The organism is Pseudomonas sp. 50_B (genome assembly GCF_017491625.1).
GTDB classification, from domain to species: domain Bacteria; phylum Pseudomonadota; class Gammaproteobacteria; order Pseudomonadales; family Pseudomonadaceae; genus Aquipseudomonas; species Aquipseudomonas danubii.
Genome location: NZ_JAFGYX010000006.1, coordinates 226,418 through 281,354 on the forward strand (window position 1 = coordinate 226,418; position 54,937 = coordinate 281,354).

Genomic DNA, 54,937 nt, shown 5'->3' on the forward strand with positions numbered 1-54,937 from the left:
CGACGGGTCGGCCTGCTGGCCGCGATCCTGGCCTGGGTCATGGGTGTCGTCGAGGTCGGTGGCAATGCCGGAATGTGGATCTACAACAAGGACCAGGTGCTCGGTGCCCTGCTCAGCGTCTTCGCCGACCACTCGCCCCGCCTGCTGGAAGCCGATTTCAAGCTGTCGTCGGCAAGCTTCACCCTGCTGGTGATTCTCGACTTCCTGCCCCTGCTGCTGTCGAGCTTCGCCCTGTACCTGACCGGGGTGTTCTTCCTGCGCCTGTCGCGCGGCGAAACCTGGAGCGATCGCAACATCCGCATCCTCTGGCGCGTGGGCATGCTGTGGATCGTCGCCCCGGCGACTTTCCCGATGATGGAAACCCTGCAAGGCCTGGCCCTGTCCCTCGACCTGCCGCCCGGCCAGCGCATCCTGCAGATCTCCGCGGGCTTCTCGTCCTACGCGGCCTACGAGGTGGTCAAAGGAATCTTGCTCTGCTCGTTTTCCATTATCATGCGCGACGCCAAAGTCCTCAGTGATGAGCACAGTCACTACATATAGAACAATGAGATGACCATTATCGTTCGGCTTGACGTTGTCATGGCTAAAAACAAGATTCGCTCCAAAGAGTTGGCCGCCATCCTAGGCATTACCGAGGCGAATCTGTCGTTGCTGAAAAATGGCAAGGTCAAGGGGATGAAAATCGAGACCCTGGACAAACTCTGCGCTGCACTCGACTGCCAACCCGGCGACCTGCTGGAGTATCAGGCCAGCGAGCCTGCGTAACCCCCCGCGTTTGTTCGAACCGAGTCTCGATCGTTAAAGCCTTATCCATTCCTCACGTTGCACATTGGCTTATTCATGACTCGCTACCTGCTCTGCCCGCTGTTTCTGTTCGTCCTGCTTTTGACCGGCTGCGCCAACAAACTCGAAGTGGCCATCGACGCCACCCCGGCCCAAGACTATTACTTCGACCCCAAGGCTCCAGTGCTGGTGACCGTCAACAGCGCCAAGGACGCCCAGGGCCTCAAGGCCAGCTACTACCTGCGCGACATGGTCGCTGCCCTGCACGGCATGGGTTTCACCCAGGTGTATACCGAGTCGTCGTTGCCGAAAAACCACCCGCCGTTTCGCATGAACATTGCCCTGGACGTGGGCAGTAAAAAGACCAGCTACCGCTACACCGCCACCGACTACGGCCAGGTGCCCAGCAGCACTAAAACCACGTGCATGCCCGGCAAGAACCAACAGACCGTGTGCACCAGCACCCCAACGATGTCCTACCGTGCCATCGGCTCCTCGGAGCGCACCGGCTACACCACCCTGTCGACCTTCAATATCAAGGCCAAGGACGAGCAGAGCCGACGCACCGTGTTCCTGCTGCGGGCCTCGTCCTACAACGAGGATTGCCAGGACGCCAAGGTCGAGGATTTCCTGGTGCAGGAAAGCCTGGACAACCTGGATTTCAAAAACCGGGTGCAGCGCAAATACACCGTCACCCTGCCCGAAGGCCACAGCTGCAACTAAGCGCCTACCGCGCACCAAGCGACACGCTTACAATCGCCCCTCGCCGCCCGCCCGATCCCCCTCGCGCGGGCGCAGCTCCCTCAACGACAAGGCGCAGGTCGAACATGCCCCTGGACTGGACTGCCTGGGAAATCGAACCCGGATCGGCGGTGGACGAACAACTGATCGCCCAGGTGCAGCAACGCCTCGGCCTTGAGTTTCCGGCGCTGTACCTGGAGCTGGTGCAATACGCCGAGGCCGCCACCCCGGGGATCGGCACCTTCCCCTATGGCAACGACTACACCTGCATCAGCGAGTTCTTCGAGTTCGGCCTGAGCAACCAGCCCTGGACCCTGCTCTGGTACGCCAGTCCGGGCCGCGTGCCAGGACTGCCCGCAGGCTGCCTGCCGATTGCCCGGGATGCCGGAGGCTTGCTGATCTGCCTGGACTTCAACAGCCCGGGCGTGGCGGTGGAAATCTTCGATCCCGAGAGCGCCAACCGCTACCCGGTGGCCGCCGACTTCAAGGCCTTTGTCGAGCTGTGGCAGCCATGAGCGCACCGCAGAAATGGATAGTGGTGCCCACTAGCAAGGCCGCCATGCAGCGCCTGGATCTGGACCAGTGCCTGCCGGGCGACCTGGAGGAACTGGCGCTGTCCCCGGAACAGTGGGCGCTGCTGTCCCGCAGCGACCTGCTACCGAGCCTGAACCGCGCCCTGGGCACTCTGATCGACGACTACGAAGACGCCTCGATCCAGGGCCAGGCCGCCCTGGCCACGGCGCTGTCGATCCTCACCCGGACCGCGACGGCGGAGGATGAACTTATCCACAGGCTCATCGCCCTGAACCGACTGGCCCTGGAACGGGACACCGGCCTGTTCTTCTACTTCTGAGGCCCAGCCCAGAGCAACTCCCGCACCTCATTGGTGGCGAGGGCGCTTGCTCCCGCTAGGGCGCCAGCCCGACCCAAGCCGGGCCACGGCACGGCCTCCAGCTCAGATCCCCGCGCTGGCGCTGGCCGGCTTCAGCCCCGACTCCGGCACGCTCACCGCGGTTTCCGAACGCGGTGTGCCCTGGGGCACCCAGTCGTAGCTCACCGGCAAGGCGCGGTACACCCAGTTGCTGACGGCCTCGCTGCCAGGGGCCTTGCCCAGGTAGGGGCTGACGTATTCCCAGACGATTTCGCCGCCGGCGGTGACCTGGAAGAAGCGTCCGTTCATGCCCTCGTCGATCAGCGTGTTGCCGTTGGGCAAACGCCGCGCGCTGCTGATGAACGAGCTGTAGAAGGCCCAACCCGGCTGCCGGGAACTGGCGGCGCTGTACTGCCAGACGATCTCGTTCCTGATCGGGTCGATCTCCAGCACCCGGGAGCCGGCGATCAGCCCCAAAGGCACCGAGGGGTAGCCGGCCGTGCCCTGGTTGTCGAACACCAGCAGGTGCCCGGCGCCCGGTAAACCAGCGGGAATGATGTGGGCGTCATGCTGGCCGACGAACTGGTCCACCGGGCGCGGCACCTTGGCCGCGGTCTTCGGGTTGATCGGCAACAGGTTCGGCCCCAGGCGCCAGACCACCTTGCCGCTGTGCTTGTCGAGGATGGCGATGAAGTTGGCGTTGCGTGAATCGATCAGCAGGTTGTCCGGGGCGAAGCGTTTATCGCCGCCGTCGAACCACTGGTTGGGGCCCACCACGCTGAGGTTGTTGATGTGCAGGTAGTCCGGGTTGTCGCTGCCGTACACCAGCTTCAATTGCGCCGGAGTAAAGCCGAATTCCTTGAGGTGCTCGGAGGCCAGCCACTGCCATTTGACCTGGCCGTCGGGGCTGACCTCATAGATCGCATCGTCGATCACCTGGGGCACCTTGAACCCCGCCACCTTGTGCACCTTGTTGGCCAGCACCAGGGTGTTGCCGTTGCCCAGGCGGCGCTGGTCGTGGTGCTGCTGGGCGGCGCCGCCCGGGGCCTGGTCGCCCCATTGCCAGAGCACCTTGCCGTTCCAGTCCAGCTCGCCGACGCTCTGGTTGCCCAGGCCGTTGCCCGCTGAACCCAGGGGCCCGGGCTCCTTGTCCTTGAGCTGCAACAGCACCCGGCCGCGCTCGCCGTTCACCAGTTGCGGGTCGATGATGGCCGAGGGGAAACCGGCTTGCGGCCAGTGCTTCACCTCGTTGCCGTTCATGTCGATCAAGTGCGTCTGTTTGTCGGCGCCGCTGAAGATCACGTACTGGTTATAGGCCCTGGCCGGATCGTAGCGGGTCACTCCGGTGGGGTAGACGCTGGGGGCGGCCTGCACCGCCGAAGCCAGCAGGGTGGCGGCAATCAGCCAGGGCAAAACGCTTTTGACACGCAGCATGACGAGCACTCCTGTTCAGGTCGAAGGGCGCCGGCGGACCCGGCGCGAGATACGTGAAGCCGGGTTTCAGAAGTCGTAGCGTCCGGTCACGCCCAGGGTTCGCGGGGTGCCCAGCAGGCCCTCGTAACCGCCGTTGCCGGCAGTCCAGAGGGTGGTGTAGTAGGTCTTGTCGAAGGCGTTCTTCAGCCACAGCGAGACGTCCCACTGGCCCTGTTCGTAGTTGCCGCGCAGGCCGGTGGAGAGGTTGACCACGGCGTAGCTGGGGATCTGCCCGTATTCGGAATCTTCCACGGTGCCCACGGCCTTGGAGCGGAAGGCGTAGCTGGCGGTGACGTACTCTTCCAGGCCGTTGTCCAGGTTCCACTTGTATTCGCCGTTGGCGTTGCCGATCCATTTCGAGGCGCCCACCACCTGGTGGCCGCTGAGGTCGCAGGAGGCCGGTGCTCCCGGGCGCAGGCTGACTTCCGGCGGGCACGGCGCATCCTTGTAGGACAGGTAGCGCACGTCGTTGTAGGAACCGTTGAGGTTCAGGGTCAGGCCGCGAATCGGCACCAGGGTGCTTTCCACCTCCACTCCGCGCGAGCGCACCGACCCGGCGTTGGTCAGGTACTGCACGCGGTTGGCATTGTCGTAGGCGTTGGTCTGGTAGCCGTTGACCTGGGTCCAGAACAGGTTGGCGTTGAGTTGCAGGCGGCGGTCCCACAGGGTGCTCTTGAACCCCAGCTCGGCGTTGTTGGCGCGCTCGGTGCCGATCAGCAGCGAGTCGGCCCCGGCGGTCGGCGCCGAGCCCACCGCCAGGTTGACCCCGCCGGACTTCTCGCCGTGGGACAGGGTGGCGTAGCCCAGCAGGTCATCGGTGAAGCGGTAGCTGAGGTTGAGCAGGCCCGAAGGGCTGGTGCTGTACTGGTTGAGGTCGCCCGAATCATAGGCTCCGGCGCGGCCGCGACGGGCGTTGGCGGCGGCACCGGCCACCGCGGCGCCGCCCAGCGGCGCGTTGCGGCTGACCCAGGCGCTTTTTTCCTCGTAGGTGCCGCGCAGCCCGGCGGTGAGATCCAGGCGCTCGGTCAGGTGCCAGGTGCCCTGGGCGAACAGGGCGAAACTGTTGGTCTGGATGTGCCCGTTACCGATGCTGGTGACGTTGCTCAGGGCCCCGGACGGGGTGCCGTTCCAGATGTCCGCCTTGGGCCCGTAATAGGCGAAGGATTTGTTGTCCAGGTCGGAGCCGAAGTAGTAGGCGCCCAGCACGTAGTCGAAGAAGCCGCCAGTGGGCGAGGCCAGACGGAATTCCTGGGACCACTGTTTGTCTTCCACCGACACCCCGGCGTTGTAGGTCGCCGCCACGTTGAGGCCATCGTCGTTACGCGGGGTGAAGTTCCACCAGCGGTAGGCACTGACCGAGGTCAGGGTGAAATCGCTGGGCAGGGTCCAGTTGGCCTCAAGCGAAGTGCCGCCCTGGAACACCGTGACATGCTGGTCGTTGTCCAGGTTGACCTTGCGGTGCGAACCGTTGACCAGGGTCGCACCGGCCGCCGCCGCGCGGGACTGGTAGACGTTGGTGCCGTTGATGGTCGGCCCGGTGCTGTACAACACTCGGGTGCCGGCACTGGAATCCTCTTCGTTGTAGTCGCCGATCCAGCGCAGGTTGAAGCTGTCGTTGGGCTTGTACAGCAGTTGCCCGCGAAAGCCCTGGCGCGATCCGCCATTGAGGTCATGGCCGTCGAATTCGTTCTTGATGTCGCCGTCGCTGCGGGTACGGTAGGCGGAAAAACGCCCGGCCAGCTCATCGCTCAGCGGCCCGGAAATCGTGCCCTTGGTCTGGAAGTAACCGTCCTCGCCGAGGGAGGTTTCGATGCTGCGTTCCGGGGTGAAGCTCGGCGCCCGGGTGCTGATGTTGATCACCCCGGCGGTGGTGTTCTTGCCGAACAGGGTGCCCTGGGGACCGCGCAGCACTTCCAGCTGCTCGATGTCCATCAGGTCGAACACCGCCATCCCCGGCCTTCCCAGGTAGACGTTGTCGATGTACAGCCCGACGCTGCCTTCCAGGCCATCGCTGGCCGGGTTGTTGCCCAGGCCGCGGATCGACACGCTGGACTGACGCGCATGCATGTAGGCGACGTTGACGCTGGGCACCAGCTGCTGCAGATCCTGGATGCGATAGACCCGCTGGCTCTCCAGGGCCTGGCCGCTGACCACGCTCATGGGGGTGGGCACGTTCTGCGAGCTTTCCTCGCGGCGCCGGGCGGTCACGGTCACCGTTTGCAACTGGCCATCGTCGGCCTGGGTCTTGTTGGCGCTGCTCTTGGCCGACGCGGCGGCCGGCACCGGGGCCTCTTCGGCCCAGGTCGGCGTCCAGCTCGCGCTGCCGGCCAGCAACAGCGCCAGGGGCAGGCGCTTGAGCCGCCGGGGCGAGAGGGGCGAGAGGGGTGAAGCGAGGGACAACGGGCTCATGGGCGGCTCCTGGTCAGAAAATATACAGCCTCGTATATTCCTTAAAGTTATTTATTTATGTTTTTACAAAGATTTACTGCATAAGAGATTGCCTTTATAAGGAGTCGACCTAATGCATAGCCAATGCATTTCCCCGATATTTTTTATGTGAAAAATGCATATCGACCTGCGCCAGCTCCGTCACTTCATCGCCCTCGCCGAACAGCGCAGCTTTGTCGCGGCCGCAGCGGCGGTGAACCTCTCGCAATCGGCCTTCAGCCGCAGCATCCAGGCCCTGGAACACAGCGTTGGCTGCCAGTTGGTGGATCGCGGGCGCAAGGACCTGGCGCCGACCAAGCAGGGCCAGTTACTGCTGGAGCATGCCCGTCGGCTGGTCAGCGGGGCCCAGCAGATGGCCAACGAGATCAGCCAGTTCAATGGCCTGGAGGCGGGAGAGTTGCGTTTCGGCTGCGGCCCGGCGCCGGCCTCGGGCTTGATCCCCCGGGCCATCGGCAGCTTTATCGGGCGCTACCCCAAGGCCCGGGTGCAGTTCCAGGTGGATGACTGGCAAAGCCTGAGCAAGCGCCTGCTCAGCGAAGAGTTCGAATTTTTCGTGGCCGACACCCGCCACTTCGAGGCCGACCCGGATTACCTGACCCAGCGCCTGCGCCCGCGCAAATGGCATTTCTGCTGCCGCGCCGGGCATCCGTTGGCTCAGCGCGACAGCGTCAGCGCCAGTGAGCTGATGAGCTACCCGCTGGCGGTGACCATCCGCCCGCCGAACCTGCGCAAGGTGATTGTCGACCTCTGCGGCAAGCCGGACTTCACGCCCAACGTGGAATGCGAAAACAGCTACAGCCTGCTGGGCGTGGTCATGCGCTCGGACGCCATCGGCATCGTCGGCTCCTACAGCGACGCCTTGCACAACGCCAAGGGCGAACTGGTGTGCCTGAAGATCGACGGCCTGGCCGACGACCTGGAAGAGCTCTACACCCGCTACGGCATCGTCAGCCGCGCCGGCTACCGCCTCTCGCCCCTGGCGGCGGCGATGATCGAAGAGATCAAGGCCATCGACGAACAGGACGAAGCGCTGCCGTCCCTCGACAACCTCGCCGTCTGAGCCCCTGACTGGCGTCCTGCCCCGACACTCGCCCCCTGCGCTTGCACCTGTAGCCGCTGCCGAGCCTGCGAGGCTGCGAACGAGGACGCAGTCCTCGCCCCGGCCATCCACGGCAAATCCCCGGCGGCCGCTGCGCGGCCGATCGCCGCCTGCGGCAGCGGCTACAAGGACCTGAGCGATGCACGCCCTGCATCGAAACTATTCGGCAAATGCGCTTGCCGGGAGGCCCCGCCGGAGGCGAAAAAACGCGCCTGTCTTCCCCTCGGTGAACCCCATGTCCAATACCCCTTCCCCCGTGCGCAACGTGCTCTACATCATGTGCGACCAACTGCGCCGGGATTACCTCTCGTGCTACGGCCACCCGCACCTGCACACCCCGAACATCGATCGCCTGGCCGCCGCCGGGGTGCGCTTCAGCCGCGCCTACACCCAGGGCACCATCTGCGGCCCGTCGCGCATGTCGGCCTACACCGGGCGCTATGTCAGCAGCCATCAGGTGGCCTGGAACGCCGTGCCCCTGCCCCTGGAAGAGTTGACCCTGGGCGACTACCTGCGGCCCCACGGCATCCGCACCGCGCTGGTGGGCAAGACCCACGCCACGCCCAACCTCGACGCCTTGCAGCGCCTGGCCATCGACCCCGACAGCCCCCAGGCCGAGGCGCTCAACGAGGTCGGCTTCGAGCCCTACTTGCGCCACGACGGCATCTACCCCGACGACCCGATCTTCGACGACAAGCGCGATGCCGCGCCCTACACCCATTACCTGCGCAACCTCGGCTACGACGGGCTCAACCCCTGGCACGACTGGGCCAACGCCGGGGCCGGCGAACAGGGGCAGATCCTCAGCGGCTGGAAAATGCGCAACGCCCACCTGCCGGCCCGGGTCGCCGAGGAACATTCGGAAACCGTCTACACCACCGACCGCGCCATCGACTTCATCGGCGAACAGGGCGAGCAACCCTGGTGCCTGCACCTGTCCTACATCAAGCCGCACTGGCCCTACATCGCCCCCGCGCCCTACCACGCCCTGTATGGCCCCGAGCAGGTCATCCCGGCGGTGCGCGCCGCGCCCGGGCAGCTCAGCGATCACCCGGTCTATGCTGCCTTCCGCCAGCATGAAGAGAGCCTGAATTTTTCCCGGGATGAAGTGCGCCTGAACGTGGTGCCGACCTACATGGGCCTGATCAAGCAGGTGGACGACCAGCTCGGCCGGCTGTTGGATGTCCTGCAGAGCAATGGCCGCTGGGACGACACCCTGATCGTCTTCACCAGCGACCACGGCGACTTCCTCGGCGACCACTACCTGGGGGAAAAGGAGTTCCTGCTGGAGCCGGCGGTGGGCGTGCCGCTGATTGTCCGCGACCCGCGGGCGGCGGCGGACAGCCGCCGTGGCAGCGTGGATGAGCGCCTGGTGGAAACCATCGACGCCCTGCCAACCTTCCTCGACGCCCTGGGCCTGCCGGGGGCCGAACATCGCCTGGAAGGCCGCTCGCTGATCCCGCTGCTGCACGGCGCGACACCGGACTGGCGCCGCTACGCCATCAGCGAATACGACTACGCCTTCCAGGCCCCGGCCCGGGAGCGCCTGGGCCAGCCCATCGACCGTTGCCGCATGACTATGGTGCGCAGCGAACGCTGGAAGTACCTGGCCTACGACGGCTTTCGCCCACAGCTGTTCGACCTGCGCAACGACCCCCAGGAGCTGCATGACCTGGGGGCCGACCCGGCCTACGCCGCGGTGCGTGAAGAACACCTGGGGTATCTGCTGGAATGGCTGCGCGGCCTGAAACGCCGCACCACCATCAGCCATGAAGAGATCGACCTGCGGGGCCAGCGTTTTCGCTACGGCGAGCCGGAAAGCGAAAAGCTGGTGCAGATCGGCGTGTGGTAACCCACAGCCGACTTGCCGGCGAAGAGGCCCTCAAGTATTGCAGCGCTCTCAGGGACGCCTTCGCCGGCAAACCAGCCCCTACAGCGGGCAGGTTCATCGCGTGAATTCTCGTAGCAGCCGGCTTGCCGGCGAAGAAGCCCTTGAGCCTTGCAGCGCTCTCTGGACCGCCTTCGCTGGCAAGCCAGCTCCTACAATGGGCAGGTGCATCGGGTAAATGCCTGTAGGGGCTTGAGGGGGCGGGTCAGAGGCCTTTGATGGTCTGGCTGCGCTGGCCATGCACGCCCACCGGGACGTCGCCCTTGAGGGTCACGCGGCGCACGATGCGGTCCTGGGTGCCGTAGTCGTCCACGGCGTAATGCTGGGTCGAACGGTTGTCCCAGATCGCCACGTCACCGGCGCTCCAGCGCCAGCGCACGGTGTTTTCCAGGCGGGTCACATGGCTTTGCAGCAGGTTGAACAGGTGCGCCGAATCAGCTTGGGAATAGCCCTTGATGCGCTTCACGAAATGCCCCAGCACCAGGCTCTTTTCGCCGCTCTCGGGATGCACGCGGACGATCGGGTGTTCCGTCTCGAATACGGTGGAGGTGAACACTTTACGGTAGCGCTCCAGCTTCTCCGCCGAGACGTCGGGCTTGGCCCCGGCGTAGTCGTATTCGTTGCTGTGCACCGCCCAGAGTTTGTCCGCCAGCTCCCGCAGTTCCGCCGGGAGTTCGTTGTAGGCGGTGGCGGTGTTGGCCCACACCGTGTCGCCGCCTGCGGCCGGGGCCACCACCGAACGCAGGATCGAGGCTTTCGGGTAGGCGTCGACGAAGGTCACGTCGGTGTGCCAGGAGTTGGCCCGCTGACCCTCGGCGCCGTCCAGTTCCAACAGGTAGCGGGTGCCGTCGCGCACCGGCACGGTGGGGTGGGCCACCGGCTCGCCCAACAGGTGGGAGAAGGCTTCCTGGCTCTGGTCGTCGAGGTGGGTCTGGCCACGGAAGAAGATCACCTTGTACTGCACCAGCGCCTGCTGGATGGCGTCCACGGTGGCGGCGTCGAGGTCGCCGGACAGTTGCACGCCACGGATCTCGGCGCCGATGCGACCGGCCACCGGGTGGATCTCAAGGGCATCAACAGCGGGTTTAACGGCTAAGGCGGCATTGCTCATCAGGTACACCCTCATCGACTGCTTACGGTTGGAACCGCCGCGAAACAACGCTCTATCTATATTCAATTTGGATCTAATAGATAAGTACATGCTTCGTTGACGGAATAAGAGCTTGCATTTAAAACCTCATTCCTCACTCGTCGCAAATGCCTTCGAGCTATTTTTCGGATGCCGGGAAAGCATATGGATCTTCGCCAATTGCGTTACTTCATCGCCCTCAATGAACACCGCAGTTTTGTCCGTGCCGCCGACGCGATGGGCATCACCCAGCCGGCCTTCAGCCGCAGTATCCAGGGCCTGGAGCAGGAGTTCGGCTGCGTACTGGTGGACCGTGGCAACAAGGACCTGCGCCCCACCCCGGAAGGCCAGGTGGTGCTGCAGCACGCCTTGAGCCTGGTGCAGGGCGCGGCCTTGCTCAGCAGCGAAGTGACCCAGATGACCAAGCTCGATGCCGGCGAGGTGCGCTTCGGCTGCGGTCCGGCGCCGGCGGTGAAGCTGGTGCCCGACGCGGTGGCGCAGTTCAGCAGCGCCCACCCCAAGGTGCGCACCTGCTTTGCCGTGGATAACTGGGAGAAACTCAGCCGCAGCCTGAACCGCGAAGAGATCGAGTTCTTCATCGCCGACATCCGCCATTTCGAAGCCGATCCGAACTACCAGACCCAGCCGCTGACGCCCAAGCGCGGGGTGTTCTTCTGCCGCCCCGGGCACCCGCTGTTGGCCAAGGAAAGCCTGTCCACCAACGACATGTTCGACTACCCCCTGGCCACCACCCTGATCCCTCCGGGGATTCGCAAGCTTTTGGCCAACCTCAGCGGACGCATCGACTTTTCACCGACCATCGAGACTGAACACTTTCCAGCGCTGGTGAAGATCGTCCGCCAGTCCAATGCCATTGGCGTGGGCACCGCCGAGGCCTTCGCCGAAGACATCGAGCAGGGGTCGCTGGTGCTGCTGCACTGGCGCAACCTGCCGCAGAACATCGAAAGCCTGAATGCCCGCTGCGGCATCGTCAGCCGCAGCGGTTTTCGCCTGTCGCCAGCGGCGCGCAAGTTGATCGAAGTGCTGGTGGCGGTCGACCAGCAAAGCCACGGCATCGCCGTCTAACCCTGTAGCCGCTGCCGCAGGCTGCGAACGACGACGCAGTCGGCGCAAGACGGCACCCGGCTCCTCCAGATAAACCGCGTCGCCGGCCACAGCGGCCCCCACGATGCCGAACGCAGCCTTGTAGCCGCTGCCGCAGGCTGCGAACGACGACGCAGTCGGCGCAAGAGGCACCCGGTTCCACCAGATAAACCGCGTCGCCGGCCCCAGCGGCCCCTTCGGTGCCGGGCGCAGCCTGCGGCAGCGGCTACAGGGGTTCAGGGAGGAGGTTACAGGCCGGCGGCGGCGAGTTGCGGGGCAACCCAGGCCTCCACCTTGAACGGCTTGCGGATCAAGCGTTCCTTGGCCGCCAGGTCCACCGAGTCCTGCAATTTGCCGAGGAACACCGGGTCTAGGGTCGAGGGGAAGATTTCACTCAGGCGCTGGTCCTTGAGGTCTTCCTGCAAGATCACCGGCGGGTAGCTGGCCAGGCCCGACACCAGCTGGATATAGGCGTCCTTGTTGCTGTCCTGGGTCAGCCACTCCACGGCCTGCTGCTGGGCCTTGAGCAGTTTTTCCACGGCCTCGGGGTGCTCGTCGACAAACTTGCCGGCGCCCACCAGCACGCTCTGCACGCTGCCGGCGCCGCCCAGGTCCTTGGTGCTCAGGGGCAGCTCGGCCAGCCCCTTGCTGCGCAGGGCGGAAAGCCCGGTGCTGCCCCAGGAGGCGTCGATCTGCTTGGCCGCCAGGGCCGCCACCGCCGCGTTGAAGTCGAGGTTGACCACTTTCAGGTCCTTCTCGCTCAGGCCCCGGCTGGCCAGGGCCGCGTCGAACGACAGCTGGGTGGCGGTGCCCCGGAACACCGCCACGCGCTTGCCCTTGAGGTCTTCCAGGGTCTTGATCCCCGAGCCCGGCACCACCCCCAGGTAATGCTTGACCCCACGGGCCGAGGCGCTGAGCAGGCGCGTATCCAGGCCGTTGGACTTGCCGATGATGGCCGCCAGGTCGCCGAGATAGGCCAGGTCCACCTGGCCGTTGGCGAAGGCTTCGTTGATCACCGGCCCGGCGCCCTTGAAGAAATTCCACTGGATCTGGATGCCCTGGTCGGCAAAAGCCTTTTCGAAGATCTGTTGCTGACGCAGCACGTCCACCACCCCGCCGCCACTGTGCTGGGTGCCGGCGCTGAGGTCGGGCACGGCGATGCGGATTTCCTTGAGCTCGGCGGCCTGGGCCAGCAGCGGCAGGCAACCCAGCAGTCCCGCCAGGGCCGGCGCGGCGAACAGGCTGATGACGCGTTTGAAGGGAAGGTTCATGGGTGCGGCTCCTGATGGCAAAGGCTGTGAGGAGCAGAAGGTAGGCACGGAATCGATCAACCTTTAAATACTATAAATTCACATTTTAATAACTCATTCGAATAAATCAGGACCCACGGGCATTCCCGGGAACATGCATGAAATGCATGAAAAATATTCTTCAAATGCATTGGATGCGTGTCGGCCAGAAGCCTTAAATGGCCTTTCTTATCTCTTAATAGAATCGATAAGAACATTAATAGATCACAAATGCATAACAGGTAGGAGCCGGCTTGCCGGTGAAGAGGCCCGCCAGCCCTTATTCGCTGACAAGCCAGCGCCTACGGCATCGACCCACGCCATGCAGCACCCGACGACGGAGGTCATCCATGGCCCGTGTTTCCCTGCTCAGCCTGCCCCTGGCGGCACCGTCCACCGGACGCCCGGGCTGGCCCGCAATCCATCAGCGCCTGCTGCCCTGGCTGCTGCCCCTGAGCCTGTTCGTCCTGTGGTGGCTGGCCAGCCGCAACCTGTGGATGAGCGAACAGATCCTGCCGGCCCCGGCCCTGGTCTGGAGCAGCGCCCTGGAGCTGGGCCGCGGCGAGCTGTGGAGCCACCTGGCGATCAGCCTGCAACGGCTGTTCTGGGGCTTGCTGGCCGGCATCGCCGCCGGTGCCCTGTTGGGGGGCGCCCTGGGCTTTAGCCGGCGCCTGGAGCGTCTGGTGTACCCCACCTTCGGCGCCCTGGCGCAGATTCCGACCCTGGCCTGGATTCCCCTGTTCATGGTGTTTTTCGGCATCGGCGAAGTGCTCAAGCTGGTGGTGCTGGTCAAGGCCGTGGTGGTGCCGGTGACCTTGCATACGCTGGTGGGCGTGCGCGACGCCCAGCCCAGACTGCAGGAGGCCGCCACGGTGCTGCGCCTGCCCCCAGCCTTGCTGATCCGCCGCCTGGTGCTGCCCGCCGCGCTGCCGGCCTTCATGGCCGGGGTACGCCTGGCCCTGGCCACCGGCTGGACTTCGTTGCTGGCGGTGGAGCTGCTGGCCTCCAGCGAAGGCATCGGTTACCTGATGGTCTGGGCGCGGCAACTGTTCATGCTGGATATCGTCTTCGTCTGCATCCTGGTGATCGGCGTGCTGGGGGTGTGCATGGACCGCGGCATCGGCTGGCTGGATCGCACCCTGGTGCACTGGCCGCACCCGGCCACCGCCGCTCTGCGCCGCGGTCCGCGCTATCAGGGCTGGCAGCGCCTGCAACCCTGGCTGCTGCCCCTGGCCTTGCTGGGCCTGTGGCAGCTGGCGAGCGCAGGGCAATGGGTGGACGCCAATATTCTGGTGAGCCCGCTGGTGGTGCTGGGCACCACCGTCGACGGCCTGCGGGACGGCAGCTTGCTGGGAGGCATGGGCCTGAGCCTGGGTCGCGCCCTCGGCGGCCTGGCCCTGGGCGGCGGACTGGGCCTGGTCCTGGGCTTGCTGCTGGGGCTGTCGCGCCTCGCTGAACGGCTGCTGGGGCCGACCCTGGCCGCCATCCGCCAGATCGCCATTTTCGCCTGGGTGCCGCTGCTCACCGCCTGGTTCGGCCTGGGGGAACTGGCCAAGTGGGTGTTCGTCGCCCTGGCCGCCTTCTTCCCATTGTTCATCGCCACCCAGCGCAGCGTTGCCCAGCTGTCACCACAACTGGCGGAGGCCGCCCAGGTACTGCGCCTGAACCTCTGGCAACGCCTGCGCCGGCTGGTGCTACCCGGCGCGGCGCCGGGGATTTTCGCCGGCCTGCGCATCAGCCTGATCTACGCCTGGATGGGCACCATCGGCGCGGAATATTTCATGCCGTCCAATGGCGGCATCGGCAGCCAGATGATCAGCGCCCAGCAACTGCTGCGCATGGACCTGATCATGGCCGGCATGCTCCTGGTGGGCCTGACCGGGGCCCTGCTCAACCTGCTGGGCCAACAACTCGAAACCCGCGCCACCCGCTGGAGACACGCATGAACGCACCCCTGGTCAGTTTCAATCACGTGGGCAAGAGCTTCCCCGTCGCCGGTGGCGAGGTGGAGGCGATCCGCGAATTCAACCTGGACATCGCCGAGGGCGAGTTCGTCGCCATCGTCGGTTCCAGCGGCTGCGGCAAGTCCACCCTGCTGCGCCTGCTGATCGGCCTGGACACCGAGTTTCGCGGCGAGATCCGGGTCGACGGCCAAACCGTCAGCGGTATCGGCAGTGAACGCGGCATTGTGTTCCAGGAGCACCGTCTGTTTCCCTGGCTGACCGTGGCCGAGAACATCGGCCTGGGCCTGGTCAACGAACCCTTGAGCGCCGCCGAGCGCCAGCGGCGGATCGACGATTTCATCGAGCTGGTAGGGCTCAAGGACTTTACCCGGGCCTATCCCCATCAGCTCTCTGGCGGCATGGCGCAGCGGGTGGCCATTGCCCGTGGGCTGGTGGCCAGCCCGCGCATCCTGCTGCTGGACGAGCCCTTCGGCGCCCTCGATGCCCTGACCCGCCAGCAGATGCAGGACGAGCTGCTGGCGATCCGCGAGCGGGCAAAAATCACCACGGTACTGGTGACCCACGATGTCGAGGAAGCGATCTTCCTCGCCGACCGGGTGGTGGTAATGGAGCCGCGTCCGGGCCGCATCAAGCGCGTGGTCGAGGTGGCCCTGGCGCACCCGCGCCAGCGCAGCGCTTTCGACTTCCACCAACTGCGCGAAGAACTGCTCCACGAACTCACCCGCGATGATCACTACCAGGCACCGCAGCCGGTGCAGATCCGCGACCTGCCCTTGACCTTCATTGCTTGCTGAACAGGAGTGCCGCGATGCCGCAACGCCCCAACTTTCTAGTGATCCTGGCCGACGACCTGGGCTTCTCCGACCTCGGCGCCTTCGGTGGCGAGATCGCCACGCCGAACCTCGACGCCCTGGCCTTCAACGGCCTGCGCCTGACCGATTTCCACACCGCCCCGACCTGCTCGCCGACCCGCTCCATGCTGCTCACCGGCACCGACCATCACATCGCCGGGATCGGCACCATGGCCGAAGCCCTGACCCCCGAACTGATCGGCAAGCCGGGCTACGAGGGTTACCTCAACGACCGCGTGGTGGCCCTGCCGGAGCTGCTGCGCGAAGCCGGCTACCAGACCCTGATGAGCGGCAAGTGGCACCTGGGGCTGACCGCCGAACGCGCGCCCCATGCCCGGGGCTTTGAGCGTTCGTTCTCGCTGCTGCCGGGGGCGGCCAATCACTACGGCTTCGAGCCCACCTACGATGAGCACACCCCCGGGCTGCTGAAATCCACTCCGGCGCTGTACATCGAGGACGACCGTTTCATCGATGAACTGCCGGCGGATTTCTATTCCTCCGACGCCTTCGGCGACAAGCTTTTGCAATACCTGAAGGAGCGCGACCAGAGCCGGCCGTTCTTCGCCTACCTGCCGTTCTCGGCGCCCCACTGGCCGCTGCAGGCCCCCGAGGAGATTGTCGCTAAGTACCGCGGCCGCTATGACGCCGGCCCCGAGGTGCTGCGCCGCGAGCGCCTGGAAAAACTCAAGGCCCTGGGCCTGATCGATGCCGAGGTCGAGCCCCATCCGCTGATCAACCTGAACGCCGAGTGGGACGCCCTCAGCGAAGAGCAGCGGCAGGTTTCGGCGCGGGCCATGGAGGTATATGCGGCGATGGTCGAGCGTATGGACTGGAACATCGGCCGGGTGGTGGATTACCTGCGCCAGCAGGGGCAACTGGACAACACCCTGATCCTGTTCATGTCCGACAACGGCGCCGAGGGCGCGCTGCTGGAGGCCTTTCCCAAGTTCGGCCCGGAGCTTTTGACCTACCTCAACCAGCACTACGACAACCGCCTGGAGAACATCGGCCGGGCCAACTCCTACGTCTGGTACGGCCCGGCCTGGGCCCAGGCGGCCACCGCGCCGTCGCGGCTGTTCAAGGCCTTCACCACCCAGGGCGGAATTCGCGTGCCGGCGCTGCTGCATTACCCGCAACTGCCGCTCAAGGGGCAGATCAGCCACGGCTTCGGCACGGTGATGGACATCACCCCGACCCTGCTCGACCTGGCCGGCGTGCGCCACCCCGGCAAGCGCTGGCGCGGGCGTGATGTGGCGCCACTGCGGGGCAAGTCCTGGCTGGGCTTTCTTTCCGGCGAAACCGCCCAGGTGCATGACCAGCACACGGTGACCGGCTGGGAGCTGTTCGGCCGCCGGGCGATTCGCCAGGGCCAGTGGAAGGCGGTGTACATCCCCGGGCCGGTGGGCCCGGCGACCTGGCAGTTGTATGACCTGGGCCAGGACCCGGGGGAGATTCACGACCTGGCCCAGAGCCAACCGGAAAAACTGCGCACGCTGCTGGAGGAATGGCAGCGCTATGTGGATGAAACCGGGGTGATCCTCAGCGAATCGCCGTTCCAGCCGGATTGAGCTTGTAGGAGCTGGCTCTGAACCGGACCGTGCAAGAGCGGGCCTGTGTCGGAGCTGGCCTCAGCCTCGGGTGATGCGGCAGGCCGGGGTTGTTGGCAGTTCCTTGACCACAACGTAATGCCCCGCCCGGTTTTTCTCGACCCGCAACGGCGAAGCGGCCAGGTAGCTACCGTGCAGGTTCTGGTCGACAAAACAGATGGTGATGCCCTGGCTCCCCCGCGCCATCACCCTGACGCTGTAGACCCAGCTTTGTTCTTCGTCCGTCGCGTTGTAGGTGCCCTCGGCGCCTGCATCCCTCTCGTAGATCCGATAGGGCGTCTGGCCCAGCGTGGTGCCGTCCGGGTAGTGCCGCGGCCTTAAGGAATTGCGAAAACCGTTCACTTCCAGATGCTTCAAGATACTCAGCGCCAGCGCCTCGTCGCGGCCTTCCACCACCGAGTCGGCCAGCGACACGCTGCCCACACTCATCAAGGCAACGGCGATCAATCGCCTTAGTGCACTGTTCATAGCGTCTCCCTGTCGTTGCCCCTTCGCGGATTCCGGGCGTTTCCCGGCGCCGCATGACCTTGGCTTAACGTTATCGGTCCTTGGATATTTAACCAGAAAGACAGTCCGCCCCCTCAAACCCGGGCGTTACGCGCAGGTTGCATCGCCACCTGCTCCACGGGATGAAAGCGGTTGGCCCGGGCAAAGGTGCCGAAATCGTTGAAGCGCACGCCCATCTCGGCCATCACCTTGTGTGCCACCGGCGCCGTCAGCTGGCGGATGTAGAAGGGTTCCTTGACCACGAAATGGTGGATGCCGTGGGTGCTGCCGAAGTTGCAGCAGAAGGCCTGCAGCGGCCACATCCACCAGGGGTTGAGCACCTGGGTCTGCTGGATCACGTTGCCCGGTTCGATATCGCCGTAGTAGTGCATGTTGGAGCTGACGAAGTGCAGGCAGAAGGTGCGCAGCACGTTGGGGCCGATGATCACCACCACGGCGATATCGATGCCGTGCATCAGCGCCAGGGTGTCCGGTGACCACTGGATCGGGCTGCCGAGCCACGCGGCGACGCCATTGGCCCCATGAAAACCGAGGAACAGGTACCAGGCGCCCCAGTGCAGCAGGGCCAGCGGCGCGTACACCGCCAGGGTACGGCTGAGGATGCGCAGCTTGTGCTTGGCCCCCGGCGCCCGCAGCAGGCGGATGAAGGCCGCCATCATGTTGTCGCCGACCATCAGCAGGCGGGCGATGCCCCAGGGTTCGCCGTTGGTGATGGCGCGCTCTTCGATATCGCTCTCGCTGCCGGACACCTTGTGGTGATTGAGGTGCAGATGACGCCGCACCCAGGGGTTGATGGTGCTCGGCCGCGCCAGCCAGACCAGCGCCAGCATCAGGTTGTGGGGCAGGCGCTGCTTGCGAAAGTACATGCTGTGGATCAGGTCGTGTTCCAGCTCGTGGGTCAGGGACGCGAAGAACGCGTTGAGCAGCAGGCACGCCCACCAAGTCAGGTAGCCACCGACATAGAGCGCCGCTGACCCCAGCATCCCGGACAGGGCAAATAGCAAAATCCCTGCGCCCAGGGCGTCCTGGTGCCGCAGCAAGGGAAAGCGCCGGCGCAGTTCATCGCCCCGGGCCAGGACCACCTGGCGAACGTGCGCCGCTCGCTGTTGTGCGTTCATCCGCTCGGGGCTTGCGCAAATACCTTGCATGATTCCATTCTCTGGTCAGTGATGTGTGCATCCTGCCCCGAGCCCCGGCTCCGGGCGCTAGCCGTAAACGCCAACCTGTTGACCGGACGCGCCAATCGCATGACCGAAGCCACTTCCCTTGCCAGCTGGACCCGCGCCTTGCGCAAGCAACTGGACGCCCTCGACCTCGACAGCGGCGCGCTGTGCCGCGAGGCCGGACTCGACCCGCAATTGATGGACGACCCCAACGCCCGCTACCCGCTGTCGGCCACCACCCGCCTGTGGCATCTCGCCGTGCAGGCCAGCGGCGACCCGGCCATTGGCCTGCGGGTGTCGCGCTTTGTCAGCCCCACCACCTTCCATGCCCTGGGCTACGCCCTGGTGGCCAGCGGCAGCCTGCGGGAAGTCTTCGAGCGCATCGTGCGTTATCACCAGGTGGTCAGCGACGCCCTGGAACTGGCCCTGACCCGGGAAGCGGACCGCTACCGGTTCTTCCTCAAGGTGCCCGAAGGCTCGCCGCAACCGGCCTTCGAGGCCATCGACGCCTTTGCCGCGATCTACGTGCGCACCTGCCGCAACCGCCTGGGTCGCGACTACGCGCCACTCGCCGTGCAACTGCGGCGCCCCGCCCCGGAAGACCCCAGCCAATGGCACAAGGTGTTTCGTTGCCCGGTGCAATTTGCCGCAGCCGATGACTGCCTGGAATTCGGCCTGCACGATTTCGACAGCCACCTGGACGACGCCAACCCGGAACTGGCCGAGCACAACGAAGCGGTGCTCAAGCGCACCCTGTTGCAACTGCGGCCGCTGACCTGGGAGCGCAAGGTGCGCGGCGTGATCGAAGCCCAATTGCCGGAAGGCGAACCCTCCGCGGAACGCGTCGCCCAGGCCCTGCACCTGAGCCTGCGCAGCCTGCAACGGCACCTGGCGGATGAAGGCACGCGCTTCGACACCCTGCTCAACGAATGCCGGGAGAACCTCGCCCTGCTGCACCTGCGGGACCTGGAATGCTCCCTGAGCGAAATCAGCTACCTGCTGGGCTTTGCCGATGCCAGCAGCTTCAGCCGGGCGTTCAAGCGCTGGACCGGGATGACCCCGGGGCAATTTCGCGACGGTTTGCGTTGAGCCCCTGCGCCGGCCAGCCGGTTCCTACAGGTGCAGCGACGGGTGCAACCTCCACCAGTAAAAAAACCCGCGAAAAAGGCTCTGCCGATCTACACTGCACAATGCATCAAATAGGATGCATTAAATAATTTTCAGTAAAAATGCATTGCATACAATGCGGAATAAACCCCATGGAAAGCCTTGGACAACTGATCCGGACCCTGCGCAAAGAGCGCAAGCTCTCGCAGCAGGCACTGGCAGCACAATACGGCATGAGCCGCGCCACCATCTCGGGGATTGAAAACAACACCATTACCGAAATCGGCTTGCGCAAGGTCGAAGCCATTCTCAATGGTTTTGGCTACGAGCTCAGCGCCGTGCCCCGCCCCCGGCAACGCCCGACCCTGGACAGCCTGAAACAGGCGCATTTCCATGACTGAGCAACAGCGGCTGCACATCCGTGTGGCCGGCATGGCGGTGGGCACTCTCGGCCGTGGCCAGGCGCAGGCGGACTCGGTTTTCACCTACAACGACAACACCTCACCCCGCGACGCGGTCTCGCTGACCATGCCGCCACGCCTGGCGAGCTATGGCTGGGATCGAGGCCTGCCACCGGTGTTCGATATGCACCTGCCGGAAGGTTCGCTGCGTGATGAACTGCTGCGCCGTTTCAGCAAGGCGGTGCGCGGTTTCGACGACTTCGCTCTGCTATCGATCGTGGGGCCGTACCAACTGGGTCGGGTGGCCATCAGCACAACGCAATCACCCCAGGCGCCCCTGCCGGAAACCAGCCTGGAGGACCTGTTGGTGCATGACGGTGCCGAGGGACTGTTCGAGGATCTATTGGCGACCTATGGCCAGTATTCAGGCGTTTCCGGGGTGCAGCCCAAAGTCCTGATCCGCGACAGCAGCAACAGCGTCGAACGCCTGACCCATCGCGGCGCCACTCATTTGGTGAAGGCTTTCCGCGCAGATCAATACCCCCACCTGGCCGCCAACGAATTCTTCTGCATGCGTGCGGCGCTGCATGCAGGCCTGCCGGTGCCGGAGATCGAACTCAGCCAGAATGGCCAGTTCCTGGTGGTCAAACGTTTCGACCTGAGCGCCCAGGGCTACCTGGGTTTCGAGGATTTCTGCGTGCTCAACGCCTGGCCGGCGAAAGCCAAGTACGACGGCTCCTACGAAGGCGCGGCGAAACAGATCAAGGCCTTTGTCTCCCCACACCTACTGAACCGGGCCCTGGAGTCATTCTTCAAGATCGTGGCGTTGTCGGCCGGACTGAGAAATGGCGATGCCCATCTGAAGAACTTCGGCGTGCTGTACCCCGACACGGATGTGGAAGCCCCCATCAGCCTGGCACCGGCCTTTGATCTGGTGACCACGTCGGTCTACATCAAGGCGGACAGCCTGGCGCTATTGCTGGGAGGCTCCAAGGCCTGGCCCAAACGCCAGGCGCTGCTGCGCTTCGCCCGCACGGCCTGCAACCTCAGCGAAGGCCGCAGCCATGAACTGTTGCAACAGGTCGAGCACGGCATGGCGCAGGCGATGGGCGAGATGCAGGTCTATAGCGCGGCACATCCCACCTTCAAGGGCATGGCCGAGGCCATGAGCGAGGCCTGGAAAACCGGTGTGGCGCGCAGCCTGACCCGTTGATCCGGTCACCGTTAAAGAACCGCAAAACCCAGTTCGAACACCGTGGCCTGGGCATCACTGGTCACCCGCACCTGACCGCCATGCAGCAGCATGATCGAGCGCACGATGGCCAGGCCCAGGCCGCCGGAATCCCCCGGTTCGGCGCGGGAGGGGTCAACCCGGTAGAAGCGGTCGAACAACCGAGGCAGATGCTCAGGGGCAATCGCCGGGCCCTGGTTGTGCACCTGCAGCCAGCACCAGCCCGCTTCGTCGCGGCGCCGCAGGCGGATCAGCGAATCCGCGTCGGCGTGGCGCACGGCGTTGGCCAGGAGGTTGCCGAGGGCCCTTTGCAGCAGTTGCTGATCGGCCAGCAGCTCGCCGTAAAAACCGTTCTCCAGACGGATTTGCCGGTCATCGGCCAGGGCTTCGAAGTAGTCGCACAACTGCGCGCCGACGCCCGAGAGTGACAGCAGCTGGCGGTCCAGCGCCGCATCGGCCTGCTCGGCCCGGGCCAGGAACAGCAGGTTCTCGGCCATGCGTCCCAGGCGCTCGAACTCCTCCATGTTGGAGGCCAGCACTTCCTGGTACTCCGCGGCGCTACGCGGCTGGTTCAGGGCCAGGCCGTTGCTGCCCAACAGGTTGTGCAACGGCGTGCGGATTTCATGGGCCAGGTCGGCGGAGAACTGCGACAAGCGCTGAAAGCTCTCTTCCAGGCGCGCCAGCATGGCGTTCAAGGCTTGCACCGGCTCGTGGAATTCGGCCGGGATGCCGGTGGTCTGCAGGCGCCGGTCGAGGCTGCGCAGATCGATCTCGCGCACCGACTCGCTGAGCTGGCGCAGCGGCTGCAAGCCCCGACGCAATAACAGCAAGCCCAGGGCGAAGGCCAGCAAGGCCCCCAGGCCTACCGCCAGGTACAGGCGCAGGCGGTAGCTGGCGAGCATCTGCTCGCGCTCGCTGAGCACCTTCCCGGCAATCACCGTCAGGGCCTCGCCCTTGGGGCCGCTGGCCTGCCCCGCCAGCAGGGCCAGCGGAATCTGGTCGCTGCCCGGCCAGAGGAGGATGTCGCGGCGTTGCGGGCGCTGCTCACGGGCAATCGGCAGCAACTCGGGCAAGCGCTGTTGCCGGGGGTTGATGCCGATCACCGTCGAGCCATCGGCCCGCAGCACCAGCAGCAGGCTTTCCTGGTTGCCCAGCATGTTCTGGTACAGCCGGGGCCGGGCTTGCAGGGCGTCCAGGCTGTCGCTGTCCTGCAGCAGGGCGCGCACCTGTTCCAGACGTCCCAACAGGGCAAGGTCGTCGCGGTAGGCGATTTCCTCGGCCAGGGAGCGGTAGAGGAACACCCCGATCACGCTGAGCACCAGGGCGCAGACCGCGGCAAAGGCCAGGGCCAGCCGCCAGGCGATGGAACTAGAGCGCTTCATCCGGGGCTTCCAGCTGGTAGCCGACGCCACGCACGGTGTGGATCAGCTTGGGCATGTAGGGATCGTCGACCTTGGCCCGCAACCGGCGCACCGCCACTTCCACCATGTTGGTGTCGCTGTCGAAATTCAGGTTCCACACCTGGGAGGCAATCAGGGTCCGCGACAGCACTTCGCCCTGACGGCTGGCCAACAGGTGCAACAGGGCGAACTCCTTGTTGGTCAGGGCGATGCGCTGGCCACCGCGGCTGACCCGACGGCGCAGCACGTCGATCTCCAGGTCAGCGATGCTGAAGGATTCAGCCTCGCGCAGCGGCCCGCGGCGCAGCAGGGTGCGGACCCGGGCCAGCAGTTCGGCGAAGGCAAAGGGCTTGAGCAGGTAGTCGTCGGCGCCCAGCTCCAGGCCACGAACCCGGTCTTCGATGGCGTCCTTGGCGGTGAGGAACAGCACCGGCGTGGCGCCGCGCTGGCGGATCAACTGCAGCAACTGCCAACCGTTGAGGCCGGGGAGCATCACGTCGAGGATGATCAGGTCGTATTCCTGCTGCTCGATGAAATGGCGCCCGTCCAGGCCATTCAGGGCCACGTCCACGGCGAATCCGGACTCTCCCAGCCCCTTGGCCAGAAAATTCGCGGTCTTGGCTTCGTCTTCAACTACCAGCAAACGCATGGTGCACCTCGGAAATGATCGGCACAGGCTAGGCGCCCGACGCGCGCTTGCCCATTACAAACTTGTAATCCAAATGACGAGGTTCTGACGAGCACCGCTGGGTAAGGTGGCGGCCTGTCTTTCAGGAGCCTTCCCATGATCTGCAAAACCCTCGTTCTAAGCGTTGGTCTTGGCCTTGCCGGCACTGCCCTGGCGGCCCCGGAGCTTGCGCGTCACGCAGAGCTGGACCTGGCCATCGCCCGTCAGTTGGCCGACGCCAGCCTGGCCCAATGCACCGCCGTGGTGTCGGTGCTGGACCGTGGCGGCAACCTGTTGGTGACCCTGCGCGCCGATGGCGTAGGTCCGCACAACACCCTCGCCAGCCAGCGCAAGGCGTATACCGCGCTGTCCACCAAGACCCCTACCCGGCTGTTCGCAGAGCGGGCGCGCAACAACCCCGAGGCGGCCAACCTCAACACCTTGCCGGAGCTGCTGTTGCTCGGCGGCGGCATTCCCTTGTTTGCCGACAACCAGCTGGTGGGCGCGATGGGCATTGCCGGTGCGGGCGGCGCGGCGCAGGACGAGGCGTGCGCGTTACAGGCGGCACAGCGGGTGGGGTTGGCGGCCGAGGCCGGACGTCAGTGAACGGGAGAGCCGCGCCCGCGTTGTGCTAATGCGCAGCCTCGCGGGCTCGGCAGCGGCTACAGAGTCTGTTGTTTGTTCAATCGAGAAAGGAGTGGGACATGAATATTTTGCGTAATAGCCTAGCGGCCATCGGCCTCTGCGGTCTGTCGAGCCTGGCCCTGGCGGCGGGCAATCCCTTGAGCGTGCATGTGCTGAACCTGGAGAACGGCCTGCCCTCGCCAGGAGTCAAGGTGACCCTGGAGCAGCATGTGGGCCAGGACTGGAAAGCCCTGTCCAGCGGCGTGACCAACGAGCAGGGGCGGATCAGTGAGCTGTTTCCCGCTGGCCAGGCGCTGACGGCGGGTGAATACCGGGTGGTGTTCAAGACCGGCGAATACTTCAAGCAGGCCAAGCGTGACACCTTCTTCCCGGAGATTCCGGTGATCTTCGAGGTCAAGCAGACCGAGCAGCACTACCACATTCCGTTGTTGCTCAGTCCATATGGCTTCTCGACCTATCGCGGTTCGTAGGAACCCGCTGCTTACGAGGGCGGTCTTGCGGGCTCCTTCGCTGGCAAGCCAGCGCCTACAGGCCGGCCAGGGCGCGCAGGCGCTCGGTGTCGAGGATTTCGATCTCGCCGTAGCTCAAGCGCAGGATGCCCTGGTGCTGCAGGTCCTTGAGGATCTGGTTGGTGGTCTGGCGGGACAGCGAGAGCATCAGCGCCAGTTGCTCCTGGGGCAGTTGCAGCAGGCTGCGACTTTGGCTGACTTCGCCGTAGCCGCCGGCCATCGCCAGCAGGCGACTGGCCACCCGCGCCGGCGCCGGCATCAGGCTCAGTTGTTCCAGGTTGATGAAGGCCAGGCGCAGTTTGTGGCTCATCAACAGCGCGAACTGGCGCCAGTACTGCGGCTGTTGCTCCAACAGTTGCAACAAGCTCGACTGCGGCACCTGAAGCAGGGTGCAGGCACCCTCGGCGTAGGCATCGTGGGTGCGCGGCTGGCCGTCGAACAGGCAGATCTCGCCAAACCAGTGCGGCGCTTGCATCAGGCTGAGCAAGGCTTCCTTGCCCTGCTCGCTGACGGCTCCCACCCGCACCGTCCCTTCCAGCACCGCGTACAAGCCGCAGGGCGGATCGCCGCGCAGAAACAGGCATTGCCCCGGCGCCAAGCGGCGCAGGCGGGCACCGCCGAGCAAACTATTCTGTAAGGAATCCGGCAGGTGGCTGAACCACTGGCCGGTCATCAGGCAGTCACGCCATGGCTGCATGTCCATGAACAGGTTTTTTCCTCAAGGCATCGGCGTGATTGTCGCCTAGCTGACAGTGCCGTGATCGGCGGCCGGGCATGATCGGGCCACCCTAACGGAGGAACAACAATGAAAAGCCTCGTTGATCATCTGAGTCAATACGCCGCCTACCACCGCGACCCGCGCAATATCGCCAGCCACTTTATCGGCATTCCCATGATCGTTCTGGCGGTGGCGGTGCTGCTGTCCCGTCCCGCCTGGCCGCTGGCGGGCATCGTGCTGTCGCCGGCCGTGCTGCTGGCCCTGGCCTCGGCGCTGTTCTACCTGCGCCTGGAGTTGCGCCTGGGCGTGTTGATGAGTGTGCTGATGGGGCTCTCGGTGTGGGCCGGTCAGGTACTGGCGGCGCAAAGCACCGGACTCTGGTTGAGCTGCGGCCTGGGCCTGTTCGTGATCGGTTGGGTGATCCAGTTCATCGGCCATTACTACGAAGGCCGCAAGCCGGCCTTTGTCGATGATCTGTCGGGCTTGATCGTCGGCCCGCTGTTCGTGGTGGCCGAACTGGCGTTCCTGCTGGGACTGCGCCATGACTTGAAACAGGCCATCGAGCAGCGTTCGGGCCCGGTGGCCCTGCGTCAGAAGAAAGCCATGGTTTGAAGCACCCGGCGGCAAGCCGCCCCGGGGGCCCGCACGCAAACGAAAAAGCCCCCGGACCGGGCGAAGGTCCGAGGGCTGTTCGGGTCGGCAGGCGTGCGCCTGCACCGCCCTAGAGGCTGCTGTGCTTCTGCCAGACCTTGGGCTTGAAGAACAGCGTCTCGCCACGGGCCAGGCCGATCAGGCTGTCGTGGTCTTTCACCACTTCGGCCTCGATCAGTTCGCTCTGGCCTTCGACCTTGAGGGTGACCCGGGTGGTGGCGCCCAGGGGACGGATGTCGCGCACTTCGGCGGCGTGATGGTCTTCCAGTTCCGAACGCGACAGCGACACTTCGTGAGGGCGGAACAGCACGTGGTTGTCCTCCCCCAAGTGCAGGCGGTTGGAGTCACCCAGGAAGTGGTAGACGAAGTCGCTGGCCGGGTTCTCGTAGACGTCCCCCGGGGAGCCGATCTGCTCGATCACACCCTTGTTCATCACCACGATGCGGTCCGCCACTTCCATGGCTTCTTCCTGGTCGTGGGTAACGAACACCGAAGTCAGGTTGATGTCTTCGTGCAGCCGCGCCAGCCAGCGCCGCAGCTCCTTGCGCACCTTGGCGTCGAGGGCGCCGAAGGGCTCGTCCAGCAGCAGCACCTTGGGCTCCACCGCCAGGGCGCGGGCCAGGGCGATACGCTGGCGCTGGCCGCCGGACAGCTGCTCCGGGTAGCGGTCGGCGAGCCAGTCCAGCTGCACCATGTTCAGCAGCTCATGGACCTTCTCGGCGATCTTGCTCTCGCTGGGACGCTGGTGCTTGGGCTTCATGCGCAGGCCGAAGGCGACGTTGTCGAACACGCTCATGTGGCGGAACAGGGCGTAGTGCTGGAACACGAAACCGACGTTGCGATCGCGCACGTCGTGGCCGGAAACGTCCTCGCCGTGGAACACGATGCTGCCGTCGTCCGGCGTTTCCAGGCCGGCGATGATCCGCAGCAGGGTGGTCTTGCCGCAGCCGGACGGGCCCAGCAGGGCCACCAGCTCGCCGCTGTGGATATCCAGGTTGATGCTGTTGAGGGCCTTGAAGGCGTTGAAGTTCTTGCTGACGTTACGGACTTCGATCGACATGACTTATTCCTCCGCGGCGCTGGCGCGCAGGCGGTTGATTCGGGATTCGCTCCACTGCTTGAGCAGCAGGATGAACAACGCAAGGATCAGCAACAGGCTGGCGACGGCAAACGCGGCCACGTGGTTGTACTCGTTGTAGAGGATTTCCACGTGCAGCGGCAGGGTGTTGGTGACCCCGCGAATGTGCCCGGACACCACCGACACCGCGCCGAATTCGCCCATGGCCCGGGCGGTACAGAGCACCACGCCATAGATCAGGCCCCATTTGATATTGGGCACGGTGACGTGCCAGAACATCTGCCAGCCATTGGCCCCCAGCAACCTGGCGGCTTCCTCTTCCTGGGTGCCCTGCTCCTGCATCAGCGGGATCAGTTCCCGGGCGACGAAGGGCACGGTGACGAAGATGGTGGCCAGGACGATGCCCGGCAAGGCGAAGACGATCTGGATGTCGTGATCCGAAAGCCACGGGCCGAACAGGCCCTGGGCGCCGAACATCAGCACGTAGACCAGGCCGGCGATCACCGGCGACACCGAGAACGGCAGGTCGATCAGGGTCACCAGGATGCTCTTGCCACGGAACGAGTACTTGCTCACGCACCAGGCGGCGCTGACCCCGAACACCAGGTTCAGGGGCACCGAGATCAGCACCGCGATCACCGTGAGTTTCAGCGCCGACAAGGCATCGGGCTCGAAGATCGCTTCAAAGAACGCACCGATGCCCAGCTTCAGGCCCTGGGACACCACGATGAACAACGGCAGCAGCAAAAACAGGGCAAAGATCAGCCAGCCGAGGCCAATCAGCACCCGCCGCGAGGTGGCGCTGCCACGGCGGGCGGCGTTGGCCGACGAGGCGGCGATAGACGATTGAGACATGAGTCGCGCCTCCTTATGGACGTTCGATGCGCCGCTGCAGCAGGTTGATCAGCAGCAACAGGATGAAGGAAACCACCAGCATCAGCACGCCGATGGAAGTGGCGCCGGTGTAATCGTACTGGTCGAGCTTGACCATGATCAGCAGGGGCAGGATTTCGGTCTTCATCGGCATGTTGCCGGCGATGAAGATCACCGAGCCGTACTCGCCAACGCCCCGGGCGAAGGCCAGGGCAAAGCCGGTGAGCCAGGCCGGCAGCAAGGCCGGCACCAGGATGTGGCGGAACACCTGCCAGGGCTTGGCGCCCAGGCAGGCGGCGGCCTCTTCCACTTCACGGGGAATGTCCGCCAGCACCGGCTGCACCGTGCGCACCACAAATGGCAGGGTGACGAAGGTCAGCGCCAGGGTGATGCCCAGGGGCGTGTAGGCGATCTTGAAGCCCAGGTCGGTGGCGAACTGGCCCACCAGGCCGGTGGGCGCGTAGAGCGCGGTCAGGGCAATGCCGGCCACGGCGGTGGGCAGGGCGAACGGCAGGTCGATCATGGCATCGATGACCTTGCGTCCGGGGAAGCTGTAGCGCACCAGGACCCAGGCCAGCAGGGTGCCGATGACGCCGTTGATCATGGCCGCATACAGCGCGGTACCGAAGCTCAGCTTGAGCGCGGCGAGCACCCGTGGCGCCGAAATGATCGCCCAGAACTGTTCCCAGGTGAGTTGCGCGGCATGCACGAACATCGCCGCCAGGGGGATGAGCACAATCAGGCTGAGGTACACCAAGGTGTAGCCCAGCGTCAGCCCGAAGCCGGGTATGACGGGGGAGATACGACGCGACATAAAAGTCCTTGGTTAACGGAGCGGATACGCAAAGCCCGCAACTGAATGCGGGCTCTACCTGGTAGGAGCCGGCTTGCCGGCCAAGGGGCCTGCAGCCTGGTGTGGCCCTTGAGGGCGCCTTCGCTGGCAAGCCAGCTCCTACAACAGGTTTACTGGGCCGTGTAGATCTGGTCGAACACACCACCGTCGTTGAAGAATTTCGGTTGCGCAGTCTTCCAGCCGCCGAAGTCCTTGTCGATAGTCACCAGGTCAAGTTTGGGGAACTGCTGGGCGTATTTGGCGGCGACGTCCTTGTCTCGCGGACGGTAGAAGTTCTTCGCGGCGATTTCCTGGCCGGCCGGGCTGTACAGGTGCTTGAGGTAGGCCTCGGCGATCTCGGTGTTGCCTTTCTTCTCGGCGTTCTTGTCCACCACCGCCACTGGCGGCTCGGCGAGGATCGACAGCGAAGGCACGACGATGTCGAATTTGTCGGCGCCGCCGTCTTCCTTGAGGGCCAGGAAGGCTTCGTTTTCCCAGGCCAGCAGCACGTCGCCCTGACCGTTGTTGACAAAGGTGATGGTCGAGCCGCGAGCGCCGGTGTCCAGCACCGGTACGTGCTTGAACAGCTCCTTGACGTATTCCTGGGCCTTGGCCTCACTACCACCTGCCTTCAGGCCATAGGCCCAGGCAGCGAGGAAGTTCCAGCGCGCACCACCGGAGGTTTTCGGGTTGGGGGTGATCACCGAGACGTCTTTCTTGATCAGGTCGCCCCAGTCCTTGATGCCCTTGGGATTGCCCTTGCGCACCAGGAACACGATGGTCGAAGTGTAGGGCGTGCTGGCGTCGGGCAGGCGTTTTTGCCAGTCCGCCGGCAGGGTCTTGCCAAGCTTGGCGATTTCGTCGATGTCACCGGCCAGGGCCAGGGTCACCACGTCGGCGCGCAGGCCGTCGATCACCGCCCGGCCCTGTTTGCCGGAACCACCATGGGATTGCTGGATCTTCACGTTGTCGCCGGGATGCGATTGCTTCCAGAAGCTTGTGAACTCGGCGTTGTAGTCCTGGTACAGCTCGCGGGTCGGGTCGTAGGACACGTTGAGCAGCTCGTAATCCTTGGCAACGGCGGAACCGGCAAAAACGGCGCTGGCGAGGGCGGCCAGGGCATAACGGCGAATCGACGACATGATGGAGCTCCCGAAATTTTTTAAAGTGCTGGCATTTTTCTTATGGCGAATCAGGCCCGCATTCGTGGGCGAATGCTGGGGTTCAGACTGGGGGTCATGGATGACGCCCTCCGGTTGTCCAGTCGGGCCTCTCGATCACGAGAGGGTGATGCGGTCTTCGACTGCGCTGCAGTCAGCTGGGTTTGTTGCCGGGCTGTTGCAGGCGGAATTTTTCCTTGCGTTCGATCTGCACGACCTGGGCGTTGTGCACGGTGATTTCCACCGCGCCAAAGCGCAGGTCGCGCAGGGCGCTTTGAATTTCCCGCAAGATGGTTGCTTCGTCCTGGCCGTCAACGCTACGTAGAGATGCGCTCATGGTGCTGCTCCTGAGTGAAAGGTGCCTGGCAGTGGCGGCACTGCTTGCGGCGTGGGAGCAATAGTAGATAGGCGCGGATATTCTTAAAAATACTGTTTAAGAATGTTTATATAACCAGAAAAATTATTCGACCTGACAGCAGCTTAGCCCCCTGTAGCCGCTGCCGAGCCTGCGAGGCTGCGACAAGGCCGTCAGGCCTTCAGCGGTCTACAACATTTGCGCCCGCGTTGCGGTCGTTCGCAGCTTCGCAGGCTCAGCAGCGGCTACAAGGGTTGGTGGAGGCCGTTTGGTCGGCGCGCCCGTCCGGGCTGGGCCTGGGAACTCCCCTGGCCATGGCGCATTCGATCCTGTAGCCGCTGCCGAGCTTTCGCGAGGCTGCGACAAGGCCCGCAGGGCCTTGCCTGGCGATCCATAGAGGACCCCTTGACGTCCTGACATCGCCGCAACCGCTGTGTCGGAGTGGCGCCCAGCTCGTTCGCAGCCTGCGGCAGCGGCTACAGGGGTATCAGCGGATGGCGGGGGCATTGCTCCAGTCGAGCTGCTCCGCCGGCACCGGCCGGCCGAACCAGTAGCCCTGGCCCAGGTCACAGTCGTGTTCGAGCAGGAACCGCGCCTGCTCCGCTTGCTCGATACCCTCGGCGTGAACCTGCATGCCCATGCTCTGGGCCAGGGCGATGATCACCCGAGAGATCGCCGCATCGTCTTCATCGAACGGCAGGCCGGCGACAAAACCCTGGTCGATCTTGAGCTTCTGTACCGGCAGGCGCTTGAGGCGCAGCAAGGACGAGTAGCCGGTACCGAAGTCATCGATGGCCAGGCGAATGCCCAGTTCACGCAGACGGTGCATCTGCTCCAGCGCCACCTCGGGATCGTCCATGACCGCGCTTTCGGTGACCTCCAGTTCCAGGTAGGCCGGGTCCAGGCCGGTGTCGTGCAGCACCTGGGCCACCTGCTGATAGAGCTCGCTGCGCGCGAACAGACGGGTCGATACGTTCACCGCGACAAACGACAGCACCACACCTTCAGCCTGCCATTGGCACATCTGCCGGCAGGCCTGCTGCATGACCCAGGCGTCGATCTCGGCAATCATCCCGGTGCGTTCGGCAATCGGAATGAACTCCGCCGGGGACACCAGGCCGCGTTGCGGATGCTCCCAACGCACCAGGGCCTCGACGCCGATCAGGCGACTGTTCTTGAGATCGTGCACCGGCTGGTAGTAGACCCGCAGCTCCTGCTGCTCCAGGGCCCGGCGCAGTTCGAAGGCAATCTCCACCCGTTGCTGGGCATGGGCGGTGAGTTCCTCGGTGTACAGGGCATAGCCGTTGCGCCCGGCGCTCTTGGCCTTGAACAGCGCCGCATCGGCGTTGCGCAGCAGCTGGCTGGCGCTCAGGGCGTCACTGGGGAACAGACTGATGCCGATGCTGGCGTTGATCACCACCTGCTGTTCACCCAGCTGGAAGGGCTCCTTGAGGCCGTCGATGATGCGCTGCGCCAGGGCCGCGGCCTGCACCAGTTGCGGGCAGCTTTCGGCCAGCACTGCGAACTCGTCGCCTCCCAGACGCGCCAGGGTCATGCCCGGGCCGAACATGCCCCCCAGGCGCTCGCCCACGGCCTTGAGCAACTGGTCGCCGACGTTGTGGCCGAGGCTGTCGTTGATCATCTTGAAATGATCCAGGTCGATCATCAGCATCGCGCAGCCGCGCTTATGGATCTGCGCCGAGGCCAGGGCCTGTTCGGCACGATCGGTGAACAGCAGGCGGTTGGGCAGGTCGGTCAAGGGGTCGTGGTGGGCCAGGTGGGCCAGTTCGTGCTCGGAATCCTTGATTGCACTGATGTCGGAGAACACCGCGACATAGTGGGTGAGCTCGCCCTGCTCATCGCGGATCGCGCGAATGCTCTGCCATTGCGGGTAGATCTCGCCGCTCTTGCGTCGATTCCAGATTTCGCCGCTCCATTCGCCGGTTTTCTGCAGCGAGTCGAACATCGCCTTGTAGAAGTCCGGCGAATGGTGGCCGGACTTGAACAGGCTCGGCTGGCGACCCAGCACTTCTTCGCGCTGGTAGCCGGTGATCTCGATGAAGGCGCGATTGACGTGGACGATCTGGCCCTGGGTGTCGCTGACCAGCACGCCCTCGCGGGTGCAGTCGAACACTGCCGCCGCCTGGCGCAGGCGCTCGCGATCCTTCTGCTGATGGCGCAACCAGCGGTCGGCGCCCATGACTCGCAACAGGCGGGCCCGGGCAAAGAAGATCAGCACCGCGCTGACCAGTGCCCAGGCGTAGCCACTGACCTCGTGCCAGTAGGCCTGGTCGGCAAATTCATCGAAGAAACTGCTCAGTAAATAACCACTGAACTGCAGCCAGATCAGGGACAGCAGCAGATAGAGCAGCGCGGCACGCAAGCCATTGCGATAAGAAACCGACATAAGTCCGTCTATTTCCACACGAAAAGTTCGGGATTATAGAGGAAGAAACATGCCGCCACTCTTATCTGAAAGGGCGACTGGTTTTCTCCGCGGGCTTGGTGATAATGCCTGGGCTGTTTTTTTCTTTATCGAGGGCCTTATCGCCTATGTGGTACGAAGGTTTACTTGGCTTGTCCGCCTGGCAACTGGTGGCAGTCACTCTGTTGATGACCCACGTGACCATCGTTGCGGTCACGATCTATCTGCATCGCTATTCCGCGCACCGTTCCCTGGAACTCAACGCCGGCCTGAAACACTTCTTCCGCTTCTGGCTGTGGCTGACCACGGCGCAGAACACCCGCGAGTGGACCGCCATCCACCGCAAGCACCACGCCAAGTGCGAGACCGTCGACGACCCCCACAGCCCGGTGATCAAGGGCCTGTCCACGGTGCTGCGCAAGGGCGCCGAGCTGTATCGCGAAGAGGCCAAGAACCCGGAAACCCTGCGCATCTACGGCAAGAACTGCCCGGAAGACTGGATCGAGCGCAACCTCTACAGCCGCTACAAGCTGGGCGGTATCGCGCTGATGGCGGTCATCGACCTGCTGCTGTTCGGCACCATCGGCATCACCATCTGGGCGATCCAGATGATGTGGATTCCATTCTGGGCCGCCGGCGTGATCAACGGCCTGGGCCACGCCGTCGGCTACCGCAACTTCGAATGCCGCGACGCCGCCACCAACCTGGTGCCCTGGGGCATCATCGTCGGCGGCGAAGAACTGCATAACAACCATCACACCTACCCCAATTCGGCCAAGCTCTCGGTGAAGAAGTGGGAGTTCGACATGGGCTGGGCCTGGATCAAGGTCTTCAGTTTCCTGCGCCTGGCCAAGGTCCAGCGTGTAGCGCCTATCGCCCACCGGGTCGAAGGCAAGGGCCACCTGGACATGGACACTGCCATGGCCATCCTCAACAACCGGTTCCAGATCATGGCCCAGTACCGCAAGCTGGTGATCGGCCCGCTGGTGAAGCAGGAGCTGGCCAAGGTCGATCACTCGGTGCGCCACCAGTTCCATCGCGCCAAGCGCCTGCTGTCCCGGGAAACCAGCCTGCTGGAAGACCGCCACCACCTGCGCATCCAGACCATGCTGGAACACAGCCAGGCGTTGAAGGTGATCTACGAAAAGCGCCTGGCCCTGCAGCAGATCTGGGTCAAGACCAGCGCCAACGGCCACGACATGCTGGCGGCGATCAAGGACTGGGTGCACGAGGCCGAGGCCAGCGGTATCCAGTCCCTGCGGGACTTCGCCAATCAGCTGAAAACCTACTCCCTGCGTCCTACCGCAGCCTGAGCCAAAGCCCCTCGCCACAAGCCGGCGAGGGGCGACTGCGACCGTCCGGCGGGCGCGCCAAGTATCGCCGCAACGGCTGGGAACTTAGCGTCCGATCCCCTATCTCACTGAACACTTCGCCACCCAGGCGGGCTTGGTTGTGGCCGCTGTCGAACTTGGCGCGGCACGCCCTTTGAGATCTGTGCCGATGGTCAATAAGAATTCACACACTCCATCTTCGCTTCCCCAGTGGCCCGAAGCCGCGCAAACCCTGATGGCCCTGATGCATGCACAGGGCGAAGTCGCCCGCCTGACCGAGCGCGAGCAGCTGTTCAGCGCCCTGCTGGTCAGCGTCAATGCAGTGCTCTGGGCCTTCGATTGGGACAACCGCCAGGTGCTGTACGTCAGCCCGGCCTATGAACGGATCTTCGGTCGCCCGGCAGGCCTGCTGCTGGCGGACTTCAACCAGTGGCGCGACAGCATCTACCCCGACGACCTGGAATACGCCGAGCGCAGCCTGGCCCAGGTCCTGGACAGGGGCGCGGTGGAAGATCGCGAGTACCGCATCATCGATGCCCAGGGGCAGGTGCGCTGGCTCAGCGACAAATGCTTCATCAACCGCAACACCGAACCCGGGCAGCGGCTGATCGTGGTGGGCATTGCCGAAGACATCACCGAAAAGAAGCAGTTGGAAGCCGAGCTGCAACGCCTGGCCACCACTGATGTGCTGACCCAGAGCAGCAACCGCCGGCACTTCTTCGAATGCGCCAACCGCGAGTTCGAACAGGCACGCCGGCAAGGTTTACCCCTGGTCTTTCTGTTGCTGGACATCGATGACTTCAAGGTGATCAACGACACCTACGGCCATCCCGAAGGCGACATCGTTCTGCAGCGCATTGCCGAAAGCGGACGGGCTGCACTGCGTCGGGGAGACCTGTTCGGGCGCATCGGCGGTGAAGAGTTCGCGGCGGTGTTTCCCGGCTGCAGCGCGGACATGGCCCATCAGGTCGCCGAACGCCTGCAGCGCGAGATTCAGCGGCAGACCTTCAGTTGTCAGGGCCAGACCTTCAACATCACCATCAGCCAGGGGCTGAGCAGCCGGCGCCGCGAAGATGAAAGCCTCGACAGCCTGTTCGCCCGGGCCGATGCGGCGATGTACCAAGCCAAGCGCCAGGGCAAGAACCGCATCGTCAGCGGATAACCACGCGCGCCCCCATCCGTGGGAGCTGGCTTCCCAGCGAACAGGCCCTAAAGGCCCACAGCGCGGTGGCGAATGTCCTCGCCGGCGAGCCGGCGGCTAAAGAGGATCAGCCCTTGCGCAGGCGGGAAAGCTCCGGCAAGCCGACTTTCAGCAGGCGCGCCGTCTTGCTGCGGGCCACCTCCTCCACCCCTTCATGTTCGGTCAGCCGCGCCAGTTGCGCCGCCAGGTTCATCACCAGGGCTTCGCGGGAATAGACCCCTCCGCCCAACTGGTAGATCGAGGCGATCAGTTCACGCAGCTCCAGGGGCATGCGCCAGCGAGTGCGCAGCGCCGAACCATAGGCGGCACCGAAGCGCTCCAGGGCATCACCGATTTCTTCCTGCTCATCCAGTTCGCCACCGGCCTGCTTCCACTCTTGCAGACAACGCAGCAATGCCAGATCGCCCAACCGGTGCAACAGGCCCGCGCAATAGCAACGCTCCTGATCCAGGTCCAGCAGGCGGGCCAGGGTCCGACCATATTCCGCCGTGTGCAGGGACAACTCCCAGTAGCGCTCGGCATAGTCAGCCAGGGCCGGCTCGCTCAGCCGCGCGCTACGCTTGAGGGCCAGGCCCAGAATCAGGTTCATGCTCTGCCCGGTACCCAGCCGGTGCAGGGCCTGGGACAGGGTCTGTACGCCTTCACCGTTGTGTTGCGCGGCACTGTTGGCGGCGCAGATCAGCACGGCAGTGATCTGGGGATCGGTGCGGATCTCCTCCTCCAGCAGCTTGAGGTCCAGCCCGTCGGGGTTGAGGCTGCGCTTGACCGCCAATTGCACATCGGTCAGCAGCGGCGCGCCATCGGCGATCTCGCGACGGCGTTCAAGAAAGGTCCACAGGGTCATGCCCGGGGCCAGGGTCGGCACCTCGCAGGCAACCTCCTGGCCAGCATCCAGCAGCAGCCCCTGCAGGCGCTGGGTCAGGCTTTCCATGTTCAAGGGTTTGGTCAGGTAGGCCGTGGGTGCCAGAGGCAAGGCCTCGCGCACGCTGGCACTGTCGCTGCGCACGCTGAGCAGAATGAATGGCTGCAACGGGTTGCGCTTGCGCTGGCGCACGGAGCGCAGCAAGGCGAGACCGTCGATGCCCGGCAACTCCCAGTCGGCAATGATCAGGTCATAAGGTTTGGCGCTCAACAGTTCCAGGGCTTCCTGACCGTCGGCACACAGATCCAGACGCGCGTCACAGCGCACGTTGAGCAGCACTTGCTTGAGCAAATCGCGAGACCAGGGATCGGCCTCGGCAATCAGCACACGAGGTACAGCGGGTAAATCAACAGCGGTCATGCAGCACGCTCCCTAGGCAATCCTTTGCACCTTAGTCAATGCACGGGCTTCCATACAGCGCAAATCCCCTATGGACCGCCTGGGGATGAAAAAAACCCGCCGAAGCGGGTTTTTTTGTCGATCAGGTCACAGCAGCAACCACTCAGAGTTCAGCGAAGCACTCTTCGATGATGGCCAGGCCTTTATCCAGTTGCTCGTCCGGCGAGGTCAGCGGAACCAGGACCCGCAACACGTTGCCGTAGGTGCCGCAGGACAGCAGGATCAGCCCCTTGTCGCGAGCCTTGGCCACGACCTGAGCCACAGCAGCGGCGTTCGGCTTGTGGCTGTCGCCGTTCTCGAACAGTTCCACCGCGATCATCGCGCCCAGGGCGCGCACTTCGCCGATCACCGGGTACTTGGCCTGGATGGCCTTGAGGCCGGTCACCAGACGCTCGCCCACCGCCTTGCAGCGATCGAGCAGGTGCTCTTCTTCGAACACTTCCATCACCGCCAGAGCGGCGGCACAGGCGATCGGGCTACCGGCGTAGGTGCCGCCCAGGCCGCCTGGAGCGATGGCGTCCATGTATTCGGCCTTGCCGCAGACACCGGCCAGCGGGAAGCCGCCAGCGATGGATTTGGCGAAGGTGGTCAGGTCGGCGGCAACACCCATCTGTTCCATGGCGAAGAAGGTGCCGGTACGGCCCGCGCCGGTCTGCACTTCGTCGGCGATCAGCAGGATGCCGTGCTGATCGCACAGGGCGCGCAGGCGCTTCATGAACTCTTTGGGCGCGACGTAGAAACCGCCTTCGCCTTGCACCGGCTCAATGATGATGGCAGCGATATCACGTGGCTCAGCGTCATTTTTGAAGATGCGCTCGATGCTGGCGATGGAGTCGTCGATGCTCACGCCATGCAGTTCGTTGGGGTACAGCGCACGGAAGATACCGCCTGGCATCAGACCCATGCCGGCCGAGTAAGGCACGACTTTACCGGTCAGGCCCAGGGTCATCATGGTGCGGCCATGGTAGGCGCCAGTGAAGGCGATCACGCCGGCGCGGCCAGTGGCGGCACGGGCGATCTTCACGGCGTTTTCCACGGCTTCGGAACCGGTGGTCACCAGCAGGGTTTTCTTGGCGAAGTCACCCGGAACCTTGGCGTTGATTTTCTCGCACAGCTCCACGTAAGGCTCGTAGGCCAGAACCTGGAAGCACGTGTGGGTCAGCTTGTTCAACTGCTCGGTCACCGCGGCGATGATTTTCGGGTGCACGTGACCGGTGTTCAGTACCGCGATACCGCCGGCGAAGTCGATGAACTCGCGGCCTTCAACGTCGGTGACGGTGGCGTTCTTCGCGCTGTCGGCGAAGATCGGGTGAATCTGGCCAACACCGCGTGGTACAGCGGCTTCACGGCGTTTCATCAAGGATGCGTTGGTCTTGCTCATAGTGTCCTCATTCACCGCTGCTACAGCGGTGTGATTCAAGGGTTGCGGGGCGGGGAAGCGCCTGCGACAGCATGCGATGATCGACTGCCGGAGCGGTCCCGGGCCACCTTGAAAAAGTGCGTTTTTAAAGCGGCGCCAGGGGACAGCGCTCTCGTGCCCCCGGCGCTTGAAACCGGATCAGATACCCAGGCAGAGGTATTTGATTTCCAGGTAATCCTCGATCCCGTACTTGGAACCTTCGCGGCCCAGGCCCGAAGCCTTGATGCCACCGAACGGCGCCACTTCGTTGGAGATCAGGCCGGTGTTGACCCCGACCATGCCGTATTCCAGGGCCTCGGCCACACGGAACACACGCCCCAGGTCGCGGGCGTAGAAGTACGACGCCAGGCCGAACTCGGTGTCGTTGGACATGGCGATGACTTCGGCTTCGTCTTTGAAGCGGAACAGCGGCGCCAGCGGGCCGAAGGTTTCTTCCTTGGCCACGGCCGCGTCTTTCGGTACGTTGACCAGGATGGTCGGCTCAAAGAAGTTGCCTTCCATCGGCTTGCCACCGGCCAGCAGGGTCGCGCCTTTTTTCAGGGCGTCGGCGATGTGTTCCTGGACCTTGGCTACGGCTTTTTCATCGATCAGCGGGCCGGTGGTGGTGCCTTCTTCCAGACCGTTGCCGATCTTCAGCTTGGCCACGGCCACTTTCAGCTTCTCGGCGAAGGCGTCGTAGACCGAATCCTGGATGTACAGGCGGTTGGCGCAGACGCAGGTCTGACCGTTGTTGCGGTACTTGGAGATGATCGCGCCTTCGACGGCCTTATCCAGGTCGGCGTCGTCGAACACGATGAACGGCGCGTTGCCGCCCAGTTCCAGGGAAACTTTCTTGATGTCCTTGGCGCATTCGGCCATCAGCTGGCGACCGATTTCGGTGGAGCCGGTGAACGACAGCTTGCGCACGATCGGGTTGCTGGTCAGCTCGCCGCCGATGTCGCCGGCACTGCCGGTGACCACGCTGAGCACGCCTTTCGGAATCCCGGCGCGGTGCGCCAGTTCCACCAGGGCCAGGGCCGAGAACGGGGTTTGCGAAGCGGGCTTGATGACCATGGTGCAACCGGCGGCCAGGGCCGGGCCGGCTTTACGGGTGATCATCGCCGCCGGGAAGTTCCACGGGGTGATGGCGGCGGTCACGCCGATCGGCTGCTTGATCACGATCAGGCGCTTGTCCGGCTGATGGCCCGGGATCACGTCACCATAGATGCGCTTGGCTTCTTCGGCGAACCATTCGATGAAGGAGGCGGCGTAAGCGATTTCGCCCTTGGCTTCGGCCAGCGGCTTGCCCTGCTCCAGGGTCATCAGGCGACCCAGGTCGTCCTGGTTTTCGATCAGCAATTCATACCAGCGGCGCAGCTTGGTGGCGCGCTCCTTGGCGGTCAGGGCACGCCAGGCCGGCAGGGCCTTGTCGGCGGCTTCGATGGCGCGGCGGGTTTCGGCGGCGCCCATCTTGGGTACGGTACCGAGGATTTCACCGGTAGCGGGGTTGTTGACCTTGATCGTCTGACCGTTGTCCGCGTCAACCCAAGCTCCATCGATGAAGGCTTGTTGGCGGAACAACTGGGCGTCTTTGAGCTGCATGTCGGCTTCCTTAACAGCACCGCGCATACGCGGGGCGAATTGTGATTGTAAAAAAGGCGCCCTGTCAGGCATGGACCGCGCTGGCGCGTCTGCAAGCCCTGGACAAAGCTGCCGTCAGGAAAATCGTTCACTGGGTAAAAGCACGAAAATGTCGCACACAAGGATAGACATGCGCTTGGGCACCCAGGCAAGAGCGTTTGAAATCTCAAACGAATCCTAGGGTCAACAGGGGTAAAGGACAATAGGCTGTTCGAAAAAAAGAACGTAAACGTCCTTCAGGTTAAAAATTTCAGATCAGCGTCACTCGCAACCGCCGAAAAGACAACGCCCCCGGGGCCTGCAGACCGCGGGGGCGTTGGCGTGACGCCAGGGAAAGGATCAGCTACTGAACGACTTGAGCACCGTCAACAGGCTGGTGAGGTTGTCGGCCACGCCGCCCTGGGCGACTTTCTCGGTGGCTGCCGCTCCGGCGGTGGTGTCGACGCTGTAGATCTGCATCACGCCCTGGTTGGTGGCCGCCTGGGCCAGGGTGTTTTGCTGCTGCTGGGCCGACACCGAGTTCTGGAACAGGATGGCCACGGACTGGCCCATGGACTGGTAGACGGTGCCCATCGCCATGGCCGGTGCTTCGGCAACGACCTTGACGTTGGTCTGGGTCACGGCATCGGTGATTTGCGGACTGACTGTGCTCATAAAAACTCCATTTTTTCAGCAGGAAAGTTCAACGGGAAATCAGGCGCTCAGCCACTCAGCTCTGGAAGGACTTGAGCACCGTCAGCAGGCTGGTGAGGTTGTCGGAGACCCCGCCCTGGGCAACCTTCTCGGTGGCGGCGGCGCCGGCGGTGGTGTCGACGCTGTAGATCTGCATCACGCCCTGGTTGGTCGCGGCCTGGGCCAGGGTGTTTTGCTGCTGCTGCGCCGAGACCGAGTTCTGGAACAGGATCGCGGTGGCCTGGGCCATGGATTGGTAGATGGTGCCCATCGCCATGGCCGGCGCTTCGGCGACGACTTTGACGTTGGTCTGGGTGACGGCATCGGTGATTTGTTCGTTTACAAGTGGCATGGCTCAACTTCCTTTGTTAGTACACGGAGCATTCCGTGTCTTTGAGTGAACGTGGCAGCCGTTTTGCTGTGAACTGCCAGGCCTGGGACCCTCGGCTTATTTCAGGGGGGGCTTATTGCCCCGCAGCGGCGAGCACCTGCTTGAGGGTGTCCTCGACCTTCTGCGACAACTCGGCCATGCGCGCCTCGACGGCGGCTTTCACCTCCTGCTGCACCAGGGCGCTGATCGTTGCCTTGAGGGCTGGATCGTCGGCAGGGGCCAGGGCGGGAGTGGGTGTGGCGGCCGCGGCCTTGTCCGAACTCGGCGCTGCTGCCGGTTCCGATACGGCACTCGGCGCAGCAGTGGCGGCTGCGGCCTGGCTCTCGGCCACCGCCTGCAGTTGACGCAGCACCAGTTCGCGCGCCTGGGGATCGGCCCGATCGACGCCGACACCCGACAACTGCTCGATGATCTTGCGCGTGCGCTGCTCATCGGCCTCTATCAGCTCGACGGCCCGCTGCCGCGCCTGATCAACGCTCTGTTGCGCGGACTTGGACATGTCCAGCGGCTTGTTTTGGACAAACGCCTCCAGCACCTGGCGCTCGACCTGGGTCAATGGACGATTCAGATACTTCTCGGCAAAGAGAAGTATCGTCGCCATCGGGGTTTGCTCTTCATTCGCCATTGCATGCTCCTTGTTGATGAATGGCGTTGAAGGGCTGGGCACCGGGTCCGTCGAACTTCAACGCCTGGGGTGAACAGAGCGGCCGGCGAACGCCGGCGCCTCTTGCACGACGGCCCCGAGCGCCTTGCGCGCCCGAGGGTCGGACTCAGGAAGACGACGATCGATTGGCCAGAGTGGCGCTGTACTTGGCGATGCTGGCGTCGATCTTGTCGATGGCCATGCCGGCTGCCTCCGCTTCCATCGCCCCCGCCGCAGCCGCCACAGCAGCGGCCGCACCGACCATCAGGTCGGTGGCCAGCACGCCCAGGGCATCCTCGGCGGCGCCCTTGACGTTCTCTTTGACGATGTTCTCGGTCATCTGCTTGAGCAGCACCGCCTGGGCCGCCAGGGCCAGCTTGCTGACCCCGTCGAAATACCCCGCCGCCGACTGCGCCACCAGACCGGCGGCCTGGCTGATCATCATGTCCGGCGCGGCAGCGATCTGCGCCGGGGCATAGCTGAACGTCTGGGCATTGGTGAACTGCACCGCCTGGACGATCTGGCTGTTGAGCGCATCAGTGCTGTCGGTGCTGGGGCTGCCGGCCTGCTTGAGCAAATGGGCGTTCATCGTCTCCATCACCGAAGGCCGCGCGGCGGCGGACGGCGGTGATGGCGCAGACTCGGCCGCCGCATCGGTGCCGGGCGACGTGGGCTCGCTGGGCGCCGCCTGCGGCTCGGCCGTTTCCGCACCCGGACTGGGGCCGGCCGCCGCGCTCGCAGTGTCATCGGCCGCGGCTGCGGGTGGGGTTTTCTTCTTGAACCATGCCATGACGATTCTCCTGGGCGATCAGCCCTATTCGCCGATCGCCATGATCAACGCCACGGCCTTGGACACCACCGCGTTAGAGATCTGGTTCAGCGCCTGCTGGCTGTTGACCGCGTTCTGCAACGACAGGCCCGCCGAGTGGCTGGCCACCTGATACAACGAGGCGATGGCCTGGGCCGGGGCTTCGGCCACCACCTTGACGTTGGTCTGGGTCACGGCATCGGTGATCTGCGAGTTGACCATTGGATCGGGCATACATCTCTCCTTAGATGGAATGGCCCACCGCAGAAGGCGGCGGCACCGGCTACAGCGTCGAAAACAGGCTCACTGAACAAGAACGTCCCGGCGCACCCGCTGTGAATCCTGCCACACCCTCAACGCAGGGCCTCGCGCAACAATTGCACGTGCTTGCGCGCCAGGGGCTGGTTCATTCCCAGCTCGGCGGCGATGTTCGGGTAGGGCAGATCGTCGACAAACTTCAGTTCAAACAAGCGGCGTTTTTTAAAGGGCAATTGCGCCACCCGCCGACTGAGCAGGGCCAGGGTTTCCAGCAGTTCCACCTGCTCCAGCACCGACATCTGCGGCGCCTCCAGCTGCTGCAGCGGGTCGTCCTCGAAATCGGCGAAATCCACGAACAGACGCTGCTCCCGCGCCCGCCGCCGACAGCTGTCGACAAACACATGATCGAGCACCAGGAACAGAAAACCCTGGGGATCGCGAATCCGCTCCGGCGAACGGCGAAAGAACAGCAGCGCCTTGATCGCCGTGGCCGCCAGCCACTCCTGGGCGCCATCGGCGTTACCCCGCGCCAATTGCCGGGCGCGGCGCTGCAACCCGGGCAGCACCGCCTTCCAGCTGGCCTCGAACAGATGATCCGCCAACGCTGTCGGCAGGCCCTCTTGCATCAAACAGTTCATTTCCCGCACCTCCCTGTGCCCCGTGACTGCACGGATATGGCTGCAGGTTGCGCTGGGCCGACCGGCCGATGCAGCGGGAAAAACTGCCACTACGGCCCGGGTTTCCGGGGATTGCGCCGGGCGGTGGAAAAGGGATGCAAGCCGGCGTGGACGCTTCGAGTCGACATAGGTATGATGTCGCCCGCACTGCATCCGTAGCTCAGCTGGATAGAGTACTGCCCTCCGAAGGCAGGGGTCGTGGGTTCGAATCCCGCCGGGTGCACCATCTTCTTTCCCTTGTATTCCAAGGGGATAGCGCTCCTGACAGAAACCTGTCCTAGTCCTGAAAGTCGTTTTTGCCACAAATTTGCCACACTTGAACGTGGCGGGAATGGTCGAAATGGCAACAATCAGGAATCGCGGCGAGTATCAGTGGGAAGCGCAAATCCGTCGTAAGGGCTATCCAGCTCAAAGAAAAACCTTCGAAACCAAAGCAGATGCCCAAGCCTGGGCGCGCATGATCGAAAGCGAAATCGACCGAGGCATTTTTGTCTCTCGTGTCGAGGCTGAACGCACCGCCTTTCATCGACTCATTGATCGCTATATCTCCGAGATCGCTCCGAAGCATAAAGGTGCGTATTCGGAAATCAAACGCCTGGAAGCGCTCAAGCGTCATCCGCTGGCTACGCGCATAGTTGCCACCCTCACCTCTTCCGATTTTGCTCGTTATCGTGATGAGCGCCTGAAGATCCGCAAGGGCAATACGGTCAAACGTGAGCTGGCTTTGTTTCAGTGCGTGATTGAGGTCGCTCGTCGGGAATGGGGAATTCATCTTGCCGAGAACCCGGTCAGGATGGTTAGCCGTCCCAGCTATAACGACGAACGCTCACGGCGGCTGGACCCGATTGAGGAGCAATACGTTCTCAGAGCCTTGGAGCTTCGAGAGCGTCGTGCTGATGGGACCTACGCCGATGCCTCTCACAATCCCTGGATACGGCCCATCGTCCAACTCGCAATTGAGACCGCCATGCGCCGTGGCGAGATATTCGAGTTGCGCTGGAAGCATGTGAATCTGGATCGTAAAACCGCACATCTTCCAGCGACCAAGAACGGGCTACCAAGAACTGTTCCACTCTCCCCGAGAGCTATTCAGCTGCTAAAGGATTTGCCGCGCTCACTTTGCGGCAGAGTCTTCCCCACCACTGCAGACGCCCTCAAGAAGGCCTTCACACGCGGTTTGGAGCGAGCAAGGACGAAATACTTAGGAGATTGCGAACGCGCCCTGGTAACGCCCCAGGAAGACTTTCTGCTCAACCTGCGTTTCCACGACCTACGCCATGAGGCCACCTGCCGGCTTGCGACCAAGCTGCCAAACCTAATCGAGCTTGCCAGCGTGACGGGACATCGTGAGGTGAACATGTTGAAGCGTTACTACAACATCACCGCAGAGGAACTCGCGGCGAAGCTAGCTTGATGGTCAGTCGATAATCTCAAGCCCCAGGGAGCGAGCCAGCTCTCTGGTTTCTGAATCCGTTCGAACACGGTTTAGCGCCGTCTCCTCGCGTTCCCGCTGCTTGAGCAGATAGACCTCGTTGAAACACTCGATAACCTGCTCACGGGTTAAGTCCGAGATCGATAGCCGGCGCTTGAGGGTGTTCAGAATATTGCGCGCACTGAGCTGAGCCGCCTCCCGCAGATACGTTCTCAACAGCAAGTCGCGAAAAACCCAATCGCTGACCCACGCCTTCGATAAAGCCCAAAACAACAGTCGCTGGTAGGTATCCCAAGCCATGCGCGCTTGGCCACTCAGATACCGCCGCAGAATCCGCCCATCTGCGTCCTTGAAACCGTAAATCCCGAGGTCCGTAAGCAATCGCTCAAGCGCGACCTTCGACATACCCGACTTCTGCAATATCCCGGACGACAGGTACTCCACCAGATCCACCGGAACACGGACAACAAAGTTTTTCCGGCCCGCTCCCTGATGACTTTCAATCTCACGGAAAACGAGCTGAAAGACTTCTTCAGGATTGATATCGGACTCAAAGGATGATGGCTGCATGTACCCATTCTTTGGCTAATAGCCGCATCTGTCAAAAAGGTGTCCTAGTTGATCGGTCCTCAATTGGCGAAAGCTGCACGTACTCCATAGCAACCGAGCGACAGTAGCGATGAGCGTCGATTACGAAACCATTCAAAAAATCCAGAAGCTTTCAGATGACGTGCTGATAGGCGTAGCCGAGGTCGCGGCGCTAACAGGATTCAGCGTGTTAACCGTGCGTCAGCGCAAATTGCCGGGGCTTGATCCCCTTCCGGGACTATCGCGGCTACGCTGGCGTCTCGGCGATCTTCGCCAGTGGATGCGCCATGGGCCCGAATGCACTTCGGATTCGCCAGTCAAGTCAGTGTTAAAAACTACGCCAGGAAATCGAGTTGGCCGCCCTACAAAAAAAGAGCAAGTAGAGGCTAGAAAATGAGCACTCGCACAACTACCTCCATTCAAGATTAAGCAGTGGTCACTTCGTTTATAAACGAGCCGCTAATGCCGCCAGAGCTCCATACGAATGACATCACGAATTCAGGGAGCAGGCGTCTTGCACAACTCGCCAAACTTGAAGCTCGAGCCAGAGCGGCTGACAAGGCGCAGCTCAAGCCAAAGCCTGCGATTACAACCCCAACGCTGAGAACATGGCCGGATGAGGTTCGCGGCGTACCGAATGCGTTCTTGCGGTCGGCGCTTTTCGGAGCAGTAAGGAAGGGCAGTCGAACTGATCTAAAAATGGTGGTGATTAACTCTATCGGGGGCGTGCAAATTTCTTATACAGGAACGCGTCTCGACCAGATTGACCTTTCCGTATGGCTAAGCGTGTTGCACCTCTCTCGACGGCAAATGCTAGGCCAGGAGCTTCGCTACAAGGCTTACGGCGTGCTTAAACTCATGAAAAAGACCGACACGGGTAAGAATAGGAAGCTGCTGCACGATCGCTTGCTGCGATTGGCCACGTGCACCGTTGAGGTCGTGCTGGGTGATATTTCCTATACCGGTAGCCTGATCAAAGACTTCTATAAGGACGAGAATAGCTTGGAATACGTAGTAATTCTTGACGCCAGGCTAAACGCATTGTTCTCCAAATCTGGCTTCAGTTACATCGACTGGAGTATTCGGTCTGCATTGGATGGCCAACCACTTGCCCAATGGCTTCATGGATTTTATTCGAGCCATGCAAAAGCTTACGGACTTAAAGTAAGCACACTGCACCAGCTCTGTGGAAGCGAGGCCCGCGAAATCTGGAAGTTTAGCCAAACGTTATGTCGCGCGTTCGACGCTTTGAGCGATGCCTACAACAAACACGGCAAATCATTCGAGTACGCCATTCGAGGCGATTTGGTACACGTCCAAAGACAGGAAAGCCTGACACAGTGCCGACATCTCTCGAGGGTGGAAAAAACAAAAATGATGCGTGCCGTCCTAGCGGGTAGAGAATACCGTTCTAGGAGGTAACGCTTGCCGTTGCAGCGGGTAGCGTAGCCCGTTCCAAAAGGTAGGCTATCCACAGCCAATAGTGCCTGTCGGCCTGACAGCACAAAGGCCGCAGCATGTGCCCCTCTAAATACTAATCTCAACCTAATCAGTACTAATCGGATATCGGACGAAACTCAGCCCCTAACGAGCAGTCGAGGGATCGTCCGCAGCCGGCTCAAACGCGGAAGATGAATGCTATGGCTAACCGGAGTCGTACCACCGTTGAGCGAATAATCCTCCAAGCCCGGATATGGGGGTGGGATATGTCCTGGTCGTTCAGCATGGCCACGCCGACCGATACCAGGCCAATCGGCCACCATTATTCAGAGCATACTGCGATCAAGCTTTACGGCTCCGTCCGATACCCTGAAGCATTCAAATACCCAGCCCTAGAATGCTACCTATACGTTGACCCATTACTCCTAAGCGACAAGTCGGTCCCTCGCTGCATCGGTTCCATGCAGGCGACTGGCAAAAAACTCATCGCATATGTCGCCGTTCACAATGACCGCTTCAACAGCTTAGTCATCGCTGCAAGTCGACTTGTTGCCCTGGAGATCAATGCGGAGCCGCTGAGATATCGCAAGGCAAAGGTGATGGGTATCCACCTAAGCACCGAGCTGGAGTCCGATTGGTAATGGTTTTTTGATCATCGGAACGCTAGTGTCCAGTGCTCGTTTACTAGCCCTGCCCCCGGTGCCGAGAACTATGACGAGGTCCAAAACCCTCATTCCTCGTCGAAGTAATCGCTATCCAGTTTCGGTAGTTTTAGAAGCCGGGACGTTACCCCAACCTCGTGGTCCATCATCAGGTTGACCAGTCGGATGCCATCCACTAGCACCATGCCTTCCACTGAGCTGACAAAGTCGATGCCTTGGGCAGTGAAACCCGACGTAGTGATAAATACCCCTCGCTTGGCCTTTTGCCCTGCAAGTGCTCCATAGAACGCTTGCAACTCAGGACGGCCTACAGTGCCTTGCCAGCGCTTTGCTTGGACATAGACTTTTTCCAGTCCGAGCTTATCAAGCGAGATTACCCCGTCAATTCCGCCATCTCCGCTACCACCAACACGCTGCAAATCGTTTCGGCTAGCCCCGTAGCCAAGACTGTGCAACACGTCGAGCACAATAACTTCGAAGCGGTTGGGGCTGACTTGTAGCAGGTTATCCAGTAGATCTGCTGCTGTTGCATCACGTAGCTCACGTAGAGCCTGTTCCAACCGATCGTCCGGGCTCACAGTTGCTGATATCGGTGTATCTGCACCCTGCTCTAGCCCATCTAGCGGGACGGCATCTGTGGGGCTCCTAAGCTTCACGTCCATGAAGCCGATGGCGAGTTGTTCAACCTGATCCGCCGTGAGCGGTGACGGGTGCTGTGTGGAATAAGCAGCGCCAGCTTCGGTGAGTCTCCAATAGCCTCGTTTGGCGCTGGAGGACAACCCTGCGCGCTTGAGACGGTCGTGAGCCCATCCAGCGCGGTTCTTATAGGTCGCTTGCCCACTCGCAATCAGCTCTTGAAGCTGTGGCTCAGATAAATTCAAAGCCTGGGCCGCAGCCTCATGCGCGTCGCGTGCTGTCGCGCCTTCAGGATTCGCCGCCAGGTAGCGCAAGATCGGCTCAATGAATTTGTCGTATGTAGGAACGGACATCAGGATTCCCTTCGCAAGGTTGCCAGCGTGGCCAAATGTGGTAAGCCGCATGTTATCCGGAGTTTGAAAAATTATGTTTGTGGTCTGTGTCTGATGATCGTGGAGTGGAATCCAAAAGACAGCTGCTGCCTACGACCGCCCATGCAGAGCCTGGGCAGTAGCAGCCAGCCTGATCACTAATTGATAATGACCTCGCACTACTCTGTGAAACGTGCGAACTCCGCAATGAAAACGACGACCCGCATGCCGTCACTCTCGCAAAAATCTTTCGATATGTGAGGAGCTATTTGCTCTTAGCGAACGCTGGCGGGGCAATGCGCTGTCGGCGCTGGCTTGGATTGACAGAGTCAAGCAGAACTTCCTTGATGCGCTGAGCAGAAATCTCGAGCTCTTCGGATGAGGCGTTCTGGATAGCACGAATCAACCGCTCACGATTGGAGCGCTTCAGATCCATAATCTCGGCTACTTTCGGAGTCACTGGACTGTTCCATAACTATCTCCAAGGTATCTTGAGAGAATTACCTGAGATATACACGCTAGTGCCAAATAGCTCCCTCAGATTCGTCACTTTAGCCTTTGTGCCACCGCATCACCACAACCGTCCCAAAATCGTCTCACGCTTATCAACGTCAAGCGTGCACGCATGCTGTTTATACCCTCCCTCTGTATCAGAAAGTCACTCAAGGCCAGGGGCAATTCGGTAAATCCTAGCTCTCGCTCTAGCGTCTTTCTCGCCATCCAATCGTCGTATCCTCAGCCGCTGATGGATGATGCATTCTTTGCTTATGTAATCGTTTTAAATTCGCCTTTTTTTCGTACCCAAGGCGTCCCCTCAATGCTTACGCCTTTTGCATCCAGGCTGTAACTGGGTAGTGCACAACTCATCTAAATTCTGAAAGCAAAGACTAGGACAAGGTAGGGTTTGTGATACCGCCAGTTCCTGGCGCCTCACAACCGGCGCGCACCAGTCGTTACACTCCCTTTGCTTGCCTACCTTCCCTACTCAGGGCAAGCCCCGAGACCCCAATACCTGGAAAAGGAAAGCTCATGAGCAGTAGCGAACAACGCCGACGCACAGGATGGCTGCCGGCAATTCGTTGTTTCGAGGAAGAAGAAGCACTGGTACGCGAGAAAGCCCACGACAGCGGAATGAGTGTTGGTCAGTTCGTGCTGGCCGCCGCATTGAAGCGACAGACCAGAAGCAAAATTGACTCCCACGTAATCAATGAACTGCGGCGCCTAGGCGGCCTTCAGAAGCATCTGTTCACAGAGGGCAACGGCGCGCTTTCCAAGGAGTACGCAAATATCTTGGTTGAGATAACTGAGGCCATTAAGCGCATCGGGTGTTGAGGTAAATCAGTTGGCGCCTTGGTGACTTACAGCTCTGTCCTTATCTCATGCAGTGCCAGGACTTCGTACTCTGCTAGACCATGACTGCACTGCTCCAACCCTGCCGTCGAGCTGAGCACTTGATGCTCGATTTCCTGTTGCTCCAACAATCTTCCCAACAAGATGACCTCTCCGTCCGCCTCCAGCTTACGAAGCTGCTCTGGACAGTCAAACGCCCAACGATCAAGTATTTGCCAGCCACGGGCGTGATAAGACGGAGAACGCAGAACAGATTCAAGGGTCGCACGCGCCAACACATTGGCAGCGATAGATAACGGCGTGCTGTTACCGAGCATACGAGTCTCCCATCTTACGAAGGCGTGTAATCATTCTTGTGTTTTGTGCCATCGAGGAAGAGCGGAATCCACCTTTTTTCTTAAGCTCTCCGATGTGCTGAACGGAGAATCCGAGAGCAGAAAGGGTGGCGACATCATCGCGTGCAAGGGCCAGATTAGCCGAGCGCATCATCGCATTCGCCTGCTCCAGTCGAATGATATCTGTCAGCACAGGAGTGCTTCTGACGGGATTGCTCATAGATCGCTCCTACTGAATGATGAACTGACTCTCAGGAACGGTAGTCCAGCGCCGCCACTAGGTACCAAGCAAGGTATCGAGTCTAGCCTCAGTATTGAGTACCTCTGTCGGCCTCAAAACGAGGCTGAACACAGGAACATCAAGATTGCTGGTCAGCACCTCCAACCGATGATTGTGCTTCCCTACCGGGACGATCCGCCAAGAATTAATTTCATCGAACCTAAAGAAATGCTCTGCGCCTTTTACTGGATAGGCCAGCAGCCTGCGTGCAGAACCATCGATACCCAGGTAGGCATCGTTAATCTTTGCGAATACTTCTAGCTGTGGTTGAAAACCTGCGTTCTGGAAACCTGCAACCAGTTGCTTCAGCTTCTCTGCATAGCGTTGGTTAACACGCCAAAACAACCATCCCCCTCCGACGAAGTAGATAGCCAGAGCCCAGAACAACCATCGAATGGCCGGATCAGCACCGCTAGCAAACCCCAAAAAAAACGGTAGGTTGAAACCGCACAAAACCACCACAACCAGCAGCAACGCACCAACCGGCAGACTCCCAACGATCCATAGCACTCGGAATAGCTCCCAAATCTGTCTCATCACTTTTACTCGCGCCAACGTTCGGAACAAAATATCTGAAATTCAGATATCTTAAAAGCAGATATAGCTTAGTAAACTGCCCCTCCATATATGCGGCCATGACTAAAGCTATCTATCGACGTGAGCATGAGATTTTTCTTCAAGTTTTAAAACGCATGCGCGTCGAATCAGGAATGACTCAAGCGCAGTGCTCTGCCGCCCTAGGTAGACCGCAGTCATTCATGAGTGATGTGGAGCGAGGAGTCAGAAGGCTCGATATTGTTCAGCTTCGCGATCTATGTCTTGTCCTTAAGACTGATCTCTCAAGTTTTTCCAAAACGTACGAGCAAGTCCTTAACGATGTGTAATGCATGCATCCAATCCTGCTTATATCCTGCAGGACATGACTGGCAGAGATCGGCCAGGAATGGACAGTCGCCGCTCGCGACGAAGCTGTGCTTAACCACTGCCTGGGTCGCGATATACCCATGGCATGGCTGATCGACGACGGATACGAAAAAGACAGCACAACCCTGGCCGAGCGCCAAAGGATTCTCATCACAGCATAGAGCGAGTCTGGACGGAGCGGACTTGGGCTAAACGTGCCCCGTAGGATGTGTTGAGCGCAGCGAGTCCCATCGATAGCGATCGCGGCAACCGCAAAAGATATGATGGGTATTGCGCAGCTCAGTTAATCCTAAGAAATACGAACGCAGGCCCTTTTCCAGCTAATACGTGGCGATTCACAATAGTCATGTTTTACTACGGGCCATATGAGATTGCAGAGCATCATCAATGAGTGAGCAAATAATCGAACAAGGCTTTATCGACAAGCTAATTGAGCTCAAATACAGCTACCGCCCAGATATCACAGACCGCACCTCAATGGAGCGCAACTTTCGTGAGAAATTCGAGGCCCTCAACCGGGTTCGCCTCACTGATGGCGAATTCGCCCGCCTCCTCGACGAGATAGTCACCCCTGATGTGTTTGCGGCGGCGCGTACCCTGCGCGAGCGGAATGCGTTCATCCGCGAAGACGGCACTCCGCTGAACTACACCCTAGTCAATATCAAAGACTGGTGTAAAAACACCTTCGAGGTGGTCAACCAGCTGCGCATCAACACCGACAACAGCCACCACCGTTTCGATGTGCTCATACTCATCAACGGCGTGCCGTGCGTTCAAGTGGAACTGAAAACGCTGGGCGTCAATCCGCGCCGCGCCATGGAACAGATCGTCGAATACAAAAACGACCCGGGCAACGGGTACACCAAAACCTTGCTGTGCTTTCTGCAGTTGTTCATCGTCAGCAACCGCGACAACACCTACTACTTTGCCAACAATAACGCCCGTCATTTCTCGTTCAACGCAGATGAGCGCTTCCTACCCATCTATCAGTTTGCTGACGAGGCGAACAAAAAAATTACATACCTCGACAGCTTTGCCGAGACCTTTCTCGTCAAATGCACGCTTGGCCAAACGCTCAGCCGTTACATGGTACTGATAGCCAGCGAGCAGAAGCTCATGATAATGCGCCCGTATCAGGTCTATGCCGTCAAAGCCATAGTCGACTGCATCCAGCAAAACTGCGGCAACGGCTATATCTGGCACACCACCGGCAGCGGTAAAACACTCACGTCCTTCAAGGCATCCACGTTGCTCAAGGACAACCCTGATATCGAGAAATGCCTCTTTGTGGTCGACCGCAAAGACCTCGACCGTCAGACTCGTGAGGAATTCAACAAGTTCCAGGAAGGCTGCGTCGAAGAAAATACCAACACCGCAGCGCTGGTACGCCGGCTGCTGTCCGAGGACTACGCCGATAAAGTAATCGTCACCACCATCCAGAAGCTCGGCCTCGCCCTCGATGAAAATAGCAAACGTAACAAACAGCGCAAACGGAGCGACCAGCTTACATACAAAGAGCAGTTGGCCCCGTTGCGCGACAAACGCATTGTTTTCATCTTCGATGAATGCCACCGCTCCCAGTTTGGCGAGAACCACAAAGCCATCAAAGAGTTCTTCCCCAAAGCCCAGCTATTTGGCTTTACTGGCACGCCCATATTTGAAGAAAACGCCTCACGGGTAAAGGTGGAAGACCAGCAGGCTTCTTACCAAACCACAGATGAGCTATTTCAGAAACAGTTGCACGCTTACACCATTACCCATGCGATTGAAGACGCCAACGTGCTGCGTTTCCATATTGACTACTTCAAAACAGAAGGTAAAAAAACACCCAAACCTGGAGAACGCTTGGCCAAGCGTGCGGTGATCGAAGCCATCCTCGCGAAGCACGACATGGCCACCGCCCAGCGTCGTTTCAATGCCATTTTGGCTACGGCCAGCATCAATGACGCCATCGAATACCACAGCCTGTTTGCCGAGCTGCAGCAGGCTAAAAAACTGGCCGACGCTGACTACCAGCCACTGAATATCGTCTGCGTGTTCTCGCCGCCTGCCGAAGGGAATCCGGACGTAAAGCAGATTCAGGAAGACCTGCCGCAAGAAAAGCACGACAACGAAGAAGACCCGGAAGGCAAAAAAGCGGCGCTCAAAGCCATCCTGGCGGACTACAACACCCGCTACGGCACCAACCACAGCATCAGTGAGTTCGACCTCTACTACCAAGACGTACAAAAGCGCATCAAAGACCAACAGTGGCCCAATACTGACCACCCGCATGCGCAGAAAGTCGACATCACCATCGTAGTCGACATGTTGCTCACCGGCTTCGACTCCAAGTACCTGAACACGCTATACGTGGATAAAAACCTCAAGTACCACGGCTTAATCCAGGCCTTCTCTCGAACCAATCGCGTGCTCAGTAGCGTTCAGACACCCGACAAGGGGCCTACAGGGATAAAACCGTTTGGCAACATCCTAGACTTCCGTCATCAGCAAGAGGCCGTGGATGCGGCCATCCGCTTATTTTCTGGTGAAAAGTCCAGCCCACAGGCCCGCGAAATCTGGCTAGTCGACAAGGCCCCCGTAGTTATTGAAAAACTACAAACGGCTGTACAAAAGCTGGATGATTTTATGCGTTCGCAAGGTCTGGCCTGCGCACCGGAGGCGGTGCATAACCTTAAAGGCGACGAAGCCCGCGCCGCTTTTATCGGCCACTTCAAGGAAGTACAGCGCCTCAAAACCCAGCTAGACCAATACACGGACCTCACTGAAGATAACGCCGCCGCCATTGAGCACATCCTACCCAGGGAAAACCAGCTCGGCTTTCGCGGTGCATATCTGGAGACGGCCCAGCGCCTCAAGGCCCAGCAAAACAAGAACGATAAAGACGCAGATGGCAAAACAGATGCAGTGGACCAGCTCGATTTCGAGTTCGTGCTTTTTGCCTCCGCCGTAATTGACTACGACTATATTGTGGGGCTGATGTCGCGCTTCTCACAGCTAGAGCCCAGCAAGCAGAAGATGAGTCGCGATCAGCTCATTGGACTGATCCAGGCCGATGCCAAGTTTATGAACGAGCGCGACGATATTGCGGCCTATATCACCACCCTCCAAGCCGGCGAAGGCCTCAGCGAAACAGCTATCCGCGATGGCTATACCCGCTTCAAACAACAAAAAGACGCCGCCGAACTCGCTGATATCGCGGGCAAACATCACCTGGACCCAACTGCATTGCAAGGTTTTGTAGATGGCATCCTGCAGCGCAGGATCTTCGACGGCGACCAGCTTAGTGACCTTATGGCCCCGCTAGATCTCGGCTGGAAAGCTCGTACCCAAGCCGAACTTGCCCTTATGGAAGACTTGCACCCCCTCCTAAACAAACGCGCCCAAGGCCGCGACATCTCAGGACTTAGTGCGTATGAGCAGTAATACAAAAACACGCGGCGCAATGGAAGACAGCAAACCCGCGCTGGTGCCGAAATTGCGATTTCCAGAGTTTCGGGGGGCGGAGGCGTGGATGGAACAGGCTGGTGACGCCTTGTTTGATCAAATCAAGGAGCGAAATCCGGAACCTGGCCTTCCCGTTCTCGCGATTACCCAGGAGCACGGGG

The 54,937-nt window shown here is 62.0% G+C and carries 57 protein-coding genes, 1 tRNA gene and 1 pseudogene (2 of these 59 cut by a window edge); 29 read left to right on the top strand and 30 right to left on the bottom strand.

Annotated features, from left to right (window positions below; all coding sequences use genetic code 11):
- The 5 genes from J5M73_RS11120 to J5M73_RS11140 form a co-directional block, all read left to right on the top strand.
- Positions 1–540 carry the 3' portion of a hypothetical protein gene (locus J5M73_RS11120; RefSeq protein WP_060842147.1) on the top strand. It extends 39 nt beyond the left edge of the window, so only the last 540 of its 579 coding nucleotides appear in the window; the start codon falls outside the window, past its left edge; its stop codon occupies positions 538–540.
- 9 nt (positions 541–549) lie between these two features.
- Positions 550–765: a helix-turn-helix transcriptional regulator gene (locus J5M73_RS11125; protein WP_016963103.1), complete on the top strand. Its 216-nt coding sequence runs from the start codon at positions 550–552 to the stop codon at positions 763–765.
- A 75-nt stretch (positions 766–840) separates the two neighbouring features.
- Entirely contained in the window at positions 841–1,506 is a 666-nt protein-coding gene (locus J5M73_RS11130) for a hypothetical protein (RefSeq protein WP_102862607.1), read from the top strand.
- A gap of 104 nt (positions 1,507–1,610) precedes the next feature.
- Positions 1,611–2,039: an SMI1/KNR4 family protein gene (locus J5M73_RS11135; RefSeq protein WP_207815629.1), complete on the top strand. Its 429-nt coding sequence runs from the start codon at positions 1,611–1,613 to the stop codon at positions 2,037–2,039.
- On the top strand, positions 2,036–2,377 hold the full coding sequence (locus J5M73_RS11140) for a hypothetical protein (RefSeq protein ID WP_207166885.1): 342 nt from the start codon (positions 2,036–2,038) through the stop codon (positions 2,375–2,377). The genes J5M73_RS11135 and J5M73_RS11140 overlap by 4 nt, the downstream gene beginning before the upstream one ends.
- A gap of 102 nt (positions 2,378–2,479) precedes the next feature.
- Here J5M73_RS11140 and J5M73_RS11145 read toward each other — a convergent pair whose 3' ends face one another.
- Positions 2,480–3,829 carry an aryl-sulfate sulfotransferase gene (locus J5M73_RS11145; RefSeq protein WP_207166884.1) on the bottom strand — a complete coding sequence of 450 codons (1,350 nt, stop codon included), beginning with the start codon at positions 3,827–3,829 and terminating at the stop codon, positions 2,480–2,482.
- Positions 3,830–3,895: 66 nt separating this feature from the next.
- On the bottom strand, positions 3,896–6,277 hold the full coding sequence (locus J5M73_RS11150; RefSeq protein ID WP_207815631.1) for a TonB-dependent receptor: 2,382 nt from the start codon (positions 6,275–6,277) through the stop codon (positions 3,896–3,898).
- A gap of 154 nt (positions 6,278–6,431) precedes the next feature.
- Here J5M73_RS11150 and J5M73_RS11160 point away from each other — a divergent pair, with 154 nt between their 5' ends.
- Positions 6,432–7,376, top strand: a complete 945-nt coding sequence (locus tag J5M73_RS11160; protein WP_060842144.1) for a LysR family transcriptional regulator — start codon at positions 6,432–6,434, stop codon at positions 7,374–7,376.
- Positions 7,377–7,650: 274 nt separating this feature from the next.
- A complete protein-coding gene (locus J5M73_RS11165) occupies positions 7,651–9,267 on the top strand; it encodes an alkaline phosphatase family protein (RefSeq protein WP_207815641.1) in 1,617 nt (538 codons plus the stop codon).
- Positions 9,268–9,508: 241 nt separating this feature from the next.
- On the opposite strand, the gene J5M73_RS11170 is transcribed toward J5M73_RS11165, so the two are convergent.
- Complete coding sequence (locus J5M73_RS11170; protein WP_060841860.1) at positions 9,509–10,414, bottom strand: TauD/TfdA family dioxygenase; 906 nt, start codon at positions 10,412–10,414, stop codon at positions 9,509–9,511.
- Positions 10,415–10,597: 183 nt separating this feature from the next.
- Between J5M73_RS11170 and J5M73_RS11175 the strand changes: the two genes are divergently transcribed.
- Positions 10,598–11,518, top strand: coding sequence for a LysR family transcriptional regulator (locus J5M73_RS11175; protein WP_207815643.1), 921 nt, complete (start codon positions 10,598–10,600; stop codon positions 11,516–11,518).
- Between the two features lie 266 nt (positions 11,519–11,784).
- On the opposite strand, the gene J5M73_RS11180 is transcribed toward J5M73_RS11175, so the two are convergent.
- Positions 11,785–12,807, bottom strand: coding sequence for an ABC transporter substrate-binding protein (locus tag J5M73_RS11180; RefSeq protein ID WP_060836980.1), 1,023 nt, complete (start codon positions 12,805–12,807; stop codon positions 11,785–11,787).
- A 368-nt stretch (positions 12,808–13,175) separates the two neighbouring features.
- Here J5M73_RS11180 and J5M73_RS11185 point away from each other — a divergent pair, with 368 nt between their 5' ends.
- From J5M73_RS11185 to J5M73_RS11195, 3 genes are read left to right on the top strand one after another with little or no spacing between them, the layout of a single operon-like run.
- Positions 13,176–14,771: an ABC transporter permease subunit gene (locus J5M73_RS11185; RefSeq protein WP_207815645.1), complete on the top strand. Its 1,596-nt coding sequence runs from the start codon at positions 13,176–13,178 to the stop codon at positions 14,769–14,771.
- Complete coding sequence (locus tag J5M73_RS11190) at positions 14,768–15,583, top strand: ABC transporter ATP-binding protein (RefSeq protein WP_115581351.1); 816 nt, start codon at positions 14,768–14,770, stop codon at positions 15,581–15,583. Before J5M73_RS11185 ends, J5M73_RS11190 begins: the two co-directional genes overlap by 4 nt.
- Before the next feature lie 14 nt (positions 15,584–15,597).
- Positions 15,598–17,208 (top strand): arylsulfatase, encoded by a 1,611-nt coding sequence (locus J5M73_RS11195; protein WP_207815647.1) that lies wholly within the window; start codon positions 15,598–15,600, stop codon positions 17,206–17,208.
- 60 nt (positions 17,209–17,268) lie between these two features.
- Here J5M73_RS11195 and J5M73_RS11200 read toward each other — a convergent pair whose 3' ends face one another.
- Both J5M73_RS11200 and J5M73_RS11205 read right to left on the bottom strand, forming a co-directional pair.
- Entirely contained in the window at positions 17,269–17,715 is a 447-nt protein-coding gene (locus J5M73_RS11200) for a hypothetical protein (RefSeq protein WP_207815648.1), read from the bottom strand.
- 113 nt (positions 17,716–17,828) lie between these two features.
- Positions 17,829–18,902 (bottom strand): fatty acid desaturase, encoded by a 1,074-nt coding sequence (locus J5M73_RS11205; RefSeq protein ID WP_207815649.1) that lies wholly within the window; start codon positions 18,900–18,902, stop codon positions 17,829–17,831.
- 99 nt (positions 18,903–19,001) lie between these two features.
- On the opposite strand from J5M73_RS11205, the gene J5M73_RS11210 reads away from it, so the two are divergent.
- The 3 genes from J5M73_RS11210 to J5M73_RS11220 all read left to right on the top strand — a co-directional run bounded on the left by J5M73_RS11210 (position 19,002) and on the right by J5M73_RS11220 (position 21,638).
- Positions 19,002–20,006, top strand: a complete 1,005-nt coding sequence (locus tag J5M73_RS11210) for an AraC family transcriptional regulator (RefSeq protein WP_207166874.1) — start codon at positions 19,002–19,004, stop codon at positions 20,004–20,006.
- 170 nt (positions 20,007–20,176) lie between these two features.
- Positions 20,177–20,425, top strand: a complete 249-nt coding sequence (locus J5M73_RS11215; RefSeq protein WP_102862594.1) for a helix-turn-helix transcriptional regulator — start codon at positions 20,177–20,179, stop codon at positions 20,423–20,425.
- Positions 20,418–21,638 (top strand): type II toxin-antitoxin system HipA family toxin, encoded by a 1,221-nt coding sequence (locus J5M73_RS11220; protein WP_207815650.1) that lies wholly within the window; start codon positions 20,418–20,420, stop codon positions 21,636–21,638. The genes J5M73_RS11215 and J5M73_RS11220 overlap by 8 nt, the downstream gene beginning before the upstream one ends.
- A gap of 11 nt (positions 21,639–21,649) precedes the next feature.
- Here J5M73_RS11220 and J5M73_RS11225 read toward each other — a convergent pair whose 3' ends face one another.
- Both J5M73_RS11225 and J5M73_RS11230 read right to left on the bottom strand, forming a co-directional pair.
- A complete protein-coding gene (locus J5M73_RS11225; RefSeq protein WP_102862592.1) occupies positions 21,650–23,038 on the bottom strand; it encodes a heavy metal sensor histidine kinase in 1,389 nt (462 codons plus the stop codon).
- Entirely contained in the window at positions 23,025–23,705 is a 681-nt protein-coding gene (locus J5M73_RS11230; protein WP_102862591.1) for a heavy metal response regulator transcription factor, read from the bottom strand. The genes J5M73_RS11225 and J5M73_RS11230 overlap by 14 nt, the downstream gene beginning before the upstream one ends.
- Before the next feature lie 135 nt (positions 23,706–23,840).
- On the opposite strand from J5M73_RS11230, the gene J5M73_RS11235 reads away from it, so the two are divergent.
- Entirely contained in the window at positions 23,841–24,329 is a 489-nt protein-coding gene (locus tag J5M73_RS11235) for a heme-binding protein (protein ID WP_207815652.1), read from the top strand.
- Positions 24,330–24,427: 98 nt separating this feature from the next.
- Positions 24,428–24,838, top strand: a complete 411-nt coding sequence (gene uraH, locus J5M73_RS11240; RefSeq protein WP_102862589.1) for a hydroxyisourate hydrolase — start codon at positions 24,428–24,430, stop codon at positions 24,836–24,838.
- 55 nt (positions 24,839–24,893) lie between these two features.
- Here uraH and J5M73_RS11245 read toward each other — a convergent pair whose 3' ends face one another.
- Positions 24,894–25,580 carry a Crp/Fnr family transcriptional regulator gene (locus J5M73_RS11245; protein WP_102862588.1) on the bottom strand — a complete coding sequence of 229 codons (687 nt, stop codon included), beginning with the start codon at positions 25,578–25,580 and terminating at the stop codon, positions 24,894–24,896.
- Between the two features lie 102 nt (positions 25,581–25,682).
- Here J5M73_RS11245 and J5M73_RS11250 point away from each other — a divergent pair, with 102 nt between their 5' ends.
- Positions 25,683–26,207, top strand: coding sequence for an Mpo1-like protein (locus tag J5M73_RS11250; RefSeq protein WP_102862587.1), 525 nt, complete (start codon positions 25,683–25,685; stop codon positions 26,205–26,207).
- 109 nt (positions 26,208–26,316) lie between these two features.
- Here J5M73_RS11250 and J5M73_RS11255 read toward each other — a convergent pair whose 3' ends face one another.
- The 6 genes from J5M73_RS11255 to dibA form a co-directional block, all read right to left on the bottom strand.
- On the bottom strand, positions 26,317–27,306 hold the full coding sequence (locus tag J5M73_RS11255; protein WP_102862586.1) for a sulfate ABC transporter ATP-binding protein: 990 nt from the start codon (positions 27,304–27,306) through the stop codon (positions 26,317–26,319).
- Between the two features lie 3 nt (positions 27,307–27,309).
- On the bottom strand, positions 27,310–28,179 hold the full coding sequence (gene cysW / locus J5M73_RS11260) for a sulfate ABC transporter permease subunit CysW (RefSeq protein ID WP_016968484.1): 870 nt from the start codon (positions 28,177–28,179) through the stop codon (positions 27,310–27,312).
- A gap of 13 nt (positions 28,180–28,192) precedes the next feature.
- Positions 28,193–29,011: a sulfate ABC transporter permease subunit CysT gene (gene cysT / locus J5M73_RS11265; RefSeq protein ID WP_102862585.1), complete on the bottom strand. Its 819-nt coding sequence runs from the start codon at positions 29,009–29,011 to the stop codon at positions 28,193–28,195.
- A 149-nt stretch (positions 29,012–29,160) separates the two neighbouring features.
- The gene (locus tag J5M73_RS11270; protein ID WP_115581344.1) at positions 29,161–30,171 is read right to left on the bottom strand and encodes a sulfate ABC transporter substrate-binding protein; all 1,011 of its coding nucleotides are present in this window, start codon (positions 30,169–30,171) and stop codon (positions 29,161–29,163) included.
- Positions 30,172–30,343: 172 nt separating this feature from the next.
- Positions 30,344–30,526, bottom strand: coding sequence for a sulfur starvation response protein OscA (oscA, locus tag J5M73_RS11275; RefSeq protein ID WP_022643503.1), 183 nt, complete (start codon positions 30,524–30,526; stop codon positions 30,344–30,346).
- A gap of 505 nt (positions 30,527–31,031) precedes the next feature.
- Positions 31,032–32,951, bottom strand: a complete 1,920-nt coding sequence (gene dibA, locus J5M73_RS11280; RefSeq protein WP_102862583.1) for a phosphodiesterase DibA — start codon at positions 32,949–32,951, stop codon at positions 31,032–31,034.
- A gap of 146 nt (positions 32,952–33,097) precedes the next feature.
- Between dibA and desA the strand changes: the two genes are divergently transcribed.
- Together desA and J5M73_RS11290 are read left to right on the top strand one after the other, a co-directional pair.
- Positions 33,098–34,282, top strand: a complete 1,185-nt coding sequence (gene desA / locus J5M73_RS11285) for a delta-9 fatty acid desaturase DesA (protein ID WP_102862582.1) — start codon at positions 33,098–33,100, stop codon at positions 34,280–34,282.
- Between the two features lie 187 nt (positions 34,283–34,469).
- Positions 34,470–35,462 (top strand): sensor domain-containing diguanylate cyclase, encoded by a 993-nt coding sequence (locus J5M73_RS11290; RefSeq protein ID WP_102862581.1) that lies wholly within the window; start codon positions 34,470–34,472, stop codon positions 35,460–35,462.
- Between the two features lie 106 nt (positions 35,463–35,568).
- On the opposite strand, the gene J5M73_RS11295 is transcribed toward J5M73_RS11290, so the two are convergent.
- From J5M73_RS11295 to J5M73_RS11335, 9 genes are all read right to left on the bottom strand, one after another.
- The gene (locus tag J5M73_RS11295; RefSeq protein ID WP_102862580.1) at positions 35,569–36,783 is read right to left on the bottom strand and encodes a response regulator; all 1,215 of its coding nucleotides are present in this window, start codon (positions 36,781–36,783) and stop codon (positions 35,569–35,571) included.
- A gap of 142 nt (positions 36,784–36,925) precedes the next feature.
- Positions 36,926–38,203: a 4-aminobutyrate--2-oxoglutarate transaminase gene (gene gabT / locus J5M73_RS11300; protein ID WP_102862579.1), complete on the bottom strand. Its 1,278-nt coding sequence runs from the start codon at positions 38,201–38,203 to the stop codon at positions 36,926–36,928.
- 177 nt (positions 38,204–38,380) lie between these two features.
- Positions 38,381–39,823, bottom strand: coding sequence for an NADP-dependent succinate-semialdehyde dehydrogenase (gene gabD / locus J5M73_RS11305; RefSeq protein ID WP_060836957.1), 1,443 nt, complete (start codon positions 39,821–39,823; stop codon positions 38,381–38,383).
- Positions 39,824–40,201: 378 nt separating this feature from the next.
- Positions 40,202–40,516, bottom strand: a complete 315-nt coding sequence (locus J5M73_RS11310) for a RebB family R body protein (RefSeq protein ID WP_102862578.1) — start codon at positions 40,514–40,516, stop codon at positions 40,202–40,204.
- 55 nt (positions 40,517–40,571) lie between these two features.
- Complete coding sequence (locus tag J5M73_RS11315) at positions 40,572–40,886, bottom strand: RebB family R body protein (protein ID WP_011058563.1); 315 nt, start codon at positions 40,884–40,886, stop codon at positions 40,572–40,574.
- A 112-nt stretch (positions 40,887–40,998) separates the two neighbouring features.
- Positions 40,999–41,526: a hypothetical protein gene (locus J5M73_RS11320; RefSeq protein WP_243433759.1), complete on the bottom strand. Its 528-nt coding sequence runs from the start codon at positions 41,524–41,526 to the stop codon at positions 40,999–41,001.
- Between the two features lie 169 nt (positions 41,527–41,695).
- Entirely contained in the window at positions 41,696–42,358 is a 663-nt protein-coding gene (locus J5M73_RS11325) for a hypothetical protein (protein WP_102862576.1), read from the bottom strand.
- A 24-nt stretch (positions 42,359–42,382) separates the two neighbouring features.
- The gene (locus tag J5M73_RS11330) at positions 42,383–42,610 is read right to left on the bottom strand and encodes a RebB family R body protein (RefSeq protein WP_011058560.1); all 228 of its coding nucleotides are present in this window, start codon (positions 42,608–42,610) and stop codon (positions 42,383–42,385) included.
- A gap of 119 nt (positions 42,611–42,729) precedes the next feature.
- Positions 42,730–43,272: a sigma-70 family RNA polymerase sigma factor gene (locus J5M73_RS11335; protein WP_162884103.1), complete on the bottom strand. Its 543-nt coding sequence runs from the start codon at positions 43,270–43,272 to the stop codon at positions 42,730–42,732.
- Positions 43,273–43,460: 188 nt separating this feature from the next.
- Here J5M73_RS11335 and J5M73_RS11340 point away from each other — a divergent pair.
- Together J5M73_RS11340 and J5M73_RS11345 are read left to right on the top strand one after the other, a co-directional pair.
- Positions 43,461–43,537, top strand: a tRNA-Arg gene (locus J5M73_RS11340).
- Between the two features lie 105 nt (positions 43,538–43,642).
- Positions 43,643–44,725 (top strand): site-specific integrase, encoded by a 1,083-nt coding sequence (locus tag J5M73_RS11345; RefSeq protein WP_243433760.1) that lies wholly within the window; start codon positions 43,643–43,645, stop codon positions 44,723–44,725.
- Between the two features lie 3 nt (positions 44,726–44,728).
- Here J5M73_RS11345 and J5M73_RS11350 read toward each other — a convergent pair whose 3' ends face one another.
- Positions 44,729–45,313: a hypothetical protein gene (locus tag J5M73_RS11350; protein WP_207815657.1), complete on the bottom strand. Its 585-nt coding sequence runs from the start codon at positions 45,311–45,313 to the stop codon at positions 44,729–44,731.
- Positions 45,314–45,422: 109 nt separating this feature from the next.
- Between J5M73_RS11350 and J5M73_RS11355 the strand changes: the two genes are divergently transcribed.
- The 3 genes from J5M73_RS11355 (at position 45,423) to J5M73_RS11365 (ending at position 47,412) form a co-directional block, all read left to right on the top strand.
- Positions 45,423–45,728 (top strand): hypothetical protein, encoded by a 306-nt coding sequence (locus J5M73_RS11355; RefSeq protein WP_207815659.1) that lies wholly within the window; start codon positions 45,423–45,425, stop codon positions 45,726–45,728.
- Between the two features lie 65 nt (positions 45,729–45,793).
- Positions 45,794–46,753 (top strand): plasmid replication initiator TrfA, encoded by a 960-nt coding sequence (trfA, locus tag J5M73_RS11360; RefSeq protein WP_207815661.1) that lies wholly within the window; start codon positions 45,794–45,796, stop codon positions 46,751–46,753.
- Between the two features lie 284 nt (positions 46,754–47,037).
- Entirely contained in the window at positions 47,038–47,412 is a 375-nt protein-coding gene (locus tag J5M73_RS11365) for a hypothetical protein (protein WP_243433761.1), read from the top strand.
- Between the two features lie 89 nt (positions 47,413–47,501).
- Here the strand turns inward: J5M73_RS11365 and J5M73_RS11370 are convergent, their stop codons facing one another.
- Both J5M73_RS11370 and J5M73_RS11375 read right to left on the bottom strand, forming a co-directional pair.
- Positions 47,502–48,422 (bottom strand): restriction endonuclease, encoded by a 921-nt coding sequence (locus J5M73_RS11370; RefSeq protein ID WP_207815665.1) that lies wholly within the window; start codon positions 48,420–48,422, stop codon positions 47,502–47,504.
- 283 nt (positions 48,423–48,705) lie between these two features.
- Positions 48,706–48,900, bottom strand: a complete 195-nt coding sequence (locus tag J5M73_RS11375; protein WP_207815667.1) for a hypothetical protein — start codon at positions 48,898–48,900, stop codon at positions 48,706–48,708.
- 569 nt (positions 48,901–49,469) lie between these two features.
- On the opposite strand from J5M73_RS11375, the gene mobA reads away from it, so the two are divergent.
- A complete protein-coding gene (gene mobA / locus J5M73_RS11380; protein WP_207815669.1) occupies positions 49,470–49,772 on the top strand; it encodes a plasmid mobilization protein MobA in 303 nt (100 codons plus the stop codon).
- Between the two features lie 26 nt (positions 49,773–49,798).
- Here mobA and J5M73_RS11385 read toward each other — a convergent pair whose 3' ends face one another.
- From J5M73_RS11385 to J5M73_RS11395, 3 genes are read right to left on the bottom strand one after another with little or no spacing between them, the layout of a single operon-like run.
- Entirely contained in the window at positions 49,799–50,107 is a 309-nt protein-coding gene (locus J5M73_RS11385; RefSeq protein ID WP_207815671.1) for a hypothetical protein, read from the bottom strand.
- Entirely contained in the window at positions 50,097–50,345 is a 249-nt protein-coding gene (locus J5M73_RS11390) for a hypothetical protein (protein ID WP_207815680.1), read from the bottom strand. Before J5M73_RS11390 ends, J5M73_RS11385 begins: the two co-directional genes overlap by 11 nt.
- 57 nt (positions 50,346–50,402) lie before the next feature.
- Positions 50,403–50,915 carry a hypothetical protein gene (locus J5M73_RS11395; RefSeq protein WP_347709952.1) on the bottom strand — a complete coding sequence of 171 codons (513 nt, stop codon included), beginning with the start codon at positions 50,913–50,915 and terminating at the stop codon, positions 50,403–50,405.
- A gap of 125 nt (positions 50,916–51,040) precedes the next feature.
- Between J5M73_RS11395 and J5M73_RS11400 the strand changes: the two genes are divergently transcribed.
- From J5M73_RS11400 to J5M73_RS11410, 4 genes and pseudogenes are all read left to right on the top strand, one after another.
- Positions 51,041–51,289 (top strand): helix-turn-helix transcriptional regulator, encoded by a 249-nt coding sequence (locus tag J5M73_RS11400; protein WP_207815683.1) that lies wholly within the window; start codon positions 51,041–51,043, stop codon positions 51,287–51,289.
- Between the two features lie 66 nt (positions 51,290–51,355).
- A pseudogene (locus tag J5M73_RS32165) lies at positions 51,356–51,490 on the top strand (histone deacetylase); the annotation flags it as partial.
- A 226-nt stretch (positions 51,491–51,716) separates the two neighbouring features.
- Positions 51,717–54,755, top strand: coding sequence for a type I restriction endonuclease subunit R (locus J5M73_RS11405; RefSeq protein ID WP_207815684.1), 3,039 nt, complete (start codon positions 51,717–51,719; stop codon positions 54,753–54,755).
- Positions 54,745–54,937, top strand: the start of a protein-coding gene (locus tag J5M73_RS11410) for a restriction endonuclease subunit S (protein ID WP_207815685.1). 1,097 nt of this gene lie beyond the right edge of the window; the window shows 193 of its 1,290 coding nt (coding positions 1–193); the start codon lies at positions 54,745–54,747; its stop codon lies beyond the right edge, outside the window. Before J5M73_RS11405 ends, J5M73_RS11410 begins: the two co-directional genes overlap by 11 nt.

Bases quoted from the DNA above. Each gene is read 5' to 3' on its own strand.
- trfA (WP_207815661.1), top strand. From the start codon at position 45,794: ATGCCGCCAGAGCTCCATACGAATGACATCACGAATTCAGGGAGCAGG.
- J5M73_RS11335 (WP_162884103.1), bottom strand. From the start codon at position 43,272: ATGAACTGTTTGATGCAAGAGGGCCTGCCGACAGCGTTGGCGGATCAT.
- J5M73_RS11345 (WP_243433760.1), top strand. From the start codon at position 43,643: ATGGTCGAAATGGCAACAATCAGGAATCGCGGCGAGTATCAGTGGGAA.
- J5M73_RS11165 (WP_207815641.1), top strand. From the start codon at position 7,651: ATGTCCAATACCCCTTCCCCCGTGCGCAACGTGCTCTACATCATGTGC.
- J5M73_RS11205 (WP_207815649.1), bottom strand. From the start codon at position 18,902: ATGCAAGGTATTTGCGCAAGCCCCGAGCGGATGAACGCACAACAGCGA.
- J5M73_RS11365 (WP_243433761.1), top strand. From the start codon at position 47,038: ATGTCCTGGTCGTTCAGCATGGCCACGCCGACCGATACCAGGCCAATC.
- cysW (WP_016968484.1), bottom strand. From the start codon at position 28,179: ATGTCTCAATCGTCTATCGCCGCCTCGTCGGCCAACGCCGCCCGCCGT.
- J5M73_RS11270 (WP_115581344.1), bottom strand. From the start codon at position 30,171: ATGTCGTCGATTCGCCGTTATGCCCTGGCCGCCCTCGCCAGCGCCGTT.
- J5M73_RS11195 (WP_207815647.1), top strand. From the start codon at position 15,598: ATGCCGCAACGCCCCAACTTTCTAGTGATCCTGGCCGACGACCTGGGC.
- J5M73_RS11245 (WP_102862588.1), bottom strand. From the start codon at position 25,580: ATGGACATGCAGCCATGGCGTGACTGCCTGATGACCGGCCAGTGGTTC.
- desA (WP_102862582.1), top strand. From the start codon at position 33,098: ATGTGGTACGAAGGTTTACTTGGCTTGTCCGCCTGGCAACTGGTGGCA.
- J5M73_RS11315 (WP_011058563.1), bottom strand. From the start codon at position 40,886: ATGCCACTTGTAAACGAACAAATCACCGATGCCGTCACCCAGACCAAC.
- uraH (WP_102862589.1), top strand. From the start codon at position 24,428: ATGAATATTTTGCGTAATAGCCTAGCGGCCATCGGCCTCTGCGGTCTG.
- J5M73_RS11325 (WP_102862576.1), bottom strand. From the start codon at position 42,358: ATGGCATGGTTCAAGAAGAAAACCCCACCCGCAGCCGCGGCCGATGAC.
- J5M73_RS11185 (WP_207815645.1), top strand. From the start codon at position 13,176: ATGGCCCGTGTTTCCCTGCTCAGCCTGCCCCTGGCGGCACCGTCCACC.
- J5M73_RS11190 (WP_115581351.1), top strand. From the start codon at position 14,768: ATGAACGCACCCCTGGTCAGTTTCAATCACGTGGGCAAGAGCTTCCCC.
- J5M73_RS11130 (WP_102862607.1), top strand. From the start codon at position 841: ATGACTCGCTACCTGCTCTGCCCGCTGTTTCTGTTCGTCCTGCTTTTG.
- J5M73_RS11200 (WP_207815648.1), bottom strand. From the start codon at position 17,715: ATGAACAGTGCACTAAGGCGATTGATCGCCGTTGCCTTGATGAGTGTG.
- oscA (WP_022643503.1), bottom strand. From the start codon at position 30,526: ATGAGCGCATCTCTACGTAGCGTTGACGGCCAGGACGAAGCAACCATC.
- J5M73_RS11170 (WP_060841860.1), bottom strand. From the start codon at position 10,414: ATGAGCAATGCCGCCTTAGCCGTTAAACCCGCTGTTGATGCCCTTGAG.
- J5M73_RS11235 (WP_207815652.1), top strand. From the start codon at position 23,841: ATGATCTGCAAAACCCTCGTTCTAAGCGTTGGTCTTGGCCTTGCCGGC.
- J5M73_RS11210 (WP_207166874.1), top strand. From the start codon at position 19,002: ATGACCGAAGCCACTTCCCTTGCCAGCTGGACCCGCGCCTTGCGCAAG.
- J5M73_RS11150 (WP_207815631.1), bottom strand. From the start codon at position 6,277: ATGAGCCCGTTGTCCCTCGCTTCACCCCTCTCGCCCCTCTCGCCCCGG.
- J5M73_RS11145 (WP_207166884.1), bottom strand. From the start codon at position 3,829: ATGCTGCGTGTCAAAAGCGTTTTGCCCTGGCTGATTGCCGCCACCCTG.
- cysT (WP_102862585.1), bottom strand. From the start codon at position 29,011: ATGTCGCGTCGTATCTCCCCCGTCATACCCGGCTTCGGGCTGACGCTG.
- J5M73_RS11220 (WP_207815650.1), top strand. From the start codon at position 20,418: ATGACTGAGCAACAGCGGCTGCACATCCGTGTGGCCGGCATGGCGGTG.
- J5M73_RS11330 (WP_011058560.1), bottom strand. From the start codon at position 42,610: ATGCCCGATCCAATGGTCAACTCGCAGATCACCGATGCCGTGACCCAG.
- J5M73_RS11255 (WP_102862586.1), bottom strand. From the start codon at position 27,306: ATGTCGATCGAAGTCCGTAACGTCAGCAAGAACTTCAACGCCTTCAAG.
- gabT (WP_102862579.1), bottom strand. From the start codon at position 38,203: ATGAGCAAGACCAACGCATCCTTGATGAAACGCCGTGAAGCCGCTGTA.
- J5M73_RS11355 (WP_207815659.1), top strand. From the start codon at position 45,423: ATGAGCGTCGATTACGAAACCATTCAAAAAATCCAGAAGCTTTCAGAT.
- J5M73_RS11215 (WP_102862594.1), top strand. From the start codon at position 20,177: ATGGAAAGCCTTGGACAACTGATCCGGACCCTGCGCAAAGAGCGCAAG.
- J5M73_RS11230 (WP_102862591.1), bottom strand. From the start codon at position 23,705: ATGCGTTTGCTGGTAGTTGAAGACGAAGCCAAGACCGCGAATTTTCTG.
- J5M73_RS11290 (WP_102862581.1), top strand. From the start codon at position 34,470: ATGGTCAATAAGAATTCACACACTCCATCTTCGCTTCCCCAGTGGCCC.
- J5M73_RS11175 (WP_207815643.1), top strand. From the start codon at position 10,598: ATGGATCTTCGCCAATTGCGTTACTTCATCGCCCTCAATGAACACCGC.
- J5M73_RS11400 (WP_207815683.1), top strand. From the start codon at position 51,041: ATGACTAAAGCTATCTATCGACGTGAGCATGAGATTTTTCTTCAAGTT.
- J5M73_RS11385 (WP_207815671.1), bottom strand. From the start codon at position 50,107: ATGCTCGGTAACAGCACGCCGTTATCTATCGCTGCCAATGTGTTGGCG.
- J5M73_RS11250 (WP_102862587.1), top strand. From the start codon at position 25,683: ATGAAAAGCCTCGTTGATCATCTGAGTCAATACGCCGCCTACCACCGC.
- J5M73_RS11310 (WP_102862578.1), bottom strand. From the start codon at position 40,516: ATGAGCACAGTCAGTCCGCAAATCACCGATGCCGTGACCCAGACCAAC.
- J5M73_RS11405 (WP_207815684.1), top strand. From the start codon at position 51,717: ATGAGTGAGCAAATAATCGAACAAGGCTTTATCGACAAGCTAATTGAG.
- J5M73_RS11390 (WP_207815680.1), bottom strand. From the start codon at position 50,345: ATGAGCAATCCCGTCAGAAGCACTCCTGTGCTGACAGATATCATTCGA.
- J5M73_RS11350 (WP_207815657.1), bottom strand. From the start codon at position 45,313: ATGCAGCCATCATCCTTTGAGTCCGATATCAATCCTGAAGAAGTCTTT.
- J5M73_RS11160 (WP_060842144.1), top strand. From the start codon at position 6,432: ATGCATATCGACCTGCGCCAGCTCCGTCACTTCATCGCCCTCGCCGAA.
- dibA (WP_102862583.1), bottom strand. From the start codon at position 32,951: ATGTCGGTTTCTTATCGCAATGGCTTGCGTGCCGCGCTGCTCTATCTG.
- J5M73_RS11295 (WP_102862580.1), bottom strand. From the start codon at position 36,783: ATGACCGCTGTTGATTTACCCGCTGTACCTCGTGTGCTGATTGCCGAG.
- J5M73_RS11370 (WP_207815665.1), bottom strand. From the start codon at position 48,422: ATGTCCGTTCCTACATACGACAAATTCATTGAGCCGATCTTGCGCTAC.
- J5M73_RS11180 (WP_060836980.1), bottom strand. From the start codon at position 12,807: ATGAACCTTCCCTTCAAACGCGTCATCAGCCTGTTCGCCGCGCCGGCC.
- J5M73_RS11135 (WP_207815629.1), top strand. From the start codon at position 1,611: ATGCCCCTGGACTGGACTGCCTGGGAAATCGAACCCGGATCGGCGGTG.
- J5M73_RS11140 (WP_207166885.1), top strand. From the start codon at position 2,036: ATGAGCGCACCGCAGAAATGGATAGTGGTGCCCACTAGCAAGGCCGCC.
- J5M73_RS11225 (WP_102862592.1), bottom strand. From the start codon at position 23,038: ATGAAGCGCTCTAGTTCCATCGCCTGGCGGCTGGCCCTGGCCTTTGCC.
- J5M73_RS11125 (WP_016963103.1), top strand. From the start codon at position 550: ATGACCATTATCGTTCGGCTTGACGTTGTCATGGCTAAAAACAAGATT.
- mobA (WP_207815669.1), top strand. From the start codon at position 49,470: ATGAGCAGTAGCGAACAACGCCGACGCACAGGATGGCTGCCGGCAATT.
- J5M73_RS11320 (WP_243433759.1), bottom strand. From the start codon at position 41,526: ATGGCGACGATACTTCTCTTTGCCGAGAAGTATCTGAATCGTCCATTG.
- gabD (WP_060836957.1), bottom strand. From the start codon at position 39,823: ATGCAGCTCAAAGACGCCCAGTTGTTCCGCCAACAAGCCTTCATCGAT.